Raw genomic sequence first — 56995 nt, 5'->3', positions numbered from 1 at the left:
GGACACCCCGGCGTCTTGCGCCAGACGAGCCCCGCGCACCACTTCGGAAGTGGTTTGCTCCATCGAGATAACCGCTTCGTTGGTGTCGGTCTGAATGGTTTTAACCAGCGCCTCGATCTGCTTGGTCGCCGCCGAGGAACGTTCCGCCAGGCGTTGTACCTCGTCCGCTACCACGGCGAAGCCGCGTCCTGCGTCGCCGGCCATGGAGGCCTGGATCGCGGCGTTCAGGGCGAGGATGTTGGTCTGGTCAGCAATGTCGTTAATCAGGCTAACGATGTCACCGATCTCCTGGGACGATTCACCGAGGCGTTTGATCCGCTTCGAGGTGTCCTGGATCTGCTCACGGATGTTATCCATGCCGGTGATGGTGTTGTGCACCACCTCGTTACCCTTGTTGGCGATGGCTACCGAACGTTCCGCTACCGCTGCCGATTCCGAGGCGTTGGCCGATACCTGGTCAATCGACACGGCCATTTCGTTGATCGCCGCCGAAGCCCCGGCAATTTCTTGCGCCTGGTGCTCAGACGCTTCCGCCAAATGCATCGCCGTGGCCTGAGTTTCCTGGGCAGCACCAGATACCTGCACGGCGGTCAGGTTGATGGTGGCGACCAGTTCACGCAGTTGGTCAATCGAGTAGTTAATCGAGTCCGCGATGGCCCCGGTGAAGTCTTCGGTTACCGTAGCGGTTACGGTCAGGTCACCGTCGGCGAGGTCGCCGATCTCATCGAGCAGACGCAAAATCGCCTGCTGGTTACGCTCGTTCTTTTCGTCCGTTTCAGCCAGACGAATACGCGTTTCGCGCATGATCACCAGACCGATCAACAGAATCGAGGCCAGTGCCAGCACGCCCAGCACGTAACCGAGCAAGGTGTTGATCGCACGCGCCGCCGCTTGGCTTTCAAAGCCGCTGGCCAAGGCCGAGGCTTTATCCAGCAAGGTTTGCGAGACGCTGAAAATCGAGTTGGCCGATTCGCGCACCTGGAACAGCTCAGGTGAGGTTTCGAGGATCTCATCCACGGAGCCGGAAACGAACTCGAACAGTTCGGAAATCTCGGCCAGACGCTCCAAGGCCTCAGCGTCGCTGACCTTGGTGATCTCCATGGCCGCGTTGCCTTCGAGCATGGCGGTCAATACACGGCCGAACAGGCTGGCGTCGCGACCGAACATGTCGGCGGCTTGCACCGAGTCCTGGTCACCGGCCAGCACCTTGTTCACCGAACCGAGAATCCGCTCGGCCAACAACGATTGGCGCTGCGCCACCGAAACCTGCGACGCCGAAGCACCGCTTTCGAGGAGGATACCGACCACTTCCTCATACTCGATTTGCAGTTGCGGAATGGTCTCGGCCAAAGTGGCCGCTACTTGGTGCAACGACAGTACGGTCTGTTCGTTGGCCAGAATGGCGTCACTGTCCTGGCGCAACTTGTCCCAGTCCTGCTGCACGGCCGTCATCTGCTCTTGCAGGGCCGCCGGCGCGGCAGGTAGATCAGTCTCTTCGTTGCCTTCGGTCAGATAACCCCAACGCGCCTGGAAGTCGTTTCGCGCATCGCGCAACAGGCGGAACACCTCGGCCTTACCGGCCGCCGCTTCCGTGGAGTTCTTCGCGATCCGCTGCGACAGCACGCGCAGCTCACCGGCGTGGCCGATGTACTCGGTGTCGTAGTTGGACTGTTTGTTGATGTATGCGAAGTTGGCAAACAGCAACACGATGGAGACGATCAGGACAATAAACAGTCCGGTGATCAGAGTGCTGCTGCGCGTACCCGCAAACAGATTGCTCGCATTTATATTTTTCATTATTTGGCCCCCGCCTGGACCTACCGCACTTCAAATCCTGAGTCACGCCTAAAGGCCGGTAAGCCGGCCCCGCCGATAAACCGTTAGTAAGCCACAGCTAAAAAGCCCGGATCTTGCGCTAGCGCATGAGGGCTAAACACCAACCAGGCTTGTTCGCGTTGAAATACGCCATGAATAAAGGGTGCTATGGAGGCCTCGAGCGGTGGTAGCTGCTCCGAGAAGGTGTCCACAGGGAAATGCTGCATGCCGAACACCTCATCGACTGTGAGGCCGGCAAAAACTTCCTGATGATCGACCACTAGCAGGCGCCGGGTTTTGCGCAGCGGCGACAGCTCATTGCCGAAAAAACCGCACAGATCCATCACCGGCAGCAAACGGCCGCGCACGTTAGCCACCCCTTTGACCCAGCTCTTCACCCCAGGCAACAGGGTGTAGCGAGGTTCATGCAAGACCTCGCCAACTTCGCCCATGGGCGCCACAAAAAACCGCTCGCCCATGCGAAAACCAATGCCACTCCAGGTTTGCACCAGCGCCTGCTGCGACGGCAAGCCGGCAGCAAGCTGCCGACAGCGCTGGTCGATCTGCTGGATGAGTTGGAAAGGTGTTTGCGAGTCCGACATGCCTGCTACGGCCTTATAGTTTTAATTGCCCAGCAAGTCACTTTAACCAGCCAGAACCGTACTCAAAGTCTTGAGCAGGGTGTCTTCATCAATCGGCTTGGTCAGGTAATCTTTAGCCCCTTGACGCTTGCCCCAGACCTTATCGGTTTCTTGGTCTTTGGTGGTCACAATGATCACCGGGATGTGACTGGTTTCCGCATCTTTGGTCAGCTGACGGGTTGCCTGGAAGCCGTTGAGGCCCGGCATGACGATATCCATCAGCACCGCATCGGGTTTTTCCTGACGCGCCAGAGCCACGCCGTCGGCGCCGTTTTCCGCCTTGAGCACCTGATGGCCGTGCTTTTCCAGCATGGCGGTCAGCTTGTACATTTCGGTCGGAGAGTCATCAACAATCAGAATTCGAGCCATGGTGTTTCCCAATACTTAAAAAGACGCGCAACTGCGCAGTGACCTCAGGACGCTTGTTCGACCGGCGTGAAGTCAGGCACGTGGGCCTTAATCGCACCCAGCAGTTCTTCTTTGCTGAACGGTTTAGTGAGGTATTGATCAGAACCCACGATGCGTCCCTTGGCCTTATCGAACAGACCGTCCTTGGAGGACAGCATGATCACTGGCGTACCCTTAAAGGCGCTGTTGTTCTTGATCAAGGCGCATGTCTGATAACCGTCGAGACGCGGCATCATGATGTCTACGAAGATGATGTTTGGGTGGGTATCAGCGATTTTCGCCAATGCATCGAAGCCGTCAACTGCGGTCACGACGTCGCAGCCAACCTTTTTTAAGAGAGTTTCTGCGGTGCGACGAATCGTTTTCGAGTCGTCAATCACCATCACCCTCAACCCCTCGGAATGCTGTTCCATGTTTGCCCTACCGTTGCCTCGGTGATCGTTATTGTGCGTTATAGCAGTGCGCTGAAGGCCCTGTCACCGATGGGCTAGACCCCAATCGTTGGGCCTTTGTAGCACACTCCTTTGCAGCAATCTATAAGCCCGCTTGCGCCATGTTTTTCCTTGACCACGGGTCCTGCCAGCGCCACCCTGACGCCGCTGTACTGTCACTATCCAGCCTTACGGCTGCCAATTTATGGAGAAACCTGCCATGAGCGTTCGCCTCGGCATTGTCATGGACCCCATCAGCCAAATTGCCTTTAAAAAAGACAGTTCGCTGGCCATGTTGCTGGCCGCGCAAGCTCGCGGCTGGTCGCTGTTCTATATGGAGCAGCAAGATCTTTACCAATTGCGTGGTGAAGCTCGCGCCCGCGGTGCTGCGTTAAATGTGTTCAATGACCCTCAGCGTTGGTACGAACTGGGCGCCGAGCAAGATATTGCGTTAAGCGAGCTGGACGTGATCCTGATGCGCAAGGACCCGCCGTTCGATAACGAGTTTATTTACTCCACTTATTTACTCGAACAAGCCGAACAAGCTGGTGTGCTGGTGGTTAACCGCCCGCAAAGCCTGCGCGACTGCAACGAGAAGTACTTCGCCACCCAATTCAGTCAATACACGCCGCCGACTATAGTCAGCCGCCGTGCCGACATTCTGCGCGAGTTTGCCCGCGAGCAGCGTGACATCATTCTCAAACCCCTCGACGGCATGGGCGGCTCGTTGATCTTTCGCCACCGCGAAGGCGACCCAAACCTCTCGGTGATTCTGGAAACCCTGACCCAACATGGTCAGCAGCAGATCATGGCGCAAGGTTATTTGCCGGCGATTAAGGATGGCGACAAACGCATCCTGATGATCGACGGCGAGCCAGTGCCCTACTGCTTGGCGCGCATTCCCGCCGCCGGTGAAACCCGTGGCAACCTCGCGGCCGGCGGCCGCGGTGAAGCGCGACCGCTGAGCGATACTGACCGGGAAATTGCCGCAGCGGTAGGCCCGACCCTGCGCGAAAAGGGCTTAATCTTCGTGGGCCTGGATGTAATCGGTGAACACTTGACCGAGATCAACGTCACCAGCCCGACCTGCATCCGCGAAATCGATGCGGCCTACGACACCCGTATCGGCGAGCAGCTGATGGACAAGATTGCTGAGAAGCTCAATGCGCGCAGTGCTTCATAGACTTTTTCCTGAGCCCTCGGCAGACTGCCCAGCAACCTAAGCCAACCTGTGTGCGATGAACGCTAAAGCCCCACTGCCTGAACTTTCCTCGAACGGTGTTAAGTCGTCGGATCGTTTGGGCTTTACCCTGTTTATCGCCGCAGCGCTGCATGCCGTCTTGCTGCTGGGCGTTGGCTTCAGCATGGCCGAGCCCGAGCAGATCAGCAAAACCCTGGAGATCACCCTCTCCACCTTCAAGTCCGAAGAAAAACCCAAGCAAGCGGATTTCCTCGCCCAGGACAATCAGCAAGGCAGCGGCACCCTGGAACACAAGGCCGCGCCGAAAACCACCGAGCAAGCGCTGTTCCAAGACACCCAAGTCAAGCGCGTCACCCCACCGGCCGCGCCCAAGCCGCCACCGGCTAAACCGCAGGTAGCGCCCAAGGCCGCCGTCGCCACCCGCGCCCCGCAGCCGCAAAAGACCCCGGTCAAGCGCGAGGCCAAGCCTGCCGAACCTAAGCCCCAGGCCCAGTCCGCGCCAGTTTTCGACAGCGCGCAGCTGTCCTCGGAAATTGCCAGCCTTGAAGCGGAACTGGCCATGGAAGTGCAGCAGTACGCCAAACGGCCGAAGATCCACCGCCTAAGCGCGGCCTCGACCATGCGCGACAAAGGCGCCTGGTACAAAGACGAGTGGCGCAAGAAGGTCGAGCGCATCGGCAACCTCAACTACCCCGATGAAGCACGGCGTCAGCAGATTTACGGCAGCTTGCGCATGCTGGTGTCGATCAATCGCGACGGCACTCTCTATGAGGTTCAGGTACTGGAGTCCTCCGGTCAGCGCCTGCTCGACCAAGCAGCCCTGCGCATCGTCCGCCTGGCTGCGCCGTACGCGCCCTTCACCGGCGATCTGGCCGATGTCGACCGTTTAGAGATCATCCGCACCTGGCGCTTCGAGCGCGGCGACCGCCTGCTCAGCCAATAACCATCAGGCTTTTGCCCACAGCCGCTGCATGGTGCTTGAAGCAAACGGGGCAAAGCCGGAAACTAGCGCCCATGAATGAAGTCGCCCACTCCCTCAAGCACCACTTCCTGATCGCCATGCCGCATATGGCCGATCCCAATTTTGCCCACAGCGTGACTTACCTGCTCGATCACAGCGAGCAAGGCGCCATGGGCCTGGTGATCAACAAACCCAATGGCCTGAATCTGGCCGATGTGCTCAGCCAGCTGCGCCCAGACACCGAGCTGTCGCCGCTGTGCCAAAGCCTGCCGATTTTCAGCGGTGGCCCGGTCCAGACCGATCGCGGCTTTGTCCTGCATCCGGCGGGCCCGCAGTACCAGGCCACGGTCGAAGTCAACGGCCTCAGCCTGTCGACATCGCAAGACATCCTGCTGGCGATTGCCGATGGCAGCGGCCCGCAAAAGTACCTGATCACCCTCGGTTATGCCGGCTGGGAAGCCGGGCAACTGGAAGCGGAGCTGGCCGACAACGCCTGGCTGACCTGCCCGGCGGATGAAAACATTCTCTTTGACTTGCCCTACGATCAGCGCCTGAGCGCCGCAGCCGCCAGCCTGGGGGTGAACCTCAGCCTGCTGACCTCGCAAGCGGGGCACGCCTGATGAGCGCCAGCGAAAAGCCGCTGCGTCTGCTCCTGGGTTTTGACTACGGCACCAAACAAATCGGCGTGGCGGTCGGCCAGGTCATCACTGGCCAGGCCCGCGAGCTGTGCATCCTCAAAGCGCAAAACGGCGTGCCGGACTGGCAAAAGGTCGAGGCGCTGTTTAAGGAATGGCAGCCCGATGCCGTGGTCGTCGGCCTGCCGCTGAATATGGATGGCAGTAAAAGTGACATGAGCGAGCGCGCGGAGAAGTTCGCCCGGCGCCTTAATGGCCGCTTCAATGTGCCGGCCTATACCCACGATGAGCGCCTGACCACTTATGAGGCCAAGGGACAGCGCTTGCGTGAGGGGCAAAACAGCGGCTACCGCGAACGCCCGGTGGATGCTCTGGCCGCTGCCCTGCTCCTGCAAGGCTGGCTGGAAGCCAACGGCGCCTAAGCGCAGCGGCCCGGATGCGTCAGCCTGGCCGCGCATTAACTGACGACAACACGTAAACTGAGGCGCTGTCGTCCGCCCAAGGCTCAGTACGAAAGTCGTCGCCCGCTGCTCAGACGAGGCCAGCCTCAACCAGCGCCGACGCTTTTCGTACCAAGCCTAAGATCTGCGCCAGTGTGCTGCGCTTGGTCTGCTTGTTTATCTGTGGAGTGTTGCCATGAGCTTACCCAACCCGGCCCTATTGCTACCGCAAATGGCCGCCGCCCTGACTCGTCACCTGGACCAACGGCAGATCAGTGAGCCGCGTTTTATCGGTATTCGTACCGGCGGCGTGTGGGTCGCCCAGGCCCTGCTGGAAGCCCTCGACAGCAACGAGCCGCTGGGAATTTTGGACGTTTCGTTCTACCGCGACGACTTCACCCAAAACGGCCTGCACCCGCAGGTGCAGCCATCCGACCTGCCCTTCGATATCGACGGCCAGCACTTGGTGTTGATCGACGATGTGTTGATGAGCGGGCGCACCATCCGCGCCGCCCTCAACGAGCTGTTCGACTATGGCCGCCCCGCCAGCGTGACCCTGGTTTGCCTGCTCGACCTGAACGCCCACGAACTGCCGATTGCCCCTGATGTGGTGGGGGCGACCTTGTCGCTGCACGCCGCGCAACGGGTCAAACTGTCCGGCCCGACGCCGCTGACCCTCGAACTTCAGACGCTTGCCCACTGAGACTCAGCCCATGCCCACCCAAGCCGCCAAGCGCCCGCTACAACTGAATGACCAAGGCCAGTTGCGCCACTTTTTATCCCTCGACGGACTGCCCCGTGAACTGCTCACGGAGATTCTCGACACCGCCGACTCGTTCCTTGAGGTCGGCGCCCGGGCGGTGAAGAAGGTGCCGTTGCTACGCGGCAAGACCGTGTGCAACGTGTTCTTCGAGAACTCCACGCGCACCCGCACCACCTTCGAGCTGGCGGCCCAGCGGCTGTCGGCGGACGTGATCAGCCTGAACGTGTCGACCAGCTCCACCAGCAAGGGCGAGACGCTGTTCGACACCTTGCGCAACCTCGAAGCCATGGCCGCCGACATCTTCGTCGTGCGCCATGCCGACTCCGGCGCCGCGCACTTTATCGCCGAACATGTATGCCCGAATCTGGCCATCATCAACGGCGGTGACGGCCGCCATGCGCACCCGACCCAGGGCATGCTCGACATGCTCACCATCCGCCGGCACAAGGGCAACTTCGAGGACCTGTCGGTGGCCATCGTCGGCGACATTCTCCACTCGCGGGTGGCACGCTCGAATATGCTGGCCCTGAAGACCCTCGGCTGCCGCGATATCCGCGTGATCGCGCCGAAAACCCTGCTGCCGGTGGGCATCGAAGAAACCTACGGCGTGCGCGTGTTCAGTAATGCCGATGAAGGCCTTAAGGATGTCGACGTAGCGATCATGCTACGCCTGCAACGGGAGCGCATGAACGGCGGCCTGCTGCCCAGCGAGGGCGAGTTCTACCGCCTGTTCGGCCTCACCGAACAGCGCCTGAAGCTGGCCAAGCCGGATGCCTTGGTCATGCACCCGGGGCCGATCAACCGTGGCGTGGAGATCGAATCGGCGGTGGCCGACGGCCCGCAATCGGTGATCCTCAATCAAGTCACCTATGGCATCGCCATCCGCATGGCAGTGCTGTCCATGGCCATGAGCGGGCAAGCCGCGCAACGGCAAATCAATCTCGACGCTGAGGAGCAAAACTGATGTCCACCCGTATCCTCGGTGCCCGCGTCATCGATCCCCGTAGCGGCCTGGATCAAGTCACGGACCTGTACCTGGCCGACGGCAAAATCGCCGGCATCGGCCAAGCCCCTGCTGGCTTCGTCGCCAGCCAGGAGATCGACGCCGGCGGCCTGATCGCCGCTCCCGGGCTGGTCGATCTCAACGTCGCCCTGCGCGAGCCCGGCTACAGCCGCAAAGGCAATATCGCCAGCGAAACCCTGGCCGCCGCTGCCGGTGGCGTCACCAGCCTGTGCTGCCCGCCGCTGACCAAACCGGTGCTGGACACCCCGGCCGTGGCCGAGCTGATTCTCGATCGCGCGCGCAAATCCGGGCACACCAAGGTCTTTCCTATCGGCGCCCTGAGCAAAGGTCTGGATGGCGAACAACTGGCCGAGCTGGTGGCCCTGCGCGACGCCGGCTGCGTGGCCTTCGGCAATGGCCTGGAGAGTTTCCGCAACAGTCGCACCCTGCGCCGCGCTCTGGAATACGCGGCCACCTTCGACCTGACCGTGATCTTCCACTCGCAGGACCACGACCTGGCCGAAGGCGGTCTGGCCCACGAAGGCGCCATGGCCAGCTTCCTTGGTCTGCCGGGTATTCCGGAAACCGCCGAGACCGTGGCCCTGGCCCGTGACCTGCTGCTGGTCGAGCAAACCGGCGTGCGCGCGCACTTCAGCCAACTGACCAGTGCCCGTGGCGCCCAGTTGATCGCCGAAGCGCAAGCCCGTGGCCTGCCGGTCACCGCCGACGTGGCGCTGTATCAGCTGATCCTCACCGATGCGGCCCTGAGCGATTTCTCCAGTCTCTATCACGTGCAACCGCCGCTGCGCACCCAAGCGGATCGCGACGGCCTGCGCGCCGCTGTGAAAAGCGGCGTAATCAGCGCCATCGCCAGCCACCACCAGCCCCACGAGCGCGACGCCAAACTCGCGCCGTTCGGCGCGACCGAACCGGGCATCAGCAGCGCGCAGCTGCTCCTGCCGCTGGCCATGTCCTTGGTTGCTGAAGGCGTACTCGATCTGCCCACCCTGCTCGCACGCCTGAGCAGCGGCCCGGCGGCGGCGCTGAACTTGCCAGCAGGCAGTTTGCAGGTCGGTGCCGCGGCGGACGTGCTGCTGTTTGATCCGCAGGCTTCGACCCTGGCGGGCGAGAGCTGGCACTCCAAAGGCAGCAACTGCCCCTTTATCGGCCATTGCCTGCCGAGCGCCGTGCGTTACACCTTGGTTGATGGGCGCATCAGCTATCAGGCTTAAGCGCTGAGACAGTGGACTAGGCCAGCGCCTGGTCCACTGCGCGGGCATTTATGCGCGCTGCGAGTTAACTTCCGAGACTTGCCCGTTGAGGGTCCAGAAGTCGTAGAGCACGCCCAGGCCAAACAGGCCGAGGGTGAACAAGTAGATGATGCCGCTGATCCACTTACCCTGATACATGCGATGCACACCGAAGGCGCCGAAGAAGGTCAGCAGAATCCACGCCACGTTGTAGTCAACCTTGCCCGAGGTAAAGCGCTGATCGGCTTCACGATCCATCGCCGGGATCAGAAACAGGTCGATGATCCAGCCAATGAAAAACAGCCCCAAGGTGAAGAACCAAATGGTCCCGGTAATCGGCTTGCCGTAATAAAAGCGGTGCGAACCGAGGAATCCGAAGATCCACAGCAGATAGCCAATTAACTTACTGTGGGTATCCTGTTGCTGCATAAAGCGGCCTCCTAATGGCATGAGCACTGCTTGCAGCCACCCTGGGCCTAGGTGCCTAAGAAGCAAACAATGCCCTTTTAGTTAAGCATAATAATCAGACAATAAATCCATGCCCAGTTGATGGGCATTTCCGATCAGCACCTCTTGTTGCGACAAGCCGACTACGTGATACTGTATAAACATACAGCCAATGCGTATTCGCCATGCAACTTCTGCAAAAACTTACCGTGCTCGCCGATGCCGCCAAATATGACGCCTCCTGCGCCAGCAGTGGCGCGCCTAAGCGCAGTTCCAAGGGCAAAGACGGCATTGGCGCAACCGATGGCATGGGCATCTGTCACAGTTTCACTCCTGACGGCCGCTGTGTCGCCCTGCTGAAAATTTTGCTAACTAATTTCTGCCTGTACGACTGTCAGTACTGCGTCAACCGTCGCTCCAGCGATGTGCCCAGAGCGCGCTTTACCCCCGAAGAAGTGGTGCGCCTGACCCTGGACTTCTATCAGCGCAACTGCATCAGCGGGTTGTTTTTAAGCTCGGGGATTATCCGCAGCGCCGACTACACCATGGAGCAACTCAACCGCGTGGCCAAGCTGCTGCGCGAAGAGCATCAGTTCCGTGGTTATATCCATCTAAAGACCATTCCCGATGCCGATCCGCTGCTGATTGCCGAAGCCGGCCGCTATGCCGATCGCCTCAGCGTAAATATCGAGCTGCCGACTGAGGCCAGCCTGATCCGCCTGGCGCCGGAGAAACAGGTGGGCAGCATCAAACAGGCCATGCACTCGATTCACTTAGGCGAAGCCGAGGCCCGCGTCGAAACCCGCGCGCCACGCTTTGCCCCAGCCGGGCAAAGCACGCAGATGATCGTCGGCGCCGATGACACCGACGACAGCACCATCCTGCACACCGCCGCGTCCTTATATGGCGACTTCCGCCTGCGCCGCGTCTATTACTCGGCCTTTAGCCCCATCCCGCAAAGCCCCAACACCGTGCCCTTCGCCGCCCCGCCGCTGCTGCGCGAGCACCGCCTGTACCAAGCAGACTTCCTGATGCGCGGCTACGGCTTTAGTGCCGGCGAGCTGCTCAGCGGACCGGGCAACCTCGCGTTGGATATCGACCCCAAGCTGGCTTGGGCGCTGAATAACCGTGAGCACTTTCCGGTGGATTTAAACCGCGCCGAACCGAGCATGATTGCCCGCGTGCCGGGTATCGGCGTGCTCAGCGCCAAACGCCTGGTCGCCCTGCGCCGGCAAAAACGCATCCGCTATGCCGACCTCACCCGCCTGCGCTGCTCCCTGGAGAAAGCCAAGCCGTTTATCATCACCCAGGATTACCGGCCGCAGCAGGCCACCCGCGAATCCCTAGTACTGCGCCAGCAGCTCAGCGAAGCGCCGGCACAGATGGCGCTGTGGTAATGCATAACCTGCACTTTGACGGCAGCTTCGAGGCCTGGCGCGACTTGGCCCGCAGCCTGTTAATGCAAGGCGTGGCGCCGGCGCAGATCAGCTGGCACAGCGCCACCGAACAGCACGGGCAAAGCGGCAGCCTGTTTAGCCAGTTTGACCCACAGCCCAGCTCACGCCCGGCGGACGGCCGTGGACCACGGGTGCCGAGAAAACTGCTGGAGATGCTTGAGCAAGCCGCCTGCTATCGCTGCATCGATCGCTGGAGCCTGCTCTATCGCATTCTCTGGCGCGTGGCTCAGGGTGAGCACAGCGCCATGCTGGCCGGTGACCACGACGGCAGCAGCCTGCACCAACGGCTTAAGGCCGTGCGCCGCGAAGCCCACCATCTGCATGCCTTTTTACGTTTTCAGCCATGCCCCGAGTCAGCGCTACACGAGCTGGATATTGCTCCGCAGTGGCTGGCCTGGCACGAACCGGCCCACGATATTTTGTTAAGCGCCAGCGAGCACTTCAGCCAGCGCTTAGGCCGTAGTCGCTGGTTGATCGCCACGCCAGATGACGGGGTGTACTGGGATGGCCAGCAGTTGCACTATCAACGCCCTTGCCCGGCGCAGTGGCAAGCCCTGGCCCGCGCACCGCAGCTCAGCGAGCAAGACAGCGGCCAAGCGCTGTGGCTGAGTTATTACGCCAGCACCTTTAACCCGGCGCGGCTTAACCCCAGCGTGATGCAAAACCATATGCCGGTGCGGTTCTGGAAAAATCTGCCGGAAGGCCCGCTGATTGGCCAGCTGATGAGCCAGGCCCGGGCCGGCGCCCAGCGCGATGGACAGGCCGCCGCCGTGGCGGCGCAACCAGGCAAGCGCATCCGCCAACAGCCCAGCACTAAGGCCGATTAGCGGCTTAATGGAAGAGGTCATGGGCAAAGCTGCTGGGCGCAAATCAGCCCAGCCGCCGCAGTGCCGAGCGCTCGCCGAGGATGTCTAGGACACAGCTGAACGGTTGGCGTTTCTGCACAAGCACGCCGGGCGATTTAGCGCAGGCGCCGGCCCGGATCGTCGTCGCTTAATTCCAGCTCCAAGCCTTGGGCCATGCTGCTCAGATGCTCGCCTTCGCTCTCGCTGCCGAGCTTGATCATCAGGCGCAAGTCGTTGGCCGAGTCGGCGTAGAGCAAGGCGTCTTCGTAGGTGATTTCACCTTGGCTATAGAGGGCGTACAGGGCTTGGTCGAAGGTCTGCATGCCGGCTTCGGTGGAGCGTTTCATCAGCGACTTCAGCTCGGTGACATCACCCTTACGAATCAAATCAGCGGCCAGCGGGGTGTTGACCAACACCTCGATCACCGCGCGGCGGCCTTTGCCATCCGGGGTCGGGATCAACTGCTGGGCGACGATGGCTTTGAGGTTGAGGGACAAGTCCATCCACACCTGATTTTGCCGATCGGCCGGGAAGAAGTTGATGATCCGCTCCAAGGCTTGGTTAGCGTTGTTGGCGTGCAGCGTGGCCAAGCACAGGTGGCCGGTTTCAGCGAAGGCCACGGCATGATCCATGGTCTCGCGGGTGCGCACCTCACCGATCAGGATCACGTCGGGGGCCTGACGCAGGGTGTTTTTCAGCGCCACCTCAAACGACTCTGTGTCGATCCCCACTTCGCGCTGGGTGACGATGCAGCTCTGGTGCTGGTGGATAAATTCGATGGGGTCTTCGATGGAGATGATATGGCCGCTGCTGTTGCGGTTACGGTGGCCGATCATCGCCGCCAACGAGGTCGACTTACCGGTGCCGGTGGCGCCGACAAACAGCACCAGACCGCGCTTGGTCATGGCCAGTTTCTTCAGCACCTCGGGCAGTTTGAGTTCTTCGAGGGTGGGGATGTGGGTTTCGATCCGGCGCAGCACCATGCCGGCGAGGTTGCGCTGGTAGAAGGCGCTGACACGAAAGCGCCCTACGCCGCGCGCGCTAATGGCAAAGTTACATTCGTGGTTTTCCACAAATTCGCGGCGCTGCTGCTCGTTCATCACCGAATGCACGGTTTCGCGGGTCAGCTCGGGGGACAGCGGCGTTTTGCTGATCGGCATGATCTTGCCGTTGATCTTCATCGATGGCGGCACGCCAGCGGTGATGAACAAGTCCGAGGCGCCCTTCTCGACCATCAAACGCAGCAGTTTTTCAAATTCCATGGTGCTTGCCCCATTATCTCTGCGCAGTTGCGCCACTGCCCGTTCCGCATCAGCAGTAACGGGCAGTGGCCAGCCTGACGCTTATTATTTGGCTTAGAAGTTTTCTGGCGCTTTGGCCTTTTCCCGGGCCGCATCACGGGTCACTACGCCCTTGGTGACCAAGCCTTTAAGGCATGCATCGAGGGTTTGCATGCCGAGGGCGCCGCCGGTTTGAATCGCCGAATACATCTGCGCCACTTTGTCTTCGCGGATCAGGTTACGGATCGCCGGGGTGCCGATCATGATCTCGTGGGCCGCGACCCGACCGCCGCCGACTTTCTTCAGCAGGGTCTGGGAAATCACCGACTGCAACGACTCCGAGAGCATGGAGCGGACCATCGACTTCTCTTCCGCGGGGAACACGTCGACCACGCGGTCGATGGTCTTGGCGGCTGAGGTGGTGTGCAGGGTGCCGAACACCAAGTGCCCGGTTTCCGCAGCGGTCAGGGCCAGACGGATGGTTTCCAGGTCACGCATTTCACCCACCAGGATGATGTCCGGGTCTTCCCGCAGCGCCGAACGCAGGGCTTCGCTGAAACCCAAGGTATCGCGGTGGACTTCACGCTGGTTGATCAGGCATTTCTTCGATTCGTGGACGAACTCGATAGGGTCTTCCACGGTAAGAATGTGGTGGTACTTATTGCTGTTGATGTAGTCGAGCATGGCCGCCAAGGTGGTCGACTTGCCCGAACCGGTCGGGCCGGTGACCAGCACCAAGCCGCGCGGTACATCGGCGATCTTGCGGAAGATCTCGCCCATGCCCAGATCGTCCATGCTCAGCACTTTCGACGGAATGGTACGGAACACCGCACCGCAACCCCGGTTCTGGTTAAAGGCGTTGACCCGGAAGCGCGCCACCCCCGGCACCTCAAAGGAGAAGTCGGTTTCCAGGAATTCTTCGAAATCCTTACGCTGCTTGTCATTCATGATGTCGTAGATCAGCGCGTGCACCTGCTTGTGGTCCAGGGCTGGCAAGTTGATCCGCCGAACATCACCATCAACCCGGATCATCGGCGGCAAACCTGCGGAAAGATGCAGGTCCGATGCACCTTGTTTGGCGCTGAAGGCCAGCAACTCAGTGATATCCATGGGACTCCCTAATGGTAAACAAGCAGGTAGAATGCCGCGATACCTAGGCGGCGGGCGCAAGTAATGTCCACGATAGCAATTAATATTGCAAAGGTCGGAGTGCGGATACGTGAGGCGGCTCAAGCCTCGGCGAGACAATCTGCCACTATCGGCCTGTTAGCAGTCAGTAAAACCAAACCCGCGGCGGCAGTGCGTGATGCCTATGCCGCAGGCTTGAGCGACTTCGGCGAAAACTATCTGCAAGAAGCGCTGGATAAACAGCAACTGCTCAATGACCTGCCCTTGGTCTGGCATTTCATTGGGCCGATCCAGTCGAATAAGACCAAACCCATCGCGGAGCACTTCTCCTGGGTGCACTCGGTCGACCGCTTAAAAATCGCCCAACGTCTGTCGGCGCAGCGCCCCAGCGACTTGCCGCCACTGAATATTTGCCTACAAGTGAATGTAAGTGGTGAAGCCAGCAAATCCGGCTGCGCGGCGGAAGAACTGCCGGCCTTGGCACAGGCTGTTACACAACTGCCCAACATCCGCCTGCGCGGATTAATGACAATCCCCGAGCCGACTGAGGACGTCGCTGCCCAGCATGCCGCCTTCGCCCGCCTGCGTAACCTGCAGGACGGTCTGAATGCTGAGCTGAACCTGGGCTTGGATACTTTGTCCATGGGCATGAGCCATGACCTGGAGGCGGCCATCGCCGAAGGTGCCACGTGGGTGCGCATTGGGACTGCACTGTTTGGTGCGCGTGATTACCCCTCAACCTGAATTCAATTGGCTAAGTCTGACTAAGGAAGCTTTTATGACTACCCCACGCATTGCCTTTATCGGGGCCGGCAATATGGCCACCAGCCTGATTGGCGGCCTCCTCGCCCAAGGCGTCAGCACTAGCCAGATCAGCGCCAGCGACCGCACCGCTGAGCAGCGCGACAAGATCAGCCAGGAACATGGCATTCGTACCTTTGCTGACAACGTCGAAGCCATCCAGGGCGCCGATGTCATCGTCCTCGCCGTTAAACCGCAGGGGATGAAAGAGGTCTGCCTGGACCTGGCCAAGCATATCGGCCCTCAGCAGTTAATCGTCTCCATCGCCGCCGGCATCAGTTGCGCCAGCCTAACCAACTGGCTGGGCGACAGCGCCATCGTGCGCTGCATGCCCAACACCCCATCCCTGGTGCGTGAAGGCGTCAGCGGTCTGTACGCCAACGCTCGAGTGTCCGCGGCACAACGCGCGCAAGCCGAACAACTGCTCAGCGCCGTCGGCCTGGCGCTGTGGTTGGAAGAAGAGCAGCTGATCGACGCCGTTACTGCCGTCTCAGGCAGTGGCCCGGCGTATTTCTTCCTGCTGATCGAAGCCATGACCGCCGCCGGCGAGCAACTGGGCCTGCCGCGTGCCACCGCCGCCCAGCTGACCCTGCAAACCGCCTTGGGCGCCGCCCGTATGGCCGTAGCCAGCGATGTGGAGGCCAGTGAGCTGCGCCGCCGCGTCACCTCACCTGCAGGCACCACCGAGGCTGCGATTAAAACTTTCCAAGCTGGCGGCTTTGAAGCTCTGGTTGCGCAGGCATTGAATGCCGCCGCCGAGCGCTCTGCCGAGCTAGCAGAACAACTGGGTCAATAGAGGACGTGTCATGACCGGACTGAACACCGCAGCGATCTATGTTCTGCAAACCATCGGCAGCCTGTACCTGCTGATCGTCTTACTGCGTTTTATCCTGCAACTGGTGCGGGCGGATTTTTATAACCCCGTCAGCCAATTTATCGTCCGCGCTACCCATCCGCTGCTGCGCCCGCTGCGCAAGATCATCCCCAGCATCGGCGGCCTCGATCTGGCCTCGCTGGTACTGGCCATCCTCGTGCAAATGGTGCTGATGGCGCTGATCCTGATGCTTTACGGCTACGGCATGCTCAACCCGGTGCAACTGCTGATCTGGTCGATCATCGCCGTGACGGCGCTGTTCCTTAAGGTGTTCTTCTTCGCCTTGATCATCAGCGTGATTTTGTCTTGGGTCGCCCAAGGCACCAGCAACCCGACTGCCATGCTCGTGCAGCAAATCTGTGAGCCGCTGCTGGCGCCGATCCGGCGCATCCTGCCCAACCTGGGCGGGCTGGATCTGTCGCCGATTGTGGCGTTTTTGATCCTTAACCTGATCGACATGCTGGTGATCAACAACCTGGCGGTGATGACCGGCATGCTCAAAGGCCTAAGCCTGGCGCTGTAATGAGTTTTTTACGGCGTGACGGCGACGACCTGATCCTCGACTGCCACCTGCAGCCCAAAGCCAGCCGCGACGAGTTCGCCGGGCTGCATGGCGAGCGCCTGAAGATTCGGCTCAGCGCGCCGCCGGTCGACGGCAAGGCCAACACCATGCTGCAAGCCTTCCTCGCTGCCAGCTTTGCCGTGGCCAAATCCCAGGTGCAACTGGAAAGCGGTCTGCAAAGCCGGCAAAAGCGCGTGCGGATCAAAAATCCCGGCAGCATCCCCGCTGAATTGCAGGCGCTGCTGCCAGCGCCGCTGTAACTTCGCCCACGCTGCGCCGCGCCCTAGCCAGCCGCCCGCAGCAGCCCTGCCGCTGCGACGCTTAGTCATCCACTGAGCGGTATGCTTGCCGGGCTACCCTGCGCTCTTTAGACTGCGCCTTTGATCCTCAATCCCTTTCTATTGCGAGCAGGTCGATGCCGACTGCCTTTCCTCACGACTCTGTTGGCTTGGTAACTCCCCAGGTGCTGCACTTTGCCGAGCCGCTAGCGCTGGCTAGCGGGCGCAGCCTGGCTGATTACCAACTGGTTTATGAAACCTACGGGCAACTCAACGCCGCACGCAGTAATGCGGTGCTGATTTGCCATGCCCTGTCCGGTCACCATCACGCCGCCGGCTACCACAGCGCCGATGAGCGCAAGCCCGGCTGGTGGGACAGCTATATCGGCCCGGGCAAGCCCATCGACACCAATAAGTTCTTTGTCGTCAGCCTGAATAACCTGGGCGGCTGCAATGGCTCCACCGGTCCCAGCAGCATCAACCCGGCGACCGGCAAGCCCTTTGGCGCCGACTTCCCGGTCCTGACCGTGGAAGACTGGGTGCACAGCCAGGCGCGGCTGGCCGATGCCCTGGGCATCGAGCAATGGGCCGCAGTGATTGGCGGCAGCTTAGGCGGCATGCAGGCCATGCAGTGGACCATCAGCTACCCAGAGCGCGTGCGCCACTGTGTGGCCATCGCCTCGGCGCCCAAGCTGTCGGCGCAAAACATCGCCTTTAACGAGGTGGCGCGCCAGGCCATTCTCACCGACCCGCAGTTCCATGGCGGGCACTTCCAGGAACAGGGCGAGATCCCCAAGCGCGGCCTGATGCTGGCGCGCATGGTCGGCCATATCACCTACCTGTCCGATGACGCCATGGGCGAGAAATTCGGCCGGGGGCTTAAGAGCGACAAACTCAACTACGACTTCCACAGCGTTGAGTTCCAGGTCGAAAGCTACCTGCGCTATCAGGGTGAAGAGTTCTCCACGCGCTTTGATGCCAACACCTATTTGCTGATGACCAAGGCGCTGGACTACTACGACCCGGCGGCGGCCCATCACGGCGACCTGGCCAAGACGTTGGCCGGGGTCAAGGCGGACTTCTGCGTGATCTCGTTCACCACCGACTGGCGCTTCTCGCCGGCACGCTCGCGGGAAATCGTCGATGCGCTGACCGCCGCGCGCAAGAACGTCTGCTATCTGGAGATCGACGCGCCACAAGGTCACGACGCCTTCCTCATGCCGATTGCCCGCTACCAGCAGGGTTTCAGCAGTTATATGCAAAGGATTAAGGTGTAGCCATGCGCGCGGATTTGGAAATCATTCAACAGTGGATTCCCACTGGCAGCCGCGTCCTCGACTTAGGTTGCGGCAACGGCGAATTGCTCGCCTGGCTCAGCGAAAACCGTCAGGTCAGCGGCTACGGTCTGGAGATCGATGCCGATAACATCGCCCAGTGCGTGGCCAAAGGCGTCAACGTGATCGAGCAGAACCTCGACAACGGCCTGGGCAACTTCGCCAGCAACAGCTTCGATGTGGTGGTCATGACCCAGTCGCTGCAAGCGCTGAACTACCCGGACAAAGTTCTGGCGGAAATGCTGCGGGTGGGTAAGACCTGCATCATCACTTTCCCCAACTTTGGCCATTGGCGCTGCCGCTGGTACCTGACCACCAAGGGCCGCATGCCAGTGTCGGACTTCCTGCCGTATACCTGGTTCAACACGCCGAACATCCACTTTTGCACCTTCGAAGACTTCGAGAACCTGTGCCACGACCAAGGCGCAAAAATCATCGATCGCTTAGCGGTAGACCGTAAACATCGGCATGGCTGGGCCAGTCGCGCCTGGCCGAATCTGCTCGGTGAAATCGGCATTTACCGCATCAGCGGCACCACAGCCAGCGACGTGCAGATCGCCACCTGATCGGCCCCACTGGTTTTGCTTGAGGAGATAACCATGTCCCGCTTCGCCAAAATCCTGCTCAGCCTCGGCTTATGTCTGGGCCTTAGCCTGCCGGCGCTGGCCGAACGTAAAGTCAGCTTTGCTGACCTTGAGGTGCACTACAGCGCCTTTAACTCCAGCTTTTTGCAGCCTGATATCGCCGCCGCCAAAGAGCTGGTGCGCAGCAAAAACCAAGGCGTGCTGAACATCGCGGTGCTTAAAGCCGGCAAGGCCAGCACCGCCAATGTTTCAGGCCAGATCAAGGACCTAGCCAGCCGCGAGCAGCCCCTGAGCTTTCGTCAGGTGACTGAAGGCGAGGCGATTTACTACCTGGCCCAGTTCCCCATCACCCACCACGAGCAACTGCGTTTCACCATTAACGTCAGCGTGGCGGGTGGCGAAAGCCATAGCTTCGAATTCAACCAAGAAGTGTTCCCCGACCAATGATGCCCTTTAGCCAACTCGTCCTCGCCAGCCACAACGCCGGCAAACTCAAAGAGCTGCAAGCTATGCTCGGCGGCAGCGTGCAGGTGCGCTCGGTGGCGGAGTTCTCCCTGGAGGAGCCGGAGGAAACCGGCCTGTCGTTTATCGAGAACGCCATCCTCAAGGCACGCAATGCGGCACGCCTGTCCGGCTTGCCGGCGCTGGCCGACGACTCTGGTCTGGCCGTGGATTTTTTAGGCGGCGCCCCAGGCATCTACTCGGCGCGCTATGCCGATGGCCAAGGCGACGCGGCGAATAACGCCAAGCTATTGGAAGCCCTGAAAGACGTCCCGGATGCCCAGCGCGGCGCGCAGTTTGTCTGCTGCCTGGCCTTGGTACGGCACGCCGACGACCCACTGCCGATCATCTGCGAAGGCCTCTGGCACGGGCAGATCCTCCACGCCGCCCGTGGCGAACACGGTTTCGGTTACGACCCGCTGTTCTGGGTGGCTGAGCGCAACTGCTCCAGTGCTGAATTGCCCAGCGCCGAGAAGAACCAGATCAGCCATCGCGCCCGCGCCATGGCCTTGCTCAAACAACGCCTGGGGTTGGCATGACCCTCGCAGCGCCAGCTCAGTTCGTCTTGCCACCTCTGGCGCTGTATATCCACATCCCGTGGTGCGTGAAGAAGTGCCCCTACTGCGACTTTAACTCCCACGCCGCCGGGCCGAATTTGCCCGAAGAAGAGTACGTCGACGCGCTGTTGGCTGACCTTGACCACGACCTGCGCCACGCCCATGGGCGTAAACTCAGCTCGATCTTTTTCGGCGGCGGCACACCCAGTTTGTTCTCCGCCAAAGCCCTGGGCCGCTTGCTCGCCGGGGTGGAGCAGCGCGCCGGCTTTGCCGACGACATCGAGATCACCCTGGAAGCCAACCCCGGTACCTTCGAGCAGGCTAAGTTTCGCGATTACCGCCGCTTAGGCATCAATCGCCTGTCGATTGGCGTGCAGAGCTTTCAGGCAGAAAAACTCAAAGCCCTGGGCCGCATCCACGATGGCGACGAAGCCGTACGCGCCGCCGATATGGCCCGCGCCGCTGGCTTCGATAACTTCAATCTGGATTTGATGCACGGCCTGCCCGAGCAGTCGATTGACGATGCGTTAAGCGACCTGCGCACCGCCATCGCCCAACAGCCAACGCATCTATCCTGGTATCAGCTGACCGTCGAACCCAACACGGTGTTCTGGAACCAGCCCCCGCAAGTGCCGGAAGACGACATCCTCTGGGACATCCAAGAGGCCGGCCAGGCCCTGCTGGCCGCCGAGGGTTACGGCCAATACGAGGTGTCGGCCTATGCCCAAGCGGGCAAGGCTGCGCGACATAATCTGAACTATTGGACCTTCGGCGACTTCTTAGGGATTGGCGCCGGCGCCCATGGCAAAGTCAGCCAGCCCGATGGCAGCATTGCACGTACCTGGAAAACGCGCCTGCCGAAGGATTATCTGGCACAGAACAAACGCAGCAACGGCGAGCGCCTATTGAGCGTGGACGAGCTGCCCTTTGAATTTCTGATGAATGTGCTGCGCCTCACGGACGGCGTCGCGGCCAGCCTGTTCACTGCACGCACTGGCCTGCCCTTGAGCCAACTGGCCGAGGCGCGCCGCCAGGCTGAACAACGCGGCCTGCTGCACGCTGACCCGGCCCGTTTATGCGCCACGGACAAAGGCCAGTTGTTCTTAAACGATTTGCTGCAATTGTTTTTACCCTGAGCCCCCAACCACGCACTAAGGAAACCGGATGGACCTGCTACTCGACCTGATCGTCACGCTTTCACGCTGGAGCCGCAGTCACCTTAACGATATTTCCTTAGCCATCATCGCCAGCTTGCTGGTGCTGATCGGCCCGGCTATTAATGCTTGGGTGCAGCGCAACACCGCCAGCCTCAACTTTATTTTCCGCACCCTGATCTTCGTCCTGCTCTGCGCCATCGGCTACGGCCTGCTGATCGTCTACGCCACCCCTTACCTGGCGCAGGCCTTGGGCTACTTCAACAACTTCACCCTAGCCCCGGTGCTGATCCTAGTGTTCTGCATCATCGGCATCCTCGCCGACCGCTCGTAGCCTGGATTAGCCCGCGCAGCGGGCGTAATCCGGGGGCGCAGCCCACATCCCAGCCCCACCACAATCCACCCCCGTCGTAACCCGGATTAGCCCGCACAGCGGGCGTAATCCGGGGGCCAGCCCACATCTAAGCCCCACCAAAATCCACCCCCGCCGTGGCCTGGATTAGCCCACGCAGCGAGCGTAATCCGGGGCCGCAGCCCACATCCAAGCCCCACCACAATCCACCCCCGCCGTAGCCCGGATTAGCCCGCGCAGCGGGCGTAATCCGGGGGCGCAGCCCACATCCCAGCCCCACCACAACCCCCCGCCTAAAACGGCTTAATCGCCACCTTCAGCACCCCATCACGCTGATTGGCAAACAAGTCATAGGCCTCCGTGATTTGCTCAAGGCCAAACTGGTGGGTGACCAACGCCGAGAAGTCCATGCGTCCGCTGGCCACCACGCTCATCAAACGGCGCATGCGCTCCTTACCACCTGGGCACAGTGAGGTAATGATCTTGTTGTCGCCTAAGCCTGCATGAAAGGCGCTGAGCGGGATCACCAAATCGGTGGAATACACACCCAAACTGGATAACGTACCGCCCGGTTTCAGCACACGCAGCGCACTTTCAAAAGTCGACTGCAAACCCAGCGCCTCAATCGAAGCATCCACGCCACGGCCGCCGGTTAAGCGCAGAATCTCCGCCACCACATCCACTTCATTGAAGTTGAGGGTGATGTCCGCGCCCATCTGCTTGGCGATCTCTAAGCGCTGATTCACGCCGTCGACCACGATAATCAGGCTCGCCCCGCGCAGCTTGGCCCCGGCGGTGGCGCACAGGCCAATCGGGCCTTGGGCAAATACCGCAACAATGTCACCAATCTTGATATTGGCCTGCTCGGCGCCAGCAAAACCGGTGGACATGATGTCCGGACACATCAGCACCTGTTCATCAGTGAGGCCATCCGGCACCGGTGCCAGGTTGCCCTGGGCATCGGGCACCAGCACATATTCGGCCTGGGTGCCGTCGATGCTGTTGCCGAAGCGCCAGCCGCCCATGGGCTTATAGCCGTGGCAACTGCAACCGCCATCCTGCGAGCCCAAACCATCTTGGCTGGCGTAGGAACTAAAGCTCGGGCAGATCGCCCCGGCAATCACCCGCTGCCCTTCCTGATAGCCCTGCACATTGCTGCCAAGCTTCTCGATCACCCCCACCGGCTCATGACCGATGGTAAGCCCCTTGGCCACCGGGTACTCACCTTTGAGGATATGCACATCGGTGCCGCAGATGGTCGTGGTGGTGATGCGCACCAACGCATCGTTGGGGCCCACTTCAGGGATCGGCTTATCGATTAACTCAATACGTCCCGGCTCAACAAACACCGCCGCTTTCATCATGGCCATCAACAAAGTCTCATAGGGTCAGCAAGTCTGCGCAGTCTATGCCTGGCGCAGCAGACAGACCTTGCCCTGCATCAACTCTGCGCCACCGCGCCCACGACAATTTGATAGATTGACCCTCTGCGTCCACCTTAGGCACCACAGCATGCTGCGTTTGCTCCTCACCTTAACCACCGCCTTGTTGCTCAGTGCCTGCAGCACGCTGGATTACTACAGCCAGCTCGCCCGTGGCCAACTGCAACTGCTCAATGCGCGCCAGCCGGTCAGTGCGTTACTGACTGACGCGCACACCGCCGCCCCGCTTAAGCAGCGTTTAGCCCTGACCCAACAAGCGCGGGACTTCGCCAGCAGCCAATTAAGCCTGCCGGATAACCGCAGCTATCGCCTATACGCCGATATCAAGCGGCCCTTTGTGGTGTGGAACGTGTTCGCCACCGAGGAGTTTTCCCTCGAGCCACAGCTGCACTGCTTCCCCATTGCCGGCTGCGTCGCCTATCGCGGTTTTTATCAACAAGGCCGCGCCCGCGGTGCTGCCGCGCTGCTGAAACAGCAGGGGCTGGACACCTACATCGGCGGCGTCGAGGCTTACTCCACGCTGGGCTGGTTCGACGACCCGCTGCTCAACACCATGCTGCGCTGGAGCGACGAGCGCGTGGTGGCGGTGATCTTCCATGAGCTGGCTCACCAGCAGTTTTATCTGCCAGGCGATACCGCGTTCAACGAATCCTACGCCACCTTTGTCGAGCGTGAAGGCTTGCGCCAATGGCGCCAGGCCCAAGGTTTGCCCAGCCCTTCGGATAATTCCGACCAACAGCGTGAGGCTTTCAGCCAACTGGTTTTGGCCACCCGCGCGCGCTTGACCACGGTCTACGCCCAACCCTTATCGGTGGCCGCTAAGCGCCGCGCTAAACAGGCTGAGTTCACCCGCCTGCGCCAGCAATACCAGCAACTAAGGGATGAACAATGGGGCGGAAACGGTCGTTTTGATGGCTGGATATACAGCCCGCTGAACAACGCCAAGCTGCTGCCCTTCGGACTTTACGACCAGTGGATTCCAGCTTTTGCTAGGCTGTATGACGAGACGCAGCACAGTTGGCCGCACTTCTATCAACGAGTGCGCGAGATAGCGCAGTTAGCCCCTGCCGAGCGGCAGCAACTGCTAGCCCAACTGGCCGCCGCGCCTCGAACTTAGCACTATGCTAGCCAGTCCATATGGCTGTCGGACTGTTCACTCAAGGAGCTTTACCATGAACAAACTTATCCCTATTGCCCTGCTTACCCTGGTCAGCAGCGCCGCCTTGGCCGCGCCAAAACCCTGCGAAGAACTGCGCGCCGAAATCGAGGCGAAAATCCAAGCCAACGGCGTGGCCAGCTACACCCTCGAAGTCGTCAGCAACGACGAAGCCAAAGACCCCAATATGGTGGTCGGCAGCTGCGACGGCGGCACGAAAAAGATCATCTATCAGCGCAACAACTAAGCGTTAACCAGGCGGGTCCCCAGACCCGCCCCTGCCGCCCTATCCCCGCCCCACGGGCCAATTAAGCCGCAAAGCGCATATCGCTACTTATGGAAAATCACTGGCTGCCTATTCGGCAGTGAACGAGCAGATCCGACTGGTGACGCAGCGCTATTGTTTCTGAGCTGCCTATTCGGCAGTGAACACCCCAGACCCCCAATTCGTCACCCTCTAATATTTCTGAGCTGCCTATTCGGCAGTGAACTATCCGTAACTAACGGCTCCAATGCCGTTATCTTTCTGAGCTGCCTATTCGGCAGTGAACATCCAGACGCGCGCCATCATGTTGTCTTTTGTTTTCTGAGCTGCCTATTCGGCAGTGAACGATGCCTTGGGTTGCCAGACCTAGCACCACTATTTCTGAGCTGCCTATTCGGCAGTGAACGCAGCGTGGTTAGCCAGTTTGGCGAGGGTCTTTTTCTGAGCTGCCTATTCGGCAGTGAACTGGACGCTGCGCAAGCAGTTCAGCGTGGTGGTTTTCTGAGCTGCCTATTCGGCAGTGAACGGGGGCCGGAGCCCCCTACCTGCCCGCTTTCATTTCTGAGCTGCCTATTCGGCAGTGAACGTAACGTGATCTGCTTCTCCACTACACGCGATTTTCTGAGCTGCCTATTCGGCAGTGAACAGCCTGATTCCCGGTATTGATACCGATGCGTTTTTCTGAGCTGCCTATTCGGCAGTGAACGGTGATTAGGGCGCTTGTACCAAGCCGGAATATTTCTGAGCTGCCTATTCGGCAGTGAACTTTCCGCTGTTACTGCGCGTGCTGTTTTATCATTTCTGAGCTGCCTATTCGGCAGTGAACAGTGGTCGCGATCCGATTTCCAAGCTTTTAATTTTCTGAGCTGCCTATTCGGCAGTGAACCATCAATCGCCGCGATGGCCGTGGCGCCACCATTTCTGAGCTGCCTATTCGGCAGTGAACTTTGCCAGGTCGACGGCCGTGATACCGCCGGATTTCTGAGCTGCCTATTCGGCAGTGAACTAATGATCTTGAAGATCCACTGCAACCAACCCTTTCTGAGCTGCCTATTCGGCAGTGAACTCGAACGCACCGCCCATAATGGCCGCGTCGCGTTTCTGAGCTGCCTATTCGGCAGTGAACAACGCCACCGATGAAATCATCGAAGAGTTCCTTTTCTGAGCTGCCTATTCGGCAGTGAACCGATTACTCAGCGCCAGATTCAAGGTTCATCTTTTCTGAGCTGCCTATTCGGCAGTGAACCCGTTTTCTCCTGGGGCATCGGTTATGCGGCCTTTCTGAGCTGCCTATTCGGCAGTGAACGCTAGAGCGCTACCGAGCCGATCTTGGTGAACTTTCTGAGCTGCCTATTCGGCAGTGAACGCGCCAGGCCTGGCTATTCACGCCAGGTGGTTTTTCTGAGCTGCCTATTCGGCAGTGAACGTGCGCATTAGCAAAGTCGAGACGCGCATTGATTTCTGAGCTGCCTATTCGGCAGTGAACTCAAAAGCCAGCGGCTCAATGACCAGGACGATTTTCTGAGCTGCCTATTCGGCAGTGAACCCGAAAAAGACTTACCCGAGCAAAAAAGAAAATTTCTGAGCTGCCTATTCGGCAGTGAACCGTCTGCCTGCTGGCCGGGGTGGCGGGCGGCTTTTCTGAGCTGCCTATTCGGCAGTGAACAACAGTGAGAGATCAAATGCCAACGAACATTATTTCTGAGCTGCCTATTCGGCAGTGAACTCCCGGAGGTGCGTCCGTCAGGCCCGCTTTGATTTCTGAGCTGCCTATTCGGCAGTGAACTAGAGACATTACCCGCAAAAGCCGCGCTATCAAAGCCTCTCAGCCGATTAGACGGCATTAACCCTCTTTTCAAGCCTGTAGCTAAGTTGTTGATTTAACAAGACTCGATTTATCACTTTAAAAAGAGGGTCGCAAAATCGAGTACTAGTACTAACGGCTACGTTTCATTCCTTTCCTCAAGAAGGCAAACTGCCATCAAGACGGAATTTATGGAGCGGTTATGGAAGATATTAAAGCCAGCGACCTGAAGTCGATTCTCCACTCCAAGCGCGCCAATCTTTACTACCTACAGCACTGTCGGGTGCTGGTTAACGGCGGGCGGGTTGAGTACGTGACCGACGCTGGCAAACAGTCGCTGTATTGGAATATCCCCATCGCCAATACCACCACTATCTTGCTCGGCACCGGCACCTCGATTACCCAAGCAGCCATGCGTGAACTGGCCAAAGCAGGCGTGCTGGTTGGCTTTTGTGGCGGCGGTGGGACGCCGCTGTTTTCCGTTAATGAAGTGGATATCGAAGTCGCTTGGTTCTCGCCGCAAAGTGAATACCGCCCCACTGAGTACCTACAACACTGGGTGCGCTTTTGGTTTGATGATGCCCTGCGCTTAGCCGCCGCCAAACACTTTCAGCGCGCCCGCCTCAAGCGTATTCGCCAGAGCTGGCAGAGCCGCGCGTTGCGCGATGCCGGCTTCAATATTGATGCTGCAGAACTGGAGCGCGCCCTCGACGCCTCGCTCAAGACCCTAGACACCTTGCCCGATAACACCCATCTGCTCACCGAAGAGGCGCGCTTAAGCAAGCAGCTGTTTGCCCTGGCTGCCCGCGCCACTGGTTACGGCGAATTTGTGCGGGCCAAGAACGGCACCGGTGGCGACCCGGCCAATGCTTTTCTCGACCATGGCAACTACTTGGCTTATGGCCTGGCCGCCAGCGCTACCTGGGTGTTGGGCATCCCCCATGGTTTAGCCGTGCTGCACGGTAAAACCCGTCGAGGAGGCTTGGTGTTTGACGTGGCAGACCTGATCAAAGACGCCACCATCTTGCCCCAAGCCTTTATCAGTGCCGTGCGCGGTGATGAGGAACAAGAGTTTCGCCAAGCCTGTATCGAGAATCTGACGCGCAGCGAAGCCTTGGATTTTATGATCGATACACTCAAAGACGTCGCTGAGCGCACCGGTCAATGAATATCCTGCTCATCGCGCAATGTGAAAAACGCGCGCTGGTGGAAACCCGGCGCATTCTTGACCAGTTCGCCGAGCGTCGTGGCGAACGCACCTGGCAAACCCCCATCACCCAAGCAGGGCTGGATACGCTACGCAAATTGCTGCGCAAAAGCGCACGCCGTAATACTGCCGTGGCCTGTCATTGGATACACGGTAAGGATCACAGTGAACTGCTGTGGGTGGTCGGCGATGCCAGCCGCTTTAACGAGCAAGGTGCAGTGCCCACCAACAGCACCCAACGCGATGTGCTGCGCAAAGCCGATGAAAACAACTGGCACACGGGCGAAGACATCAAGCTGCTGGCACAGCTCGCGGCCCTGCTCCACGACCTCGGCAAGGCCAGTGTGGCCTTCCAGCAACGCTTACGCGGGCAACATAATGAAAAAAACCTGTACCGCCATGAGTGGGTCTCGCTGCGTTTATTTCTGGCTTTTGTCGGTAACGATGACGACACCACCTGGCTCAGCCGCCTAGCCAACCCCAGCCCAGTTGATGACGCCACTTGGCTGGCCACAGAGCGTTATCTGCGTGACGGACTGGACACCGCCACGCCGCCGCCCTTCAAAGGGCTCCCCCCTTTGGCAGCCGCCATCGCCTGGCTGGTGGTGACGCACCACCGCTTACCCGTTAAGCCGGTGCTCGATCCAATGACCCTGCAACAGCAATGGCTGGGTAAAAAAGCCGATCATTTCAACGCCTCGACTCTAGGCAACTTGCTGGACAGCGTGGACAGCACCTGGAATGAAATCAAACAACAGGCAAGCAAGGCCAGCATAAGTCCCTATTGGGACTTCGCCCATGAACTGCCGGTGCTGCTGCCCAAATGGCGCACCCAGGCCGCAAAACTGGCAGTGCGCCTGCAGACCTTAAATAACAAACCCCGCCACAGTGATTGGCTGGACAATCCCTATGCCATGCATCTGGCCCGGCTGTGCCTGATGCTGGCCGACCATCACTACTCCAGCCTCGACGCCAAGTCCGCAGAGCGCATCAAGGGTGACACCAACCCCAAGCTGTTCGCCAATACCGACCGCGACGGCAAGCTCAAGCAACCACTGGATGAGCACTTGCTCGGTGTCGCCCGCTTAGCCGGCAGCCTCTGCCATAGTTTGCCCGGTTTTGAACGCTACCTACCGCGCCTCGCCCGCCATCGTGGCTTAAAAAAGCGCAGCAATAACGAACGCTTTCGTTGGCAAGACAAAGCCTTTGACGCCGCCACCAGCCTGCGCGCACAAGCTGCCGAACAGGGTGCTTTTATCGTCAATATGGCCTCTACAGGCTGCGGCAAAACTTTGGCCAACGCCCGTGTGCTCTATGCCCTGGCCGACCCGCAACAGGGCATGCGCGCCACCTTTGCCTTGGGCCTGCGCACCTTGACCCAGCAAACCGGGCACAGCTACCGCAAAGACCTGCACCTGAGCGAAGACGAACTGGCCATCCGCGTGGGCGGCTCGGCCAGCCGCGCGCTGTTTGAGTATTACCAGGAGCAAGCGCAGAACACCGGCTCGGAGTCGATTCAAGAACTGCTCGAAGAAGACAGTCACGTCCTTTACGAAGGTCAACACGCCGATCATCCGCTGCTCGCCAAAGCCATGCATGACGAGCGCATCCGCTCGCTGTTGTCGGCACCTTTGTTGGTCTGCACCATCGACCACCTGATGCCCGCCACCGAAGCGCAACGCGCTGGCAGGCAAATTGCTCCGATGCTACGCCTGATGAGCAGTGATTTAGTACTCGATGAACTGGATGATTTTGACCTAGCCGACTTACCGGCCCTGACCCGCTTAGTGCATTGGGCCGGCCTGCTCGGCAGCCGCGTGCTGCTGTCCTCGGCGACCCTGCCACCGGCCTTGGTGGAAGGCATGTTTCAGGCTTACCGGGCTGGGCGCCAGCATTACCAGCGTAATCGCGGTCAGTACGGCGGCAGCGACAGCCCTGTGCCAATCGCCTGCCTGTGGCTCGATGAATTTACCGCGCAGCCCCAGCAACTCGCCGATGCATCTAGTTTTAGCCACGCCCATGAGGCCTTTGTGCAACGCCGCGTACAAGCACTGGCACAGAGTATTGAGCGTGATGGCCCCAAACGCTGCGGTGAACTACTGCCGCTACAAATCAGCGCCAAGCAAGAATCCGCCGTACGCCGTGCCTTCGCTGGCGAAGTGCTTAAGGCTATTGGCCAAGCCCATAGCCGCCACCACGAAACCTGCCCACACAGTGGCAAGCAGGTCAGCTTTGGTCTGGTGCGTATGGCCAACATCGAACCGCTGTTCGAGGTGGCGCAAGAACTGCTGCGTTTAGGCGCACCCGACAATCATCAGATTCACCTATGTGTGTATCACTCGCGCTTCCCGTTGCTGCAACGCTCGGCCATCGAAAACCGTCTGGACACCTGCCTTAATCGCCGCAAGCCACAGGCTGTGTACGATCTTCCGGAGATTCGCCGCGCCATCGACGGCAACCCGCAGCAACATCAACTCTTTGTGGTGCTGGGCTCACCCGTAACCGAAGTAGGCCGCGATCACGACTACGACTGGGCCGTGGTTGAGCCGTCCTCCATGCGCTCACTGATCCAACTGGCCGGACGTGTACAGCGCCACCGTAACCAAAGCTGCCAGACGCCCAACATCCTGATTTTTGATACCAACCTGCGCTATTTCAAACAGGACAAAGCCAGCGACGGCTACCCCAAAGCGGTGTTTATCCATCCGGGTTTTGAAAGTCCGGGCAAGCTCACCGAGTCGCCTTGGCGGTTGCACAAACGCCGCTTGGGCAACCTTCTGCAAAGCGCTGAATACAGCACTATCTCCGCCACGCCACGCATTCAGCCACGCCCGCCAGCAGACTGGCAGCCTCAACTCAGCTTGGTGGATTTGGAACACGCGCGCATGACTGCGCAAATGCTGCCGGTAACACCAACCGCTCCAGCACAAGACACGGGGCGCACGCAGCAGCCGCTCAACGCTGCTTGCGCCTGGCAGTTTGCCCAAGCGGCACTGACGTGGGTTCTGCCACAGCAACAACCATTTCGCCAACAAACCACGCAAGAAACCGAGCTGGTGTTCTTGCCTGACGAAGACGAACAACGACTCATCGCCCACCGTATCCACGAACAAGCCACACGGGCCAAACCCGCACTTTATGTCACCGCGCAAAGCCTGCTCGAACCCCTGCACCTTGAGCTAGGCCCACGCATCAAGCACTGGGTCGAAGACGACCTGCTGACGCTGCTCAACGAGCAAGCCGAGGCACAAGACCTATCACTGCAACGCTGCGCAGAACGCTTTACCACCGTCAGCCTGATCAACAACACACAAGGCTGGCGCTATCACCCGCAGTTGGGGTTTGGGAGAAAGAAGTAATAACAAGAAGGAAGCATTACCGATGACCAACTCAATCGTAAGGAGTTAATCCATGGGAGGGCACTATGCAGCAGGAACCTGATCGCAAATCAGCATTCCGCTTCGCCATTTCCAGATTTATTGAGGAAAGGCGCGAGGCAAAGCTAAAAGGCTTGAAGGACGACGCCGCAGCGGAAGCTGCCGGCAAATATGACTACACAACCTGGCTCGCCGATGCGGCTCGACGTGTCACGCAAATCCAGGCCGTAACCCACGTACTCAAGGCCACCCACCCGGATGCCCGAGGCAGCAGCCTGCATATTCAGCCGCAAGCCCTCACCCAACACAGTGAAATCGGCTCACACCTGCTGGGTGCCGACTATGCCGACGATATTGTCGGCAATGCCGCCGCCCTAGATGTGTACAAGTTTCTCAAGGTTGAGGTTGAAGGCAAACGCTTGCTCGACTGGCTGCAGGCTGGCGACAGCGATCTGCTTGCAGCCTTGCACAACGACCCGGCAACCGCCACACAGTGGGCCGACGCCTTTAAAGGCCTGGTTCGTACCGCAGACAAACTGGCCTCCCACAGCCTGGCCAAACAACTCTACTGGCACATCAACGGCAAACCGAGTGACGACGCAGGCTATCACCTGCTGCAACCGTTGTTTGCCAGCAGCCTCGCCCATGCGGTGCATCACGACATCAACGACGCGCGCTTTGGCGAAACCAACAAGCTTGCCCGGCAGGCCAAGCGCGATGGCAAAGCCCATGATGCGCCCTACAGCGACTACCGCAATCTGGTGGTACGCAAGCTGGGCGGCACCAAGCCGCAGAATATCAGCCAGCTCAATAGCGAGCGTGGCGGGGTGAATTACCTGCTGGCATCGTTACCGCCGGCCTGGGACCAAAACCGCCCACGTCACGTCCTGTTTATTGAGTCAGCGCTGCCACGTTTTGCCCGCTACGAAGGCGTCCCGGAGCTGATTAACGCGTTACTAACGCTACTGAAAAGTAATCCAGACCCTACGATGGACACGCGCAAAAAGCGTGAACGCATCGAACGTGCGCTGGGTGAATCACTGGCCGCTTTCGGTACCTCCATCCATGCCCAACTTGAGCCCGGCTGGACACGGGATGCGGACTGCCGTCTGCCTCTTTTTGAGCAACTGTGGCTCGACCCAAACCGAGCCGATTTGCCAACGCGTCCAGAGCACGAAGACGAAGACTTAGCGTTTAAAACAGCCTATGAATTTAAGGACTGGGCCGACCAAGTCGCTCACCGCTTCGGCCTGTGGCTTAACGCTATTTTGGCTGAACACAAACTGCCAGTAGGTGACGCCGAGCATGCGCACTGGGCACGCCAGGCCTTGATTGACGTTGACTGGCCCGCGCCCATGCAGCGCCGCCGCGCTGGCCCCGCCAGCATCACGCCGGAGGTGCTCAATGGCTAAGTGTCCGCACGTTGAGTACCTGTTGGTTATCCCGCGCCTGCGGGTGCAAAACGCCAACGCCATTTCCAGCCCGCTGACCCATGGCTTTCCCTCCATCACCGCCTTTATTGGGCTGATGTGGGCGCTGGAGCGTAAAACGCTGTCCGCCGGGCTGGAGTTGCAATTCAACGCGGTGGGCGTGGTGGCCCATGGTTTCGCTGAGCAAATCACCGATGGCGGCTTCACCAACGAGTTCCGCCTGACCCGTAACCCGGTGGATAAAGACGGCAGCACCGCCGCGATTGTCGAAGAAGGCCGCATCCATCTGGATATCAGCCTGGTCTTTGCCGTAGCAGGGCCAGCCCTAGACGACGATGCCACAGCAGCTGATACCGCCAAGCAGGTGCGCGACATGCTCAGCCAAATGCGCATCGCCGGTGGCAGCGTGATTGAAGCCACCGTACCGGCAACCAAGCGGCGGCCCTATATCGTCGCGCTGCCCGCCGAGGAAGAGCCCCGCGACAGGCTCTTTAGCCAGCTCAAGCTGCGCCTGCTACCGGGCTTTACCTTGGTTGAACGGCCAGACCTACTGGAAAAACGCCACAGCGAACTGCAAGAGGCACAAGCAAACGCCAGCAAACTGGACGCTTGGTTGTCGCTGGCGCGTATCAACTGGCGCTGGCAAACCGACGCAGACGGCAAAAGTGAATGGCAGCACGACCGTAAAGACCTCGGCTGGGTCGTGCCCATCCCAGTCGGCTACGGCGCCCTTGGTGCTGTGCAAGAGCCTGGCAGCGTGGCCAATGTACGTGATCGGCAAACACCTTTCTGCTTCGTTGAAAGCCTTTACGGCATTGGCCAATGGCTGAGCCCGCATCGCCTATCCAACCCGCAACACCTGCTCTGGTATCCCGACAGCCAGCCGGAAAACGGCCTGTACCGCTGCCGTAACGACTACCGGTCGATGCCGGTTTTTGAACTCGACTAATCACACTTATAAGGATTCTAAAGATGACCAACGACACTCTGAAAACCGCATCCGTACTGGCCTTTGAACGCAAGCTGGACCCATCCGACGCCGTATTCTTTGCCGGTGACTGGAGCACACGTGACAGCGCGGCCGATTGGGCGCCCATCAAAGTGCGGGAAAAATCCGTGCGCGGCACCATCTCCAACCGCCTGAAAACCAAAGATCAGGACCCAGCCAAACTCGACGCGGCCATCGAAAACCCCAACCTGCAAACCGTGGATGTCGCCGCCCTCCCCGCTGACGCCGACACCCTAAAAAGCCAATTCACCCTGCGTGTACTGGCCGGCACCGGCCAACCATCAGCCTGCAACGAAGCGTCCTACCGGCAAAAGCTGCTGGACACGGTAAAAGGCTATGTCGATGCCAGCGGTTTTACCGAGCTGGCCCGCCGTTATGCGCACAACCTGGCCAATGGTCGTTTCCTGTGGCGTAACCGTATTGGTGCCGAGCAGGTGGAAGTGCGCGTAGCCCATCTGGTTGATGGCAAGGCGCAAAACACCTGGCGCTTTGATGCCTTCGCCCTTTCTCTGCGCGGTTTTGACCAGCCTGCTGAGGCCACTCAAGCCAGCAATCTAGAACAACTTGCCGCCTTGATCGCAGATGGTCTGGCCGGCACACAACACGTGCTGCTGCAGATCACTGCCTTTGTGCGTTTGGGTGCAGGGCAGGAAGTCTTCCCGTCGCAAGAACTGATCCTTGAACGGGGTCGCGGTGACAAGAGCAAAACCCTGTATGACGTTAATGGTGTAGCCGGTATCCATTCGCAAAAAATCGGTAACGCCCTGCGCAGCATCGACACCTGGTATGAAGGCGCCGACATTAACGGGCCCATCGCCGTCGAACCCTACGGTTCTGTCACCACCCAGGGCAAAGCCTATCGCCAGCCCAAGCAGAAGATGGACTTCTACACCCTGCTGGATAACTGGGTACTCAAAGACAAAGCCCCAGAGCCTGAGCAACAGCACTTTGTGATCGCCACGTTGATTCGCGGCGGTGTATTCGGTGACTCCGATAAGGGCTAAGCCATGGACCATTACCTTGACTTAAAACTGCTGCCCGACCCGGAGTTTGCCCAAGCGCAGTTGATGAGCGCCCTGTTCAGCAAACTGCACCGAGGTCTGAGCGATCTGCGCCGTAATGACGTGGGTATCAGCTTCCCGACAGTGAAATCCGGCGCTCACGGGCTGGGCGACTGCCTGCGCGTACATGGCCCGGCAGATGCATTGCAGCACCTGTTGACGCTCAACTGGCTAACCGGCATGCGCGACCATGTGCAGATCAGCGCAGTCAGCGCTGTTCCGGCCACGGCCAAGCATCGCGCGGTCAGCCGCGTTCAAGTGGACAGCAATCCGGAGCGAGCGCGGCGGCGTCTGATCAAACGTCACGGCATCAGCGAAGCAGAAGCCAAAGCCCGCATCCCGGACAGTGCCGCCAAACGCAGCGATCTGCCCTACGTCATCACCCGCAGCAACAGCAGCGGGCAACCCTTCCACCTGTTTATCCGCCACGGACCACTGCTTAACAGCCCACAACCCGGAGCCTTCAACCAATACGGTCTGAGCAGTACCGCCACCGTGCCCTGGTTCTGACCCTTTTTTCGCAAAAAATTTAAGCTCTTTAAAAATCAACAACTTAGATTTAATCCAAAAATAAGGGTTTTCAACCTCAATACCGCCATAACCCTTGCTCCATAGGGGGCGTGGCGGTTTAACCTCTACTTCACTGCCGCATAGGCAGCTCAGAAAAGCCGCCGCCACACCTGCGATTGCACCCGTGCCTTCACTGCCGCATAGGCAGCTCAGAAATGGATGAAGGCGGCGGTGAGCGCATTGCTACCCTTCACTGCCGCATAGGCAGCTCAGAAATCAGCACTTGCGCGACCGTCGAGTACAAACTGCTTCACTGCCGCATAGGCAGCTCAGAAAGGCGCAGTGAATTGCACCATCAGGCAGTGTTTCTTCACTGCCGCATAGGCAGCTCAGAAAGCCGCGCCTGCTGCGGCTAAACAGGCTTAAGGCTTCACTGCCGCATAGGCAGCTCAGAAAAGCCGGCGTTGGCTCAGTCGTTAATCTGCTGGCTTCACTGCCGCATAGGCAGCTCAGAAAACGGTGATCAGCTCCCACTGAATCGCCTTGGGCTTCACTGCCGCATAGGCAGCTCAGAAAATCTGCGAAAGCTTCAACTTCCGGGGCGTCTGCTTCACTGCCGCATAGGCAGCTCAGAAATTCGGCAACGCTTGCAGTCGCTGGAGTTACGGCTTCACTGCCGCATAGGCAGCTCAGAAAGTGATCAGCAAGTGGCAGGGCTTAACGTTTCTCTTCACTGCCGCATAGGCAGCTCAGAAATGCGGGCTGCGGCGGCCAGTTTCGCGTGCTTCCTTCACTGCCGCATAGGCAGCTCAGAAATCAACAAGGCATGACGCGATAACGTGACGCGCCTTCACTGCCGCATAGGCAGCTCAGAAATGAACAAAAAACGCCGTCACTAGAAGAGCACGCTTCACTGCCGCATAGGCAGCTCAGAAATTATCGGCTGAAGCGAGACGCGCGAGTCCTATCTTCACTGCCGCATAGGCAGCTCAGAAACTCGGCAGCGACGCGGCGAATTGCTTCTCGGCCTTCACTGCCGCATAGGCAGCTCAGAAATCAATGAGGTCAAATCTGCTCGCCGGCAACTACTTCACTGCCGCATAGGCAGCTCAGAAATTCCCCCGTATTGATCAAGTCAATCAGCACAGCTTCACTGCCGCATAGGCAGCTCAGAAAGCACCACGCGGCCGTCATTCTCATCAGCCAGCCTTCACTGCCGCATAGGCAGCTCAGAAAGACAAGGCAGGCGTTGATAGACTCGGCATCAGCTTCACTGCCGCATAGGCAGCTCAGAAACGGTAGCTGACCGGCTCACTGTGCAAAGCGCCCTTCACTGCCGCATAGGCAGCTCAGAAAAGCGGCCAGAGCGCGGACTAATGAAGTCGCCACTTCACTGCCGCATAGGCAGCTCAGAAATGGTCAAGTCCGGCCCGCGTCGCACACAACATCTTCACTGCCGTATAGGCAGCTCAGAAATACCCCGTGCAGTTCGCCCTTGAATGCCTAGCCTTCACTGCCGTATAGGCAGCTCAAAAACGACACCAAGCGGAACACTTGGCCGGCCTCCGCTTCACTGCCGTATAGGCAGCTCAGAAACAGTAGCGTAATCAAATGTCTGATGTTGTTACCTTCACTGCCGTATAGGCAGCTCAGAAATTATCAGCAGACGAGCCGTAAACCACGCGGGCCTTCACTGCCGTATAGGCAGCTCAGAAAGCTTAACCCGGATTTTTTCAGCGCTCTGGATCCTTCACTGCCGTATAGGCAGCTCAGAAATCCCAGTATTGCCACGCACGCACCGACACTTTCTTCACTGCCGTATAGGCAGCTCAGAAAATGGAGGTATAACCCGTGCTATACGGCCTGCCCTTCACTGCCGTATAGGCAGCTCAGAAATGACGAATAAAGTCGGCGAATTTGCTCATGCCCTTCACTGCCACATAGGCAGCTCAGAAAATAGCCGGTGGCTGTCACGGTCCAGCCTAGAGCTTCACTGCCGCATAGGCAGCTCAGAAAATGCGCTGGGCATGGACTTCACGCGCAACTTGCTTCACTGCCGTATAGGCAGCTCAGAAATGGGAACCTCGCGGAGCGATCCGGCAATAGCCCTTCACTGCCGTATAGGCAGCTCAAAAAATACAGACTCCAAGCAACGACTCACCGTACAACTACGTTTTTAGGTGCTTTGGCGTTGTTCCTTCAAGGTATAACGCGCCTCCTGTAAGGCCATGAAATCAGCGTTATACCGCTGTGGGCAGCACGGTGATTTCTGAGCTGCCTATGCGGCAGTGAGCTTCCGCGCAGGCCTGTACTCCTCATCAGGTTTTCTGAGCTGCCTGCTCGGCAGCCTAAGAAAACCGTGTTGGTATTTTCGCGTCCGCGAAAATACGGGTTGCGCCTAACGCTAAATTCGCGGCTAAGCCGTACGGTGCGCCGACCTGCTAACGCCCCAAGGCAAAGTGCTGATGCAGTTGCGCCAAGGTCGCAAAGTGATAGGCGGGATTATGGCTGCTCAGTTCTTCCTCGCTGCCAAAGCCGTAGCCCACAGCAGCGCTGTGCAGGCCGTTGGCGTGGGCGCCGAGGAGGTCGTGTTTACGGTCGCCGATCATCAGGCATTGTTCGGCTGGCAGTTGTTCCTGCGTCAGCAGATGGGCAAGCAGCTCGACTTTGTTAGTGCGCGTACCGTCCAGCTCGCTGCCGTAGATCACTTTGAAGTAACGGGCGAAATCGAAGTGCGCAGCGATTTGTTCGGCGAACACCTTCGGTTTGCTGGTGGCGATATACAGCGTGCGCTGCTGCTCGGTGAGCAATTGCAGCAGTTCATGGATGCCGGCAAACAGCTGGTTTTCATACAGGCCACTGACGGCAAAGCGCTCGCGATAAAACTGCACCGCCTGCCAAGCCGTGGCTTCGTCGAGGTCATAGCTGTGCATAAAGCATTGCAGCAGCGGCGGGCCGATAAAGTGCTCCAGGGCTTGCAGATCCGGCGCGGCGATGCCCAGCTTATTCAGCGCGTATTGCACCGAACGGGTGATGCCCTCACGGGGATCGGTGAGGGTGCCGTCTAAGTCAAACAACACATATTGATAGGGCAATACGCGCAGGCTCATTGGGCATAGCCTGCCTGCAGATGCTGGTCTTTTAAGCGCACATAGTTGCCGGCGCTGTAGCTGAAAAAGTTGCGCTCTTTCTCGGTTAATGGCCGCGCTTGTTTGACTGGGCTGCCGACGTATAAAAAACCGCTTTCAAGCCGCTTGCCCGGTGGTACCAGACTGCCGGCGCCGATGATGACTTCATCCTCCACCACGGCACCGTCCATGACGATGCTGCCCATGCCGACCAAAATCCGATTACCCAAGGTGCAGCCGTGCAGCAGCACTTTGTGCCCCACCGTCACTTCATCGCCGATCAACAAGGGGTAACCATCGGGGTTAAACGGTCCGGCGTGGGTGATATGCAGCACACTGCCATCCTGAATGCTGCTGCGCGCGCCGATACGGATGCGGTGCATGTCGCCACGGATCACGGTGAGCGGCCACACCGAGCTGTCCGCGCCGATTTCTACATCGCCCAACACCACCGCAGTGGCATCGACAAAGACGCGCTCGCCAAGGATGGGCGTGTGTTGCTGGAAAGTACGAATGGCCACGATGCAAACCTCTTTAAACCTGAACCAAGTCCCGCCGAGCGCGGCAAAGACCAAGCGCCTGCGGGCAAAACGTGCAGTTTACGCTGTGTACCTAAGCATTTTGTGCCTGTTTAGCGGGCTGGATCGAACAATGCTGGCTGAGACAACAAACGCTTGAGCTTGGTGCTGCTTCGTTAAAAACCGCGTCAGAGGCCTCATTGCCCCGCGCAAACTGCGCTGACTCAGCAGTTTTTGCCCGGTCTGATCGTCGCCCGCAGGCTTTTCGTGCAGAACCTAAGGCTGCGCCAGACCTTGATTGTAATTAAGATGGCACCCATGTTGAGGGTTATCCCTGCGTGGCTGGCTGCGCAGTTAACCCTTTCCGCCCGCCCCCAAGCCGCACGTGCGCCTGGGGCCAGGGCAGCTTCCTTACTCGTTACAGGTGCCTGGTCGTGACTGCTACTAATCCGCTGCTACAAGCCTTTGATCTGCCACCCTACTCGGCCATTCGTCCGGAACATGTCGAGCCGGCCATCGATGCCATTCTCGCCGACAACCGCGCGGCCATGGCCAAGCTGCTGGAGCAGCAAGCCGCCAACCCGAGCTGGGACGCTTTAGTGCTGGCCTTAGATGAGCTGGGCGCGCGCCTGGGCCAGGCCTGGAGCCCGATCAGTCACCTCAACGCCGTGTGCAACAACGCTGAACTGCGCGCCGCTTACGAGGCGTGCCTGCCCAAACTGTCGGCCTACTGGACCGAAATTGGCCAGAATCAGCCGCTGTTCCAGGCTTATCAAGGCTTGGCCAACAGTCCGGCGGCGGCCGCTTTTGATGTGGCGCAAAAGACCATCCTCGAACACGCCCTGCGCGACTTCCGTCTGTCCGGTATTGATCTGCCGCAGGCCGAGCAACAGCGTTACGGCGAGATCCAGATGAAGCTCTCGGAGCTGTCCAGCAAGTTCTCCAACCAACTGCTGGATGCCACCCAAGCGTGGACCAAACAGGTCACCGACGAGGCGGCGCTGGATGGCCTCACCGACTCGGCGAAGGCGCAGATGAAACAGGCTGCTCAAGCCAAGGGGCTGGATGGCTGGCTGATCAGCCTGGAGTTCCCCAGCTATATCGCCGTGATGACCTACGCCAACGACCGCGCCCTGCGCGAAGAGGTCTATCGCGCTTACAGCACCCGCGCCTCCGACCAAGGTCCGAAAGCGGGGCAAAACAATAACGGCCCGGTGATGCTGGAAATCCTCGCCCTGCGCCAAGAGCTGGCCAAGCTGCTGGGCTTTGCCAATTACGCCGAGCTGAGCCTGGCCAGCAAGATGGCGGATAGCACTGATCAGGTCCTGCACTTCCTGCGCGATCTGGCCGTGCGCAGCAAGCCGTTTGCCGAACAGGATCTGCAAGAGCTCAAAGCCTTTGCCGCCAGCCAAGGTTGCGCCGATCTGCAAAGCTGGGACGCCACCTACTACAGCGAAAAACTGCAAGAGCAGCGCTACAGCATCTCCCAGGAAATTCTGCGTCCGTACTTCCCGATCGATAAGGTGCTCGGCGGCCTGTTCGCCATTGTCGAGAAGCTCTACGGCATCCAGATTCAGGAGCTGCACGAGTTCGACGGCTGGCACCCCGACGTGCGCCTGTTTGAGATCAGCGAGAACGGCCAGACGGTTGGGCGTTTCTTCTTCGATCTGTATGCCCGCGCCAACAAACGTGGCGGTGCGTGGATGGATGGCGCCCGTGATAAACGCCGCGATGTACAGGGCAAACTGATCACGCCAGTCGCCAACCTGGTGTGTAATTTCACTCCGGCAGTGGGTGATAAGCCCGCGCTGCTGACCCATGATGAAGTCACCACGTTGTTCCACGAATTCGGCCATGGCCTGCATCACCTGCTGACCCGCGTTGAGCATGCCGGCGCCTCGGGCATCAACGGTGTGGCGTGGGATGCGGTGGAGCTGCCAAGCCAGTTTATGGAGAACTGGTGCTGGGAGCCGCAAGGCCTGGCCCTGATCAGCGGCCACTACGAAACGGGCGCGGCGCTGCCACAAGACCTGCTGGATAAAATGCTCGCGGCGAAGAACTTCCACTCCGGCCTGATGATGGTGCGCCAGATCGAGTTCAGCCTGTTCGACTTCGAGCTGCACGCCACCCACGGCGACGGCCGCAGCGTGCTCGACGTGCTGGCAGGTATCCGCCAGGAAGTCAGCGTGATGCAACCGCCAGCCTACAACCGCTTCCCGAACAGCTTCGCGCACATTTTTGCCGGCGGTTACGCTGCGGGTTACTACAGCTATAAGTGGGCGGAAGTTTTGTCGGCCGATGCCTTCTCCAAATTCGAGGAAGAAGGCGTGCTTAACCCGCAAACCGGCCGCGCCTTCCGCGAGGCGATTCTGGCCCGTGGCGGCTCGCAGGAGCCGATGGTGCTGTTTGTCGACTTCCGTGGTCGTGAGCCGAGCATTGACGCCCTGCTGCGCCACTTGGGCCTCAGTGCGGAGGCCGCATGAGCCAGGTCAGCCCTAAGCGTTTTATCGCCGGTGCCGTGTGCCCGGCGTGCAGCGAAAGCGACAAGATCCAGATGTGGAATGTCGATGGCGTGCCGCACCGCGAATGCGTGGCGTGCGGCTATGCCGACACCTTGGATGAACGCGGCAACTCGATCCCCGGTGAGCTGCCGACCCGGGTCAATATCAGTGCGCTGAAACCTAAGGCGCCGGACCCAAAAGTACAGGCCGTGCAGTTTTTCCCCAATCCCAAGCTGAAGAAGTAAACACTTCGTAGTGGTGCATGCACCGCTGCACTCGATGCTCTGCCATGTAACAGCGCTGATCAAGGAGGGTCTATGTGGCATTTAGTCTGTGGTGACTTAGCCGTACCAGGGGTCACCCACGTCATCGGCGAGGCCGCCGCGCAACAACTGCGGGTGCTGCGTGATGATTTAGCGGTAGGGCCGCTGGCGGACATCGACAGTCCGCCCTGCCAAGCCCGCGCCCAATTCTGGCAAGCCGTGTGGCCGCAAGCCGCACGAGCCATGCCGGACTTACCCGCTGATCTCAGCACCGACGCCAACTGGCTCAGTCAGCTTGGTCAAGACGGGCAGGACGTGACGGTCTGGACCGGCGACAGTTGCAGCGAGCAACTGCTGCTGGCCCGCGTCGCCCATGCACTGCAAGGCAGCCGCGTGTCGTTGTGGGAAGTGGCCTGCGCTAATCCACAGCGGCCACCGCGCAAAGCGGTATCGCTGCGCTCGCCTGCTGAGCTAGTCGAGCTGTACACCCAGCGCACGCGGCTTGACCCCGAGCGTCGTCAACAGTTGGCTGAGGATTGGCAACACGCCGTACAGGCTAACCAACCGATTCGCACCTGGCTGGCCGGGCACTTTCAGGCCCACAGCCATGCCCTCGTCGATGCACCCATGCTGCGCAGTTGCAGCCAACAGTGGCGACCTCTGGGGCAGGTAATGGCGGATGCCATGGCAGCGCAGGACGGGTTTTTCCCCACTGACTTCTTCCTCGACTGGCGCGCCAGTGAGTTAGCCCAAGCGGGGCAGCTTGAGCTACGCCTGCCGCCCAGCAGCGCCTACAACGAGCAACAAGTACGCTTGCCCAGTCTTAGTCAGCCAGTGACTTAGTCGCTAGGTAGTTATCAATCAAAAGACGGTAATCACCGCTGGCCTGCATGCTGGCCAAACCCTTATTAAATTGATCGATCAGCCACTGCGCTTTCGGGTGTTTACGCGACACGATCAGGTGCATGGTGCTGCGGTTGATCGGCGTAGTGGAACGGACAAAGTGACTGCTCGTTGCGCCACTGAGCATTAAGGCACTCTCGCCCAGATAACGATCGGCCAGGAAGAAGTCGTCGCGGCCCAATAACAGCAAGCGGGCGCATTCATTCAGGCTGGCCGGTGAGTGCCGTTGCACTTGGCCTTCGTCCACCAGCGCTTGCACATCGGCGGGCGCCTGCCAACCCAATGGATAGCACAGCCGCTTGCCCTGCATGGCACTGATGTCCTGCGCCGAAAACAGCTCCCCAGCGCGGCTGAAGATATATTGCTCGCCCACATATAAAGGCTCAGAGAAGAGGAAATCGCGCTCGCGCTCAGGGCTGCGGATATAGGGGAAGGTGGCGTCAAAATCGGTACGCAGGGTATTTAAATAACCCCGATTCCATGGTCGCCAATACAGGGTGCTGGACAGTCCACTGCGCTCAAATGCAGTGCGCACCAACTTGCTGAGCATGCCGTAGGCCGGCAAGGTTTTACCGGTAAAAGGCGCGTAATCATTGCCAGTCACTAAGCGCACAGACTCCGCCTGCGCCGGTGCGCCAAGCAGCAGGCTCAACATTAGCAAAGGCAGCATTCGGGCAAACTTCACAGCACAGTCTCAGCCAGTTACGGCACTACAGAAAACCACAAGGGGGGCGGAGTCTAAGGCCAGCACTAAAGCCATGGAAACCCTTTTATTTGTCAGCAAAGCCCGGAAAAAGTCTTGAAATAGAGCGTTCTAATGTACTTCTCAAACGCTCTAAAAACCCGGCAAAGGCCCAATGGTGGCACTTGCGCAAAACCATCGGGCTTGTCCAAGGCGCTATAAACCAGTCGCTTACGCCAGCAAGCTGACGTCAAAAAACACTTACAGCGGCTAAATAGACATCTTAAAACGCCCAAAATAGTTGCCGTTGATCAATGTTTTTGGTCGTGAATAGGACTAAAGTGCCATCACTATGACGACCTCCCAAACCATCCCGCGAATCATCTGCACCGACGCCGTTTTGACCACCGAACTCACCCATTGGCTGGTCGACCACAGTCAATCCGCTGAGGTGATTCATGAGGCCAGCGACTGCTCGAACGCGCCCTTATGCCGCTGGTTAAAAGAACCTCCCGCCGGCCTTGAAGGCCATGTGCAACTGGCCCTGCTCGATGCCGTGGAGATCTTAGCGCGCACTCGCCATGCCTTTAGATCCAAAGATCTGGCCGAGTTGCGTAAACGCTTAGAAGGTCTGCTGAAACAATTGTCAGCCTGCGATGAATAGAGTAGAAATACCGACCACTTAGGGTCCGCCAAGGCGGGAACCGGCTTTGCCGGGCAGGATATAAGGCCTGCAAGACGAAGCGCCGCACCACCACGCTCATAAAGCGCGGTGGGCGGCGCTTTTTTTGTGCTCAAAAAAATACAAAGGGCGGGAATTATCATGAACTCTGGTAACGCACTGGAAGACTTGATGCGCCATATGGGGCTGACCCAAAGCGAGATTCTGGGCAGAACCGCTTTATTGGATTGGCAACCCAGCGACGCACAACGTCTGAATGCGGTAGCCGAACAGATGAACGACGCACAACAGCGATTTGTTGAGCGGCTTTACGACCACCTACGCCGCTTCCCTGGCCCCGCGACGCTGATCAGTGACCCTGCCACCTTAAGCCGTCTCGCCCACAGTCAATTGGACTACTACCAGCGCCTGTGGCACGGCCCCTATGACGACGACTATGTGGCCAGTCGTGTACGCATTGGCCTGATCCACCAGCGCGCCAGCATCGAGATGAAATGGTACCTGGCCGGCTACCGTATTTACCTCGATGAAATGCTCCACACCTTGTTCCCCCAGCATGAACATCAGGCGCTGTTTGCCAGCTTGCTTAAGGTGGTGTTCTTCGACATGACCTTGGCCATCGACACTTACAGCTCGGCGCAACGCCAAGCCTTGGAAGACAGTGAAGCGCGTTTTGCCCGGGCGCTGCGCGGTGCCAACGATGGCATCTGGGATTGGCACATAGAGCACGATCGCCTGTATGTCTCCGAGCGTTGGGCGAGCATGCTCGACCTAAGCCGCGACAACTTAGGCGAAGGCAGCTTGAGTTGGTTTAGCCGTGTCCATCCCGACGACTTGCCTGGCCTGCGCCAAGCCATCGACGCCCATGTCAGTGGGGCCAACGCGCTGCTACATCACGAATACCGCATCCGCCGCGCCAATGGCGATTACCTCTGGGTGCAGGCCCGCGGCGTGGCGGAAATCGACAGCAGCGGCCAGCGCCGCATCACCGGCTCGCAAACCGATATCAGCGCCCGCAAAACCGTCGAGCAGCAACTGCGTCACGCTGCGCGGCATGATCCCCTCACGGGTTTAGGCAACCGTCTGCGCTTGGATGAATTGCTGCAGCAGTGCTTGCAACAACTGGGCAAGACCGGCGCCCGCGAGGCGGCGTTGTTGTTCGTTGACCTGGACCGATTCAAGCTGATCAACGACAGCCTCGGCCATGCTTGCGGTGATCAAGTACTGGTGGAAGTCAGCCGGCGCTTAAGGCACTGCCTGCGCCCGGGTGATCATCTGTGCCGCTTTGGTGGCGATGAGTTTGTCGTGCTACTGACTGATCTGGCCTGCGCCGATGATGCTGAAATCGTCGCCCAGCGCATGCTCGACTGCATGCACACGCCCATGCATATCGCCGATCAGGTGCTGGTGGTCAGCGCCAGCATCGGTATCACCGCACTGCAACCCCACAACGCCAGCCAGGATGCCCTGCAAGCCGCCGACCTGGCCCTGTATCAGGCCAAGCAGGCGGGCAAGGCACAGTTCGCCCGCTTTAGCGCCGAGTTGCAGGTCAGCGCGCACTACCAGCTGGAGCTGGAAAGCGCCCTGAGTCAGGCCCTGGAGCGCAACGAGTTTGTGCTGCATTACCAACCGATCTGCCGCTTGGAACAGGGCAGCACGCGCCTGGTCGGGGTTGAGGCGTTGTTGCGTTGGCAACGCGGCGACACCTTGGTGCCGCCGCTGGACTTTATCCCGTCGCTGGAAGAGTCCGGCGAGATCATCCGCGTCGGCGATTGGGTACTGGCTCAGGCCTGCCGCCAGGTTCGCGCCTGGCAACTGAGTGGCCAGCCCCATCTGCACTGTGCGGTGAACCTGTCCAGCCGCCAGCTGCGCCAGGATGACTTCGTCTTGCGCCTGACCGAAATCCTTCTCGACAGCGGCCTGCCACCAGCGAGCCTGGTGCTGGAAATCACCGAAAGTCAGCTGCTGGAAGACAGCACCGCGACGCTGATCACCCTGCGCGCCCTGGCCAACCTCGGCGTGCAACTGGCCCTGGATGACTTCGGTACTGGCTACTCCTCGCTGGGTTATCTCAAGCGCTTCCCGCTGAATATTCTCAAGGTGGATAAAAGCTTTATCGGCGGCGTGCCCGGCGACGCGGAACTGAGTGTGATTAGCCGGGCCATTATCGGCTTGGGTCAAAGCCTTGGTCTGGAAGTGATTGCCGAAGGCGTCGAGAGCCCCGAGCATCTGGACTTTTTGCGCGGCCAGGGTTGCCAGCTGGCCCAGGGTTATTGGTTCAGCCGGCCCTGCGCGGCCCATGAACTGCAAGTGCAATTCAGCCGTCTGGCCGCAGGTGGCTACCTCGACTTAGCCGCCAGCGCTGGCGTCACGGCGGAGGCTGAATAATGAAAATAAACCTGCCCCTGAGCCAACGCGAAGTACCGGTGGCGGCCCACGCCAACATCCTCTCCACAACGGATCGCAAAGGCAGCGTCAGTTACATCAACCAAGACTTTATCGACATCAGCGGCTTTAGCGCCGAGGAGCTGATCGGCCATAACCACAACATCGTGCGTCACCCGGAGATGCCGTCAGCGGCGTTTGAACACATGTGGCGCACCTTGAAAAAAGGCCAATCGTGGATGGGCCTGGTGAAGAACCGCTGCAAAAATGGCGACCATTATTGGATCAGCGCTTACGTCACACCGGTGGTGCATAACGGTCAGGTGGTGGAGTACCAATCGGTGCGCACCGCCACCAGCAAAGAACGTATCGAGCGCGCACAGTGGCTCTATCAGCAGATGCAAAGTGGCCGCCACAGCAAGCAACTGCGCCCGCCCGCACTCAGCCTCAGCAGCCGTCTCAGTCTGCTGTTGTGCACCCCGGTGTGGCTGTTGGCCTTGCTTCTGGGCGCCAGTGGCGGCCTCCCGTGGCTCACTGCCCTAGGCGGCGCTTTGGGCCTTAGCGCATTGCTCAGCCTGATCAGCACACGGATGCTGCAACCGCTGCAACAGTTGGCCGAGCAAGCCCGGCTGATCGCCCACAACCCGCTGAGCCAATGGGTGTATAGCGGGCGCCGCGATGAGCTGGGGCAAATCGCCTTTGCCCTGCAGAGCCTGCAAACCGAAGCCGGCGCGGTAATTGGCCGCCTGGCCGAATCGGCCCGCGAACTCCGGCAAGAAGCCAGCGAATTAGCGGCGGCGGTGGATTGCAGCAGCCAGGCCAGCGTGCAGCAGCAAAGCCAAACCGAGCAAGTGGCCAGTGCGATCGGCCAGATGGCCAGCAGCGTGCAGGAAGTGGCGCGCCACGCCCAACAAAGCGCCAGCGCCGCCCGTGCAGCGGATGATGAAACCGGCCATGGCTTGCACCTGGTCGAGCAGAGCCGCCAGCTGATCGCCGCGCTGGCCGCCGAGGTGCAGCGCAGCCACGAAGCCATCCACCAACTCGACCTGCACAGCCAGGATATTTATCAGGTGCTGGAAGTGATCCAGGGCATCGCCGAGCAAACCAATCTGCTCGCCCTGAATGCTGCTATCGAAGCCGCCCGAGCCGGTGAAGCCGGCCGCGGCTTTGCCGTGGTCGCCGATGCAGTGCGGGGCTTGGCGCAACGCACTCAGCAATCCACGGCCAAGATCCACCACATCATCAACGCCCTGCAGCAAGGCACCGGCGCCGCGGTGGCGACTATGCAGCGCAGCCAGGCGCAGGCCGACGCCAGCGTCACACAAGCGCTGCAAGCAGCCGAAGCCTTGGCGGGGATTAATCAGCGGGTCAGCCAGATCAGCGATATGAGCCTGCAGATCGCTGCCGCCGTGGAGCAACAAAGCGCGGTGGGCGACGATATCCAAAACAACCTCAACGCCATCCGCCAAGCCAATCTCAACAGCGTCACCGCCAGCCAGCAAAGCCGCAGCAGCGCGCAACACCTGGCCGGCCTGGCGGAGCGTTTGCAGTTGTTGGTCGAGCAGTTTCGCAACCAGAAAGTTCGCAGATAAACCCACGGCATAGGCCTTCACGTAGGCTGCAAGCGCCGCACAGGCGCTTGCACCAGCACACACCCTGCTCCCGCTAATACGTCCACAGGTTTCTGCGTACTGCGGATTACACCGCTGCGCGGCTAATCCAGGCTACACACCGACGGCGAATATTGCGCTGATCCAGTCCGTAGGCTGCAATCGCCGCAAAGGCGCTTGCATCGCCTCACACAACGATGAATGGGCTGGACCTGCCAATGTGCCAACAGACTGCCACTCTTGGCATCACAGCCACGACCACCTACCTTAGCCTCAGATCATCTGCCCACAGCCAACGATGGCTGCGCAGATGTCACACTTTGGTCAACATCACGGAGCGCAAACCATGATCACCCCCGATACGGATTCTGCTCCGTCCTTAGCGGCGCTGTATCTGAAGCGCATCAACTTCATTGGCGACTGCGCCCCTACGTTGGCCAACCTGCAAAAACTGCAATTTCTGCATGCCACCCATATCCCCTTCGGCAATACCGCGTCCTTTCTCGGCCAAGCGGTGCCACTGGATCTGGAATATCTGCAACACAAACTGCTGGTACAAAACCGCGAAGGCTACTGTTTTGAGCAAAGCCTGCTGATCCAACAGGCGTTAACTGAGCTGGGCTACCACGCGGTCAACCGCTTGGGCCGCGTGTACTTTATGGCCACGCCCAGTGAAACCCCGGCGCAATCCCACCTCGTCACCATTGTGCAGGTAGACGGTGAAGACTACCTGTACGACCCCAACTTCGGCGGCATGAGCCCAACCGCCCCGCTGTCGCTAAACCGTATCGGCCAAACCCAGCAAACACCCCACGAGCCCTACCGTTTTATCCCCGTCAACGAAAGCGGCCTGGCCCCGCAAACCCTGACCGGCATGCACTACATGCTGCAAGCCTACGTGCTGGAGGAATGGATCAACCTCTACGCCTTTAACCCCACACAACCCGTAGCCGCCAACGATGTAAAAGTTGCCAACTGGTATATCTCCACATCCCCCGAGTCACTCTTCACCCAACACCTGATCATGGCCATCGCCACGCCAGATGCGCGCATTAACTTGATGGATAACACGGTAAAGATTCACAACCGTGAGGGGACGACTCAGCGGGTGCTGGAGACGGTTGAGGACTTTGCAAGGTTCTTTGAGCAGAGGCTGAAGATTGTGCGGGGACGGGTGGATTACGAGGTTTTAGTGGGGAAGACTAAGCAAGTGACAGCTACAGCCCGTAGCGAGGATTAACCAGCAACGCTGGCGTAATCCAGCCCAGCTCAACGAATGTAGGCTGATGCACAACTAACTCAGCGCAGCCAAACCAAGAGCAACATTGCAACCGAAATGACAGCCATTATTTCGGACGTAGAATCTCTTGGTAGCGGGTTAAACGCTTGCCCGACTGACCACGACGAGCGCTCTCGATCAGGCCATGGATGCCGAGGTTGTTTGGGTTAAAGGCCAGAAAGGCAGTTTTGTGCAGCAGGCTTTGCAGGTCGAGATCCGGCCGCTCGCTGACCAGTTCCAGCACAAACTCATAGACCTGACTGATCGACTCGCGCCCTGTAAAGGCAAGCACTTGCAGGTCGTGGCTGACGCCATCAATGCTCAGATTGAAATGTCTTTGGTTGGCGGAACGGTGGATCACACGCAATGATGACTTTATGATCCGAAGTGGCCTAGCGCCGCAGACCTAAACATCTAGCCCGCGCTCGCGCTCCAAATCAATCAGGCGAGTCTTTGGGCCGCCATCTTCCAGGCGTTCCATTACGATCTGTGGCCAGCGATTACGGGAGCGGCGTTTGGCTACGTTATAGGTAAATTTCTGTATCCAATTCATTGGATAGAAAAACAGATGGCCTAAGAAAAGAATTGTGTCTGTGGCTGTCAGGTAGTTACTGCCACCGGCAGCGGCCTTCTTCTCGGCAATACTTTTACGATAGAAAGAAACCCTGTCGGTTCTACATTAGCTGCCAGCATACTTTTAACGTAAGCATCAGACTCACTGCGCTGACCGTTTTCGTCAAACCAAGGGCCGTTATCCATATAAGCGCGCAACCATTCCCAAAAGCCTTTTTGCATCTGAAGTGTTTTACCCATAGGCAAACCCAGCGAAACCAATAGAGCATTATCCGGTTCGCCCAAGCGACGCACCAACAACTCAAGCGAGGCATTGTGCATACCGTCTGTATGCGACCCAACCAGCATAAATTCACCAGCAACTGCTTCTGCACCATCCCAAGGGGTGTGGTACAGCTCGCCGTTATGGTCGAAATAGACCTCACGGGTACGACGATTAAACAAAATGGGCAAAGGAAGTGGGCGGCGCGTCTCCCAAAGGAAAGGCCCGAGAATTAAAGGGGTACACAGAAGTAAAAAGTTAAATACCCCCTGCCATTTTCCTTGCATAGCAAAAAATAAGGCCATACATATGCCAAACCCTCCGATGAAGGCTAGTATCCCGGTAGCCATTCCTCGATCTGAGTCCCCTCTAACCTTTATCGATAAATAATGTTCTGTATGTTCATCGATCACGAACATTTCCCAAGTTTTTTCCCCGGTTGACTGATCAGCACGTAATACTACGCTGGGCGAACTTCCAAAGCGCGCTCGGGCCTGCTGGATCAGATCACTTACAGCCATATCACTTCCTTAACTTCAATTGGGGGCAGTGTCAGTCCTTCCATAGGGGAGTAGCTCAGTTCGCCGCGAACTCCATCAAATTGTTCGCCTTCGGACTCGTGGTAAACACTGTGATAATTAGCCACTTCAGGATCAATAAGAGTGCCAATATGCGCATCAAAAATTCTTACCGGTCTATCCCCCCTTTTCTTTACTCCTGCCAACACCAAAAAACTACCCCAAACTTTTTCACCTTTATAGTGGATCATGTCATCAGCCAGCAGACTTTCCCCTAATAAAAAATCACCAGGTAGATGTTGTCCTGATCCCCGCGATAGAAGTTCAGTTCGCTAAGCCGATAGGCCTTAAAACTAATGAGGAAGATGATTTTGCAAAACTTGGTGATCGACTCTGTATGACTCTTTGACCAATCCGCCGAGCATATGCCGAAGTAAACGCTCTTGGCGGCCATAGGATCTCATTCAGGTCAATCTAAAGGTAGTATCGCCCTGTTTGCCAGAGCGACTTCAAAAAGCATTAGTGGGTATCCAATTTTCTAACTAACGCCCGCACACCACCTTTCAAGTCTCATCTCGCTACGACACACACCACTAATTAGGCGGGGTCAGTACTCTTTTAACTGGCCACATCAAAGCCTCGAATCCCGAAGTAATCTTTGCCGCCAAACTGGGTGGCTGAGCGCTGAATAACTCCGGCTACGAGGCGGTCGTGGACAAAGTGGCCGAAAAACCGATGAACCGGTTCACTGAGCGCTTTGGGCTGCGGGTCGAACCAGGCTGAGAGCAATACCACCCACAAATCAGCCTGCTCTCTGGTGCCGGCGGCACGCCAGCCCAAGGCCGGATTTTTGAGGGCGGCGCGCATCGCGGTGGCTTCTTCATTGACGGCTTCTAACCAGCCTAGCTCGGCACGCAGTTGCTCTCTCTCTTGGCTAAGCGCTTGCAAGTGCTGCTCGGTGGCCTGCTGTTGGGCTGTACCTCGGCTGGGAAGGCTAAGCATGCCCGTCATCGTGGCGTAGGTGCTGGCGCGCAGGCGGTCTTCATCTTCCCCCAGTTGTTTGATGCGCGCCTCATAAGGCTGCCAGAACGTGGCCAGCCAGCGGATATACACCCGCATATGAGCGGCAAATAGCTGTTGCTCACGAGTCATGGCCGCACCGCCATACACCGGCTTAAACCCCTTAAGCTCAGCAATGCTGGCTTGCGCTTCGCGCTCATAGTGGCGGCTAAGTCCTTTGGCCGTAGCCTGTTCAACGTGGTCATTGAAGATAAATAGCTCCGCAATATAGGGGTCTTTCTCGTACAGCTGATCCAATGTCATAAACGGCGCCCCCGCACGTCGAGCCGCGCTATGCATCTCGTGAAGGCTCACCAAAGCTAGCTCGGCACTGGACTTCTGCTCGCCGGGCAATAGGCTGCCGCCTATATCCTCACTGACCCCAGGTAGCCACTTTTCACGCCAGTTGCTTTGGCTGCTTCCGAGCAAACGGGCACGCCGATAAAAGCGCCGTTCATGGCCGGCGACTAGGTGTAAGGCCTGCTTGACGCCCTTAGGTAAAGGGCCGCCATCGTCCAATACCGTGCGCAGCGGCAGGGGCATATAAGGCAAATCGACGTGGCTGCGATCAACACCATCGAATAATCCGGCGAACATAATGCTGAGCTCTTTACCTTGGTAGCGATAACCGCCCTCGGTAGGTTGCGGCTCGCGGCTTAACAGCTCATGCAAAAACGCACGGGCCAGGGTAGCGCCATAGTCAAAGCCATATACCGTTAACTCGATATGCTTGAGAGGGGCTTGATTGTTAAGAAGCGCGATTTCGTTAAGTTCCCCATTTAGAAAATCGATAGCACCTTGAATCCGCGTTTCTGCCCCAGTCTTTAATAGTTCAGCGAAAAATTGGTTATCACGCACTGGAGCCACTACCTCAACGGTGGCATCAATAGCTGCACTTTTAAGAGTGCCGATCAGCTTTAGCGGGTTTTGCACTAACGCCTTAAGGTCGTGAGTCATTCGCTCCAACCAACTGCGTTTGGCGTCAAGGGCATCCTTGGCCGCTTCAATCACCTGATCCTTAATTGATGCACTTGGTACCTCGCTGGCCGTATGGCCAAAACTGGCCATACCACTTGTGGCTGCAACGTTTAAATCGGCAGAGAAGTCCTCACCCAAACCAGAGGAATAGAACTTTCGATAGCTAAAAAGCTTGTCGTCTTCAGCATATTCTGAATGAGCCAGGAACAGCTTAGCGACATTGCTGACACGTCCAGTTTGCATGTCCTTGATTCGATGCCGCCCAAAGCCATCGAAAAAAAAGCCAACTCTCAAGGTATGAGCGCACGGACTGATATACGGGCTGGTTGATGATGGACGGCTGCGAGCGGCCAGGGCTGCTGCTTTCTCAATAATGGGGTTGCTCATGGGACCTTAACCTCAATAGCTGGGGCTTCTTTAAGCCCCTTATAAGGGCTAGCCGGCGTAGGACTCCAAAACAAGCGCACTTGATCTCCCGGAAAGAAGTGCACATGTAGATAACGGTCATCGCGGGTGCGCGGCGGATTGGGTACTTGCCGCGTAATATTCTCGATCTCAACACCTTGCCGAAGTTGCTCTCCGGTACGGCCTTTAATCCACTGCACCGTCAATACATCGCCTTCGATACGCGTACAGCAAGTGGCACCTCCCCCCCCGTAAGCGAAGGCATTACCCCCCCAGGCCTCGTTGACTGCGTAACTAGAGATGGGACGATCCGTATGGTTGTGCACATACAAAATGGCCCCAGGCATCTGGTTGTAGGCCCAGAGCAGATAACTCATTGCTAAAAAAACCAGCAGTAGCAAGCTAAGCAGCGACTTAGCAAAGCCCGGTAACGTCCGCCAACGCTTGTTCAGCGTACTCACGAAATTCATTCTTTAAACTCCATATTCGTCGCTTCCTTCAGCCCTCGTAAGAGCTATCCAGATTGGGACTCCAAAACAAGCGCACCTGATCACCCGGAAAGAAATGCACATGCAGATAGCGATCGTCGCGCGTGCGTGTGGGGTTGGGCACTTGCCGTGTAACCGTCTCTTTCTGCACACCTTGGCGAACTTGCTCACCGGTACGGCCTTTGATCCACTGCACCGTCAGCACATCGCCCTCAATCCGCGAGCAGCAAGTTACCTTTCCTCCGCCAAATGCAGAGGCGTTACCGCCCCATGCCTCATTAACGGCATAGCTAAAGACGGGCCGCTCTGTATGGCTATGCACGTACAGATAAGCACCTGGCATCCGGGCAAAGGTCCAAGCCAAGTAACTCAGAACCAACACAACCAGTAGCCCCCACCGCAGCTCCTTATGCTGCGATAATGCTTGCCAACTCATGCCTGCTCATCCAACGCTAGTTGCACGTCGACCAGTGCTTGGCCTTCGCCCTCAACCTGCTGCAGCATGGCCAGCCAGTTGGGGTTTTGGTTGATCGGCTGGCCACCCAACAAGCTGTAGAGCGCATAAAAATACTGGTCTTGCTGACGCGTTAAGCCGGCTTGTCGTGCTTGGGCTAATGCCTCGCTCACTTGGGTAAGGCGCTCGCTATAACAGCCATTAACCAAGGCGTCAGGCGCTTGGCTCTCTAGCTCGGCCAGCAATGCTTGGGCATGGGGATCAACACTCAGTTCCTTTGCAAGCGACTGATCAAGCTCAATCGGCTGATAGTCCACCTCTTTGTTCAATGCCAAACCTTGCAAGCGTTGCCAGCCTTGCGCCGTCGGCACCCACCAAGCAACCACGGGGCCAAACAGCCAGGAGTGCCAAGCAAGATCCGTACGCGCATGCAAAACCGGCAAGACGTTATGAGCATAACTGCGAATCAGCAACGGCTCACCGTCCAGATCACGGCAGGCCAAGGCGTCACCCAAGTGCTGTTGCAACTCAATAATGTTAATCCGACTGCTTAACCAGCCATGTTGAGCCACCGGGTCAAGCCGTTCGCGCAGAGCCAAGTAGTTGCGATAGGACTGCCCACTTAAGTCCACAAGTGCTGGGCCGGTATGACGCAAATCGGCCACTTCAGGCTGCTGCAAGAGTGGCGACACCGACTGCTCGGTAAAGAGCTGCAGGCGCGACGCTTCAGGCAACATACCAAGCTCGATTACCATGGCCAGGGTATGGCCCTCTTCTACGGCATTGCTCCAATCGGCTTGTTCGAGGCTTTGCTCATTCATTACGGTGTCCCTGCCAAGGTTGCGGCGCCTTCACGCATGGCTTTAAGCAAACACTCCACGCAAATACCTTTAGGCGGTGCCAACTTGGCTTGTGGGGGGGCCTGCATCAACAGTTCCCCCGCCTTATCCGCATCCGCCGGCTTGGCCAGCCCCGGCAAAATAGGCGCAGCCCCCGACCCCACCCCAGGCGCGCCGCCTGAGTTGAACTTGATCGTCGGGCCGACCATCGTGATGCCGCTGGCGTCGAGTTTGATAAAGCTGCCTGAGGCTTTGAAGGTCAGTTCGCTGCCGGCGTCGAAGACGATTTTCTGGCCGCTGCTTAAGTGGATTTCTTGGCCGGCGTTGATGAACTGGCCAGTGCCGATCTTTAAGTGTTGGTTATTGCCCACCGTAAGGTGGTCGTTGGCTTTGATTTCACTTTTTCGATCGGCGTGGGTGGTGCGATGCTCCTCGCTTTTGAGTTCGCTGTAGCTGTTGGCTTCGACCTTGTCGTGGCGCTCGTTTCCGATGCGGATTTTTTGGTCGTGCTCGATGTTTTCGTCCCAGTCGCGCTGGGCGTGGATAAAGATTTGCTCGGCGCCTTTTTTGTCTTCGATGCGCAGTTCGTTGTAGCCACCGCCGCCGGGTGAGCTGAGGGTTTTGAACACGCTGCGGGTTTTGTTCGCCGGCAGCTCGTACGGCACTTGGTTGGCGGCGTGGAACAGGCAGCCGGTGATCAGCGGCTGGTCGGGGTCGCCTTCGAGGAAGGTCACCAGCACTTCCATGCCGATGCGCGGGATGCTGATGGCGCCGTAGCGGTCCCCCGCCCAGGCCGAGGCCACACGCAGCCAGCAGCTGGTTTTGTCGTCGGCTTGGCCGTGACGATCCCAATGAAATTGCACCTTGACCCGACCGTACTGGTCGCAGTGAATTTCCTCGCCGGCTGGGCCCGTCACCACTGCACTTTGGCTACCCAGAATGCGTGCTTTGGGATGGGCGAGCACAGGGCGATATGGCACCTGCCAAGGCGTTGCACGGAAGAAGTTGCGGTAGCCCTGCTGGAAGCCATCACGGGCCTGCACGTCGCTGCTCAGGGCCTCTTCCAGCACCTGCGGTTGCTTGCCTTCGTGGTGGATTTCAGTCAGCAACCAGAGGTCGTTCCAACTGCTGCGCGGGTGCTCCAGCAAGGCGAGAAAATGGCCGCTGACCAGCTGCGGCACATCGCTTTCGCCTTGTGCCACTTCGACGTCGTGGCGATGGCGTTCGAGGCTGCGCTGGCTTAGGTGTTTGCCGCGCTCGCGATCGACAAAACGGCCAGGGTAGTCGTAGTCCTCCAGATCCGGCAGCGCGTCGCTGCTGGCGGCGGCTTCGAGTTGCAGCTTGGGCTTTTCAAAGTCGTAATCACGCCGCGTCACGCGGCTGCTGCGGGTGGCTACACGCACGCCGAAACGCTTGATCACCGGGCGGTCGGCGACCAGGCCGCTGTCTTGCTGATAACACTCTGGGTTCAAGCGGCGAAATACGGTTTGGTCATCGCCGAACACCAGCACGTGGGCGTCGCGGCTGTGCTGAAAGTGGTAATGAATACCTTCTTCCTCGCACAGGCGCTGGATAAAGTGCAGGTCGCTTTCGTCGTACTGCACACAGTACTCACGCTCGGGGTACACCGAGCCGAGTTGAAATTGGTAGGCATTGCTTTGGATGCCGTGGTCTTGCAGCACTTGGCCGATAATCTGGGCCACGCTTAAGTGCTGGAAAATCCGCTGATTACGTCGGTGCGCCAGATAGGCTAGCTGCGGACGCAGGATCACTTGGTAGCGGGTTAAACGCTTGCCCGACTCACCGCGACGGGCGCTGTCGATCAGGCCATGGATGCCGAGGTTGTTTTGGTTAAAGGCCAGAAAGGCAGTTTTGTGCAGCAGGCTTTGCAGGTCGAGATCCGGCCGCTCGCTGACCAGTTCCAGCACAAACTCATAGACCTGACTGATCGCCTCGCGCCCGGTAAAGGCAAGCACTTGCAGGTCGTGGCTGACGCCATCAATGCTGAGATTGAAATGGCTTTCGTTGGCGGCTGCGAACATTCCGTGTCCTCGTATGGCGAGCGCTACTGCGAGCGCAATCCTGCGCTTTGAAACGCAACGACCAGGACAATGCCTGGCCGCTGCGCATGCGAACTAAGTCGAAACTTAGCTGGCGATCGGCGTGCGCCAGTCGTCGGAGCCCGAAGTACCGGATACTTCGTGGGTCCAAACGATTTTACGGTAGGTGAAGTACACGTCTTCCAGGTGAGTGAAGTGCGACAGGCCTGGGTCTTGGCAGTTCGGCATGCGCGACTGCACGTCAACGATTACGGCGTCTTCCAGCTCGATGGTGAAGTAGTGCTCTTGAGTACCAGTGGAGGAAGTGCGGTACCACTCCAGACGGCACTTGTTCAGACGCTCGCCCGAGGTCAGGGAGTTGAAGATCAGCGGCGAGGATTTGTCGAAAACCTTGGTGATCATCAGCGGCTTGTGTACGCGCTGGCCAGTCGGCTGACCGGATTGT

At 58.8% G+C, this 56995-nt stretch carries 53 protein-coding genes, 2 pseudogenes and 2 CRISPR repeat arrays (2 of these 57 cut by a window edge); of the genes and pseudogenes, 35 read left to right on the top strand and 20 right to left on the bottom strand.

Annotated elements, in window-relative coordinates; all coding sequences use genetic code 11:
• The 4 genes from NTD81_RS16165 to pilG form a co-directional block, all read right to left on the bottom strand.
• Positions 1–1797, bottom strand: the 5' portion of a protein-coding gene (locus NTD81_RS16165; RefSeq protein ID WP_262183681.1) for a methyl-accepting chemotaxis protein. The gene continues 249 nt to the left of window position 1, outside the view; the window shows 1797 of its 2046 coding nt (coding positions 1–1797); its start codon is at positions 1795–1797; its stop codon lies beyond the left edge, outside the window.
• Positions 1798–1880: 83 nt separating this feature from the next.
• Entirely contained in the window at positions 1881–2417 is a 537-nt protein-coding gene (locus tag NTD81_RS16160) for a chemotaxis protein CheW (RefSeq protein WP_262183679.1), read from the bottom strand.
• Positions 2418–2459: 42 nt separating this feature from the next.
• A complete protein-coding gene (pilH, locus tag NTD81_RS16155) occupies positions 2460–2825 on the bottom strand; it encodes a twitching motility response regulator PilH (protein ID WP_262183678.1) in 366 nt (121 codons plus the stop codon).
• Between the two features lie 44 nt (positions 2826–2869).
• A complete protein-coding gene (gene pilG / locus NTD81_RS16150; RefSeq protein WP_262183677.1) occupies positions 2870–3277 on the bottom strand; it encodes a twitching motility response regulator PilG in 408 nt (135 codons plus the stop codon).
• Between the two features lie 238 nt (positions 3278–3515).
• Here pilG and gshB point away from each other — a divergent pair, with 238 nt between their 5' ends.
• The 7 genes from gshB to NTD81_RS16115 all read left to right on the top strand — a co-directional run bounded on the left by gshB (position 3516) and on the right by NTD81_RS16115 (position 9530).
• Positions 3516–4478 (top strand): glutathione synthase, encoded by a 963-nt coding sequence (gene gshB / locus NTD81_RS16145; RefSeq protein WP_262183676.1) that lies wholly within the window; start codon positions 3516–3518, stop codon positions 4476–4478.
• Positions 4479–4533: 55 nt separating this feature from the next.
• A complete protein-coding gene (locus tag NTD81_RS16140; protein WP_262183675.1) occupies positions 4534–5439 on the top strand; it encodes an energy transducer TonB in 906 nt (301 codons plus the stop codon).
• 71 nt (positions 5440–5510) lie between these two features.
• The gene (locus NTD81_RS16135; RefSeq protein WP_262183674.1) at positions 5511–6077 is read left to right on the top strand and encodes a YqgE/AlgH family protein; all 567 of its coding nucleotides are present in this window, start codon (positions 5511–5513) and stop codon (positions 6075–6077) included.
• Positions 6077–6514, top strand: a complete 438-nt coding sequence (ruvX, locus tag NTD81_RS16130; protein ID WP_262183672.1) for a Holliday junction resolvase RuvX — start codon at positions 6077–6079, stop codon at positions 6512–6514. The genes NTD81_RS16135 and ruvX overlap by 1 nt, the downstream gene beginning before the upstream one ends.
• A 214-nt stretch (positions 6515–6728) precedes the next feature.
• Complete coding sequence (pyrR, locus tag NTD81_RS16125) at positions 6729–7235, top strand: bifunctional pyr operon transcriptional regulator/uracil phosphoribosyltransferase PyrR (protein ID WP_262183671.1); 507 nt, start codon at positions 6729–6731, stop codon at positions 7233–7235.
• A gap of 10 nt (positions 7236–7245) precedes the next feature.
• Positions 7246–8259, top strand: a complete 1014-nt coding sequence (locus NTD81_RS16120) for an aspartate carbamoyltransferase catalytic subunit (RefSeq protein ID WP_262183670.1) — start codon at positions 7246–7248, stop codon at positions 8257–8259.
• A complete protein-coding gene (locus tag NTD81_RS16115; protein ID WP_262183669.1) occupies positions 8259–9530 on the top strand; it encodes a dihydroorotase in 1272 nt (423 codons plus the stop codon). Before NTD81_RS16120 ends, NTD81_RS16115 begins: the two co-directional genes overlap by 1 nt.
• Positions 9531–9578: 48 nt before the next feature.
• Here NTD81_RS16115 and NTD81_RS16110 read toward each other — a convergent pair whose 3' ends face one another.
• Entirely contained in the window at positions 9579–9977 is a 399-nt protein-coding gene (locus tag NTD81_RS16110) for a TM2 domain-containing protein (RefSeq protein WP_262183668.1), read from the bottom strand.
• A gap of 203 nt (positions 9978–10180) precedes the next feature.
• Here NTD81_RS16110 and NTD81_RS16105 point away from each other — a divergent pair, with 203 nt between their 5' ends.
• Positions 10181–11392 carry a putative DNA modification/repair radical SAM protein gene (locus NTD81_RS16105; RefSeq protein WP_262183667.1) on the top strand — a complete coding sequence of 404 codons (1212 nt, stop codon included), beginning with the start codon at positions 10181–10183 and terminating at the stop codon, positions 11390–11392.
• Positions 11392–12279 (top strand): TIGR03915 family putative DNA repair protein, encoded by an 888-nt coding sequence (locus tag NTD81_RS16100; protein ID WP_262183666.1) that lies wholly within the window; start codon positions 11392–11394, stop codon positions 12277–12279. Before NTD81_RS16105 ends, NTD81_RS16100 begins: the two co-directional genes overlap by 1 nt.
• Positions 12280–12413: 134 nt before the next feature.
• Here the strand turns inward: NTD81_RS16100 and NTD81_RS16095 are convergent, their stop codons facing one another.
• Positions 12414–13559: a PilT/PilU family type 4a pilus ATPase gene (locus NTD81_RS16095; RefSeq protein WP_262183665.1), complete on the bottom strand. Its 1146-nt coding sequence runs from the start codon at positions 13557–13559 to the stop codon at positions 12414–12416.
• Positions 13560–13652: 93 nt separating this feature from the next.
• On the bottom strand, positions 13653–14687 hold the full coding sequence (locus NTD81_RS16090; protein WP_262183664.1) for a type IV pilus twitching motility protein PilT: 1035 nt from the start codon (positions 14685–14687) through the stop codon (positions 13653–13655).
• A gap of 63 nt (positions 14688–14750) precedes the next feature.
• On the opposite strand from NTD81_RS16090, the gene NTD81_RS16085 reads away from it, so the two are divergent.
• The 10 genes from NTD81_RS16085 (at position 14751) to NTD81_RS16040 (ending at position 21684) form a co-directional block, all read left to right on the top strand.
• Positions 14751–15449: a YggS family pyridoxal phosphate-dependent enzyme gene (locus NTD81_RS16085; protein ID WP_262183663.1), complete on the top strand. Its 699-nt coding sequence runs from the start codon at positions 14751–14753 to the stop codon at positions 15447–15449.
• A gap of 34 nt (positions 15450–15483) precedes the next feature.
• Positions 15484–16302, top strand: a complete 819-nt coding sequence (proC, locus tag NTD81_RS16080; protein ID WP_262183662.1) for a pyrroline-5-carboxylate reductase — start codon at positions 15484–15486, stop codon at positions 16300–16302.
• Positions 16303–16312: 10 nt separating this feature from the next.
• Positions 16313–16903: a YggT family protein gene (locus NTD81_RS16075; protein ID WP_262183661.1), complete on the top strand. Its 591-nt coding sequence runs from the start codon at positions 16313–16315 to the stop codon at positions 16901–16903.
• Positions 16903–17202: a DUF167 family protein gene (locus NTD81_RS16070; RefSeq protein WP_262183660.1), complete on the top strand. Its 300-nt coding sequence runs from the start codon at positions 16903–16905 to the stop codon at positions 17200–17202. The genes NTD81_RS16075 and NTD81_RS16070 overlap by 1 nt, the downstream gene beginning before the upstream one ends.
• A 155-nt stretch (positions 17203–17357) precedes the next feature.
• Entirely contained in the window at positions 17358–18497 is a 1140-nt protein-coding gene (locus NTD81_RS16065; protein WP_262183659.1) for a homoserine O-acetyltransferase, read from the top strand.
• Between the two features lie 2 nt (positions 18498–18499).
• Positions 18500–19120, top strand: coding sequence for a methionine biosynthesis protein MetW (gene metW, locus NTD81_RS16060; RefSeq protein WP_262183658.1), 621 nt, complete (start codon positions 18500–18502; stop codon positions 19118–19120).
• Between the two features lie 33 nt (positions 19121–19153).
• The gene (locus tag NTD81_RS16055) at positions 19154–19585 is read left to right on the top strand and encodes a DUF4426 domain-containing protein (protein ID WP_262183657.1); all 432 of its coding nucleotides are present in this window, start codon (positions 19154–19156) and stop codon (positions 19583–19585) included.
• Complete coding sequence (gene rdgB, locus NTD81_RS16050) at positions 19582–20178, top strand: RdgB/HAM1 family non-canonical purine NTP pyrophosphatase (RefSeq protein ID WP_262183656.1); 597 nt, start codon at positions 19582–19584, stop codon at positions 20176–20178. The genes NTD81_RS16055 and rdgB overlap by 4 nt, the downstream gene beginning before the upstream one ends.
• Positions 20175–21332 carry a radical SAM family heme chaperone HemW gene (hemW, locus tag NTD81_RS16045; RefSeq protein ID WP_262183655.1) on the top strand — a complete coding sequence of 386 codons (1158 nt, stop codon included), beginning with the start codon at positions 20175–20177 and terminating at the stop codon, positions 21330–21332. The genes rdgB and hemW overlap by 4 nt, the downstream gene beginning before the upstream one ends.
• A gap of 28 nt (positions 21333–21360) precedes the next feature.
• Positions 21361–21684: a DUF3392 domain-containing protein gene (locus NTD81_RS16040; protein ID WP_262183654.1), complete on the top strand. Its 324-nt coding sequence runs from the start codon at positions 21361–21363 to the stop codon at positions 21682–21684.
• 311 nt (positions 21685–21995) lie between these two features.
• Here NTD81_RS16040 and NTD81_RS16035 read toward each other — a convergent pair whose 3' ends face one another.
• Positions 21996–23075 (bottom strand): NAD(P)-dependent alcohol dehydrogenase, encoded by a 1080-nt coding sequence (locus tag NTD81_RS16035; RefSeq protein ID WP_262183653.1) that lies wholly within the window; start codon positions 23073–23075, stop codon positions 21996–21998.
• Positions 23076–23214: 139 nt separating this feature from the next.
• Between NTD81_RS16035 and NTD81_RS16030 the strand changes: the two genes are divergently transcribed.
• The 8 genes from NTD81_RS16030 (at position 23215) to cas6f (ending at position 34963) form a co-directional block, all read left to right on the top strand.
• Complete coding sequence (locus NTD81_RS16030) at positions 23215–24261, top strand: aminopeptidase (protein WP_262183652.1); 1047 nt, start codon at positions 23215–23217, stop codon at positions 24259–24261.
• A 55-nt stretch (positions 24262–24316) separates the two neighbouring features.
• Positions 24317–24547: a DUF1161 domain-containing protein gene (locus NTD81_RS16025; protein ID WP_262183651.1), complete on the top strand. Its 231-nt coding sequence runs from the start codon at positions 24317–24319 to the stop codon at positions 24545–24547.
• A 156-nt stretch (positions 24548–24703) separates the two neighbouring features.
• Positions 24704–26351: a CRISPR direct-repeat array (repeat unit 28 nt; unit sequence TTTCTGAGCTGCCTATTCGGCAGTGAAC).
• Between the two features lie 220 nt (positions 26352–26571).
• Positions 26572–27537 (top strand): type I-F CRISPR-associated endonuclease Cas1f, encoded by a 966-nt coding sequence (gene cas1f / locus NTD81_RS16020; RefSeq protein ID WP_262183650.1) that lies wholly within the window; start codon positions 26572–26574, stop codon positions 27535–27537.
• Positions 27534–30935, top strand: coding sequence for a type I-F CRISPR-associated helicase Cas3f (cas3f, locus tag NTD81_RS16015; RefSeq protein ID WP_262183649.1), 3402 nt, complete (start codon positions 27534–27536; stop codon positions 30933–30935). The genes cas1f and cas3f overlap by 4 nt, the downstream gene beginning before the upstream one ends.
• Before the next feature lie 65 nt (positions 30936–31000).
• A complete protein-coding gene (gene csy1, locus NTD81_RS16010) occupies positions 31001–32365 on the top strand; it encodes a type I-F CRISPR-associated protein Csy1 (RefSeq protein ID WP_262183648.1) in 1365 nt (454 codons plus the stop codon).
• Positions 32358–33332 carry a type I-F CRISPR-associated protein Csy2 gene (gene csy2 / locus NTD81_RS16005; RefSeq protein WP_262183647.1) on the top strand — a complete coding sequence of 325 codons (975 nt, stop codon included), beginning with the start codon at positions 32358–32360 and terminating at the stop codon, positions 33330–33332. The genes csy1 and csy2 overlap by 8 nt, the downstream gene beginning before the upstream one ends.
• 23 nt (positions 33333–33355) lie before the next feature.
• Positions 33356–34396 carry a type I-F CRISPR-associated protein Csy3 gene (gene csy3 / locus NTD81_RS16000; protein ID WP_262183646.1) on the top strand — a complete coding sequence of 347 codons (1041 nt, stop codon included), beginning with the start codon at positions 33356–33358 and terminating at the stop codon, positions 34394–34396.
• Between the two features lie 3 nt (positions 34397–34399).
• Positions 34400–34963, top strand: coding sequence for a type I-F CRISPR-associated endoribonuclease Cas6/Csy4 (cas6f, locus tag NTD81_RS15995; protein WP_262183645.1), 564 nt, complete (start codon positions 34400–34402; stop codon positions 34961–34963).
• A 128-nt stretch (positions 34964–35091) separates the two neighbouring features.
• Positions 35092–37099: a CRISPR direct-repeat array (repeat unit 28 nt; unit sequence CTTCACTGCCGCATAGGCAGCTCAGAAA).
• Positions 37100–37404: 305 nt separating this feature from the next.
• Here cas6f and NTD81_RS15990 read toward each other — a convergent pair.
• Positions 37405–38058 carry an HAD family hydrolase gene (locus tag NTD81_RS15990; RefSeq protein ID WP_262183697.1) on the bottom strand — a complete coding sequence of 218 codons (654 nt, stop codon included), beginning with the start codon at positions 38056–38058 and terminating at the stop codon, positions 37405–37407.
• A gap of 11 nt (positions 38059–38069) precedes the next feature.
• Entirely contained in the window at positions 38070–38612 is a 543-nt protein-coding gene (locus NTD81_RS15985; RefSeq protein WP_262183644.1) for a gamma carbonic anhydrase family protein, read from the bottom strand.
• A 431-nt stretch (positions 38613–39043) separates the two neighbouring features.
• On the opposite strand from NTD81_RS15985, the gene prlC reads away from it, so the two are divergent.
• The 3 genes from prlC (at position 39044) to NTD81_RS15970 (ending at position 42216) form a co-directional block, all read left to right on the top strand.
• A complete protein-coding gene (gene prlC / locus NTD81_RS15980) occupies positions 39044–41092 on the top strand; it encodes an oligopeptidase A (protein WP_262183643.1) in 2049 nt (682 codons plus the stop codon).
• Positions 41089–41355, top strand: a complete 267-nt coding sequence (locus NTD81_RS15975) for a YheV family putative zinc ribbon protein (protein WP_262183642.1) — start codon at positions 41089–41091, stop codon at positions 41353–41355. Before prlC ends, NTD81_RS15975 begins: the two co-directional genes overlap by 4 nt.
• A gap of 72 nt (positions 41356–41427) precedes the next feature.
• Complete coding sequence (locus NTD81_RS15970) at positions 41428–42216, top strand: DUF1835 domain-containing protein (RefSeq protein WP_262183641.1); 789 nt, start codon at positions 41428–41430, stop codon at positions 42214–42216.
• Here NTD81_RS15970 and NTD81_RS15965 read toward each other — a convergent pair.
• A complete protein-coding gene (locus NTD81_RS15965; RefSeq protein WP_262183640.1) occupies positions 42197–42946 on the bottom strand; it encodes a substrate-binding periplasmic protein in 750 nt (249 codons plus the stop codon). The two genes, NTD81_RS15970 and NTD81_RS15965, sit on opposite strands and share 20 nt — an antisense overlap.
• Positions 42947–43310: 364 nt before the next feature.
• Between NTD81_RS15965 and NTD81_RS15960 the strand changes: the two genes are divergently transcribed.
• The 5 genes and pseudogenes from NTD81_RS15960 to NTD81_RS15945 all read left to right on the top strand — a co-directional run bounded on the left by NTD81_RS15960 (position 43311) and on the right by NTD81_RS15945 (position 48875).
• Complete coding sequence (locus NTD81_RS15960) at positions 43311–43622, top strand: hypothetical protein (protein ID WP_262183639.1); 312 nt, start codon at positions 43311–43313, stop codon at positions 43620–43622.
• Positions 43623–43781: 159 nt separating this feature from the next.
• Positions 43782–46028, top strand: a complete 2247-nt coding sequence (locus NTD81_RS15955; RefSeq protein WP_262183638.1) for a putative bifunctional diguanylate cyclase/phosphodiesterase — start codon at positions 43782–43784, stop codon at positions 46026–46028.
• Positions 46028–46735: pseudogene (locus tag NTD81_RS21465) on the top strand (PAS domain-containing protein); the annotation flags it as partial. The gene NTD81_RS15955 and the pseudogene NTD81_RS21465, both read left to right, overlap by 1 nt.
• A gap of 162 nt (positions 46736–46897) precedes the next feature.
• On the top strand, positions 46898–47617 hold the full coding sequence (locus NTD81_RS21460) for a methyl-accepting chemotaxis protein (protein ID WP_410017170.1): 720 nt from the start codon (positions 46898–46900) through the stop codon (positions 47615–47617).
• A gap of 364 nt (positions 47618–47981) precedes the next feature.
• Positions 47982–48875, top strand: coding sequence for an arylamine N-acetyltransferase family protein (locus NTD81_RS15945; RefSeq protein ID WP_262183636.1), 894 nt, complete (start codon positions 47982–47984; stop codon positions 48873–48875).
• Positions 48876–48984: 109 nt separating this feature from the next.
• Here NTD81_RS15945 and NTD81_RS15940 read toward each other — a convergent pair.
• The 9 genes and pseudogenes from NTD81_RS15940 to NTD81_RS15900 form a co-directional block, all read right to left on the bottom strand.
• A pseudogene (locus tag NTD81_RS15940) lies at positions 48985–49272 on the bottom strand (contractile injection system protein, VgrG/Pvc8 family); the annotation flags it as partial.
• A gap of 242 nt (positions 49273–49514) precedes the next feature.
• Positions 49515–50270: a hypothetical protein gene (locus NTD81_RS15935; protein WP_262183635.1), complete on the bottom strand. Its 756-nt coding sequence runs from the start codon at positions 50268–50270 to the stop codon at positions 49515–49517.
• On the bottom strand, positions 50261–50518 hold the full coding sequence (locus NTD81_RS15930; RefSeq protein ID WP_262183634.1) for a hypothetical protein: 258 nt from the start codon (positions 50516–50518) through the stop codon (positions 50261–50263). The genes NTD81_RS15935 and NTD81_RS15930 overlap by 10 nt, the downstream gene beginning before the upstream one ends.
• A 367-nt stretch (positions 50519–50885) precedes the next feature.
• Positions 50886–52547 carry a phospholipase effector Tle1 domain-containing protein gene (locus tag NTD81_RS15925; protein WP_262183633.1) on the bottom strand — a complete coding sequence of 554 codons (1662 nt, stop codon included), beginning with the start codon at positions 52545–52547 and terminating at the stop codon, positions 50886–50888.
• 140 nt (positions 52548–52687) lie between these two features.
• A complete protein-coding gene (locus NTD81_RS15920) occupies positions 52688–53179 on the bottom strand; it encodes a DUF3304 domain-containing protein (RefSeq protein ID WP_262183632.1) in 492 nt (163 codons plus the stop codon).
• 28 nt (positions 53180–53207) lie between these two features.
• Complete coding sequence (locus tag NTD81_RS15915) at positions 53208–53633, bottom strand: DUF3304 domain-containing protein (protein WP_262183631.1); 426 nt, start codon at positions 53631–53633, stop codon at positions 53208–53210.
• Positions 53630–54472 carry a DUF4123 domain-containing protein gene (locus NTD81_RS15910; RefSeq protein ID WP_262183630.1) on the bottom strand — a complete coding sequence of 281 codons (843 nt, stop codon included), beginning with the start codon at positions 54470–54472 and terminating at the stop codon, positions 53630–53632. The genes NTD81_RS15915 and NTD81_RS15910 overlap by 4 nt, the downstream gene beginning before the upstream one ends.
• The gene (tssI, locus tag NTD81_RS15905) at positions 54472–56532 is read right to left on the bottom strand and encodes a type VI secretion system tip protein TssI/VgrG (protein ID WP_262183629.1); all 2061 of its coding nucleotides are present in this window, start codon (positions 56530–56532) and stop codon (positions 54472–54474) included. Before tssI ends, NTD81_RS15910 begins: the two co-directional genes overlap by 1 nt.
• A 105-nt stretch (positions 56533–56637) precedes the next feature.
• A protein-coding gene (locus NTD81_RS15900) for an Hcp family type VI secretion system effector (protein WP_262183628.1) crosses the window boundary here: on the bottom strand, positions 56638–56995 show its 3' portion. It continues 161 nt past the right edge of the window; the window shows 358 of its 519 coding nt (coding positions 162–519); its start codon lies off the right edge, out of view; its stop codon occupies positions 56638–56640.

This window comes from Pseudomonas sp. 5P_3.1_Bac2, from assembly GCF_025465995.1.
GTDB lineage: Bacteria > Pseudomonadota > Gammaproteobacteria > Pseudomonadales > Pseudomonadaceae > Aquipseudomonas.
Note: the sequence above shows the minus strand (reverse complement) of the source record. Positions and strands in the feature narration are given on the sequence as shown.

Coding starts and splice junctions, on each gene's coding strand:
- NTD81_RS16160 (WP_262183679.1), bottom strand. CDS start 2,417: ATGTCGGACTCGCAAACACCTTTCCAACTCATCCAGCAGATCGACCAG.
- pilH (WP_262183678.1), bottom strand. CDS start 2,825: ATGGCTCGAATTCTGATTGTTGATGACTCTCCGACCGAAATGTACAAG.
- pilG (WP_262183677.1), bottom strand. CDS start 3,277: ATGGAACAGCATTCCGAGGGGTTGAGGGTGATGGTGATTGACGACTCG.
- gshB (WP_262183676.1), top strand. CDS start 3,516: ATGAGCGTTCGCCTCGGCATTGTCATGGACCCCATCAGCCAAATTGCC.
- NTD81_RS16140 (WP_262183675.1), top strand. CDS start 4,534: ATGAACGCTAAAGCCCCACTGCCTGAACTTTCCTCGAACGGTGTTAAG.
- NTD81_RS16135 (WP_262183674.1), top strand. CDS start 5,511: ATGAATGAAGTCGCCCACTCCCTCAAGCACCACTTCCTGATCGCCATG.
- ruvX (WP_262183672.1), top strand. CDS start 6,077: ATGAGCGCCAGCGAAAAGCCGCTGCGTCTGCTCCTGGGTTTTGACTAC.
- pyrR (WP_262183671.1), top strand. CDS start 6,729: ATGAGCTTACCCAACCCGGCCCTATTGCTACCGCAAATGGCCGCCGCC.
- NTD81_RS16120 (WP_262183670.1), top strand. CDS start 7,246: ATGCCCACCCAAGCCGCCAAGCGCCCGCTACAACTGAATGACCAAGGC.
- NTD81_RS16115 (WP_262183669.1), top strand. CDS start 8,259: ATGTCCACCCGTATCCTCGGTGCCCGCGTCATCGATCCCCGTAGCGGC.
- NTD81_RS16110 (WP_262183668.1), bottom strand. CDS start 9,977: ATGCAGCAACAGGATACCCACAGTAAGTTAATTGGCTATCTGCTGTGG.
- NTD81_RS16105 (WP_262183667.1), top strand. CDS start 10,181: ATGCAACTTCTGCAAAAACTTACCGTGCTCGCCGATGCCGCCAAATAT.
- NTD81_RS16100 (WP_262183666.1), top strand. CDS start 11,392: ATGCATAACCTGCACTTTGACGGCAGCTTCGAGGCCTGGCGCGACTTG.
- NTD81_RS16095 (WP_262183665.1), bottom strand. CDS start 13,559: ATGGAATTTGAAAAACTGCTGCGTTTGATGGTCGAGAAGGGCGCCTCG.
- NTD81_RS16090 (WP_262183664.1), bottom strand. CDS start 14,687: ATGGATATCACTGAGTTGCTGGCCTTCAGCGCCAAACAAGGTGCATCG.
- NTD81_RS16085 (WP_262183663.1), top strand. CDS start 14,751: ATGTCCACGATAGCAATTAATATTGCAAAGGTCGGAGTGCGGATACGT.
- proC (WP_262183662.1), top strand. CDS start 15,484: ATGACTACCCCACGCATTGCCTTTATCGGGGCCGGCAATATGGCCACC.
- NTD81_RS16075 (WP_262183661.1), top strand. CDS start 16,313: ATGACCGGACTGAACACCGCAGCGATCTATGTTCTGCAAACCATCGGC.
- NTD81_RS16070 (WP_262183660.1), top strand. CDS start 16,903: ATGAGTTTTTTACGGCGTGACGGCGACGACCTGATCCTCGACTGCCAC.
- NTD81_RS16065 (WP_262183659.1), top strand. CDS start 17,358: ATGCCGACTGCCTTTCCTCACGACTCTGTTGGCTTGGTAACTCCCCAG.
- metW (WP_262183658.1), top strand. CDS start 18,500: ATGCGCGCGGATTTGGAAATCATTCAACAGTGGATTCCCACTGGCAGC.
- NTD81_RS16055 (WP_262183657.1), top strand. CDS start 19,154: ATGTCCCGCTTCGCCAAAATCCTGCTCAGCCTCGGCTTATGTCTGGGC.
- rdgB (WP_262183656.1), top strand. CDS start 19,582: ATGATGCCCTTTAGCCAACTCGTCCTCGCCAGCCACAACGCCGGCAAA.
- hemW (WP_262183655.1), top strand. CDS start 20,175: ATGACCCTCGCAGCGCCAGCTCAGTTCGTCTTGCCACCTCTGGCGCTG.
- NTD81_RS16040 (WP_262183654.1), top strand. CDS start 21,361: ATGGACCTGCTACTCGACCTGATCGTCACGCTTTCACGCTGGAGCCGC.
- NTD81_RS16030 (WP_262183652.1), top strand. CDS start 23,215: ATGCTGCGTTTGCTCCTCACCTTAACCACCGCCTTGTTGCTCAGTGCC.
- NTD81_RS16025 (WP_262183651.1), top strand. CDS start 24,317: ATGAACAAACTTATCCCTATTGCCCTGCTTACCCTGGTCAGCAGCGCC.
- cas1f (WP_262183650.1), top strand. CDS start 26,572: ATGGAAGATATTAAAGCCAGCGACCTGAAGTCGATTCTCCACTCCAAG.
- cas3f (WP_262183649.1), top strand. CDS start 27,534: ATGAATATCCTGCTCATCGCGCAATGTGAAAAACGCGCGCTGGTGGAA.
- csy1 (WP_262183648.1), top strand. CDS start 31,001: ATGCAGCAGGAACCTGATCGCAAATCAGCATTCCGCTTCGCCATTTCC.
- csy2 (WP_262183647.1), top strand. CDS start 32,358: ATGGCTAAGTGTCCGCACGTTGAGTACCTGTTGGTTATCCCGCGCCTG.
- csy3 (WP_262183646.1), top strand. CDS start 33,356: ATGACCAACGACACTCTGAAAACCGCATCCGTACTGGCCTTTGAACGC.
- cas6f (WP_262183645.1), top strand. CDS start 34,400: ATGGACCATTACCTTGACTTAAAACTGCTGCCCGACCCGGAGTTTGCC.
- NTD81_RS15975 (WP_262183642.1), top strand. CDS start 41,089: ATGAGCCAGGTCAGCCCTAAGCGTTTTATCGCCGGTGCCGTGTGCCCG.
- NTD81_RS15970 (WP_262183641.1), top strand. CDS start 41,428: ATGTGGCATTTAGTCTGTGGTGACTTAGCCGTACCAGGGGTCACCCAC.
- NTD81_RS15965 (WP_262183640.1), bottom strand. CDS start 42,946: ATGCTGCCTTTGCTAATGTTGAGCCTGCTGCTTGGCGCACCGGCGCAG.
- NTD81_RS15960 (WP_262183639.1), top strand. CDS start 43,311: ATGACGACCTCCCAAACCATCCCGCGAATCATCTGCACCGACGCCGTT.
- NTD81_RS15955 (WP_262183638.1), top strand. CDS start 43,782: ATGAACTCTGGTAACGCACTGGAAGACTTGATGCGCCATATGGGGCTG.
- NTD81_RS21460 (WP_410017170.1), top strand. CDS start 46,898: ATGGCCAGCAGCGTGCAGGAAGTGGCGCGCCACGCCCAACAAAGCGCC.
- NTD81_RS15945 (WP_262183636.1), top strand. CDS start 47,982: ATGATCACCCCCGATACGGATTCTGCTCCGTCCTTAGCGGCGCTGTAT.
- NTD81_RS15935 (WP_262183635.1), bottom strand. CDS start 50,270: ATGGCTGTAAGTGATCTGATCCAGCAGGCCCGAGCGCGCTTTGGAAGT.
- NTD81_RS15930 (WP_262183634.1), bottom strand. CDS start 50,518: ATGATCCACTATAAAGGTGAAAAAGTTTGGGGTAGTTTTTTGGTGTTG.
- NTD81_RS15925 (WP_262183633.1), bottom strand. CDS start 52,547: ATGCAAACTGGACGTGTCAGCAATGTCGCTAAGCTGTTCCTGGCTCAT.
- NTD81_RS15920 (WP_262183632.1), bottom strand. CDS start 53,179: ATGAATTTCGTGAGTACGCTGAACAAGCGTTGGCGGACGTTACCGGGC.
- NTD81_RS15915 (WP_262183631.1), bottom strand. CDS start 53,633: ATGAGTTGGCAAGCATTATCGCAGCATAAGGAGCTGCGGTGGGGGCTA.
- NTD81_RS15910 (WP_262183630.1), bottom strand. CDS start 54,472: ATGAATGAGCAAAGCCTCGAACAAGCCGATTGGAGCAATGCCGTAGAA.
- tssI (WP_262183629.1), bottom strand. CDS start 56,532: ATGTTCGCAGCCGCCAACGAAAGCCATTTCAATCTCAGCATTGATGGC.